Origin of the sequence: Ruegeria arenilitoris (assembly GCF_013035315.1) — a bacterium.
In the GTDB taxonomy this organism is placed as follows: domain Bacteria; phylum Pseudomonadota; class Alphaproteobacteria; order Rhodobacterales; family Rhodobacteraceae; genus Ruegeria; species Ruegeria arenilitoris_D.
The window spans coordinates 1-54,326 of the sequence record NZ_WQHP01000011.1 but is presented as its reverse complement, the minus strand read 5'-3'; the positions used below and the strand labels follow the sequence as shown (position 1 = coordinate 54,326).

The 54,326-nt window shown below is 59.0% G+C and carries 62 protein-coding genes and 1 pseudogene (1 of these 63 running past the window's edge); 36 read left to right on the top strand and 27 right to left on the bottom strand.

The features are described from left to right. A protein-coding gene (locus GOV53_RS19085) for an FCD domain-containing protein (RefSeq protein ID WP_170469478.1) crosses the window boundary here: on the bottom strand, positions 1–442 show its 5' portion. The gene continues 329 nt to the left of window position 1, outside the view; only the first 442 of its 771 coding nucleotides appear in the window; it begins with the start codon at positions 440–442; its stop codon lies off the left edge, out of view. Between the two features lie 155 nt (positions 443–597). Between GOV53_RS19085 and GOV53_RS19080 the strand changes: the two genes are divergently transcribed. The 5 genes from GOV53_RS19080 to GOV53_RS19060 all read left to right on the top strand — a co-directional run bounded on the left by GOV53_RS19080 (position 598) and on the right by GOV53_RS19060 (position 7,056). Continuing rightward, positions 598–1,797: a PLP-dependent aminotransferase family protein gene (locus GOV53_RS19080; RefSeq protein WP_170469475.1), complete on the top strand. Its 1,200-nt coding sequence runs from the start codon at positions 598–600 to the stop codon at positions 1,795–1,797. A gap of 45 nt (positions 1,798–1,842) precedes the next feature. After that, a complete protein-coding gene (locus GOV53_RS19075; RefSeq protein WP_170469472.1) occupies positions 1,843–2,250 on the top strand; it encodes a hypothetical protein in 408 nt (135 codons plus the stop codon). A gap of 139 nt (positions 2,251–2,389) precedes the next feature. Then, the gene (locus tag GOV53_RS19070) at positions 2,390–5,845 is read left to right on the top strand and encodes an AAA family ATPase (protein ID WP_170469469.1); all 3,456 of its coding nucleotides are present in this window, start codon (positions 2,390–2,392) and stop codon (positions 5,843–5,845) included. 54 nt (positions 5,846–5,899) lie between these two features. Further along, positions 5,900–6,250, top strand: coding sequence for a hypothetical protein (locus tag GOV53_RS19065; RefSeq protein ID WP_170469466.1), 351 nt, complete (start codon positions 5,900–5,902; stop codon positions 6,248–6,250). Positions 6,251–6,378: 128 nt separating this feature from the next. After that, positions 6,379–7,056 carry a cyclic nucleotide-binding domain-containing protein gene (locus tag GOV53_RS19060; RefSeq protein WP_170469463.1) on the top strand — a complete coding sequence of 226 codons (678 nt, stop codon included), beginning with the start codon at positions 6,379–6,381 and terminating at the stop codon, positions 7,054–7,056. A gap of 30 nt (positions 7,057–7,086) precedes the next feature. Here GOV53_RS19060 and GOV53_RS19055 read toward each other — a convergent pair whose 3' ends face one another. From GOV53_RS19055 to cobD, 3 genes are read right to left on the bottom strand one after another with little or no spacing between them, the layout of a single operon-like run. Further along, positions 7,087–8,250, bottom strand: coding sequence for a lytic murein transglycosylase (locus tag GOV53_RS19055; protein WP_170469460.1), 1,164 nt, complete (start codon positions 8,248–8,250; stop codon positions 7,087–7,089). A gap of 12 nt (positions 8,251–8,262) precedes the next feature. Next, positions 8,263–9,183, bottom strand: a complete 921-nt coding sequence (cbiB, locus tag GOV53_RS19050) for an adenosylcobinamide-phosphate synthase CbiB (RefSeq protein WP_170469457.1) — start codon at positions 9,181–9,183, stop codon at positions 8,263–8,265. Next, complete coding sequence (cobD, locus tag GOV53_RS19045; RefSeq protein WP_170469454.1) at positions 9,180–10,145, bottom strand: threonine-phosphate decarboxylase CobD; 966 nt, start codon at positions 10,143–10,145, stop codon at positions 9,180–9,182. Before cobD ends, cbiB begins: the two co-directional genes overlap by 4 nt. Before the next feature lie 183 nt (positions 10,146–10,328). On the opposite strand from cobD, the gene GOV53_RS19040 reads away from it, so the two are divergent. Further along, positions 10,329–10,691, top strand: a complete 363-nt coding sequence (locus GOV53_RS19040) for a response regulator transcription factor (RefSeq protein WP_170469451.1) — start codon at positions 10,329–10,331, stop codon at positions 10,689–10,691. Here GOV53_RS19040 and GOV53_RS19035 read toward each other — a convergent pair. Beyond that, positions 10,673–11,662 carry a glutathione S-transferase family protein gene (locus tag GOV53_RS19035; protein ID WP_170469448.1) on the bottom strand — a complete coding sequence of 330 codons (990 nt, stop codon included), beginning with the start codon at positions 11,660–11,662 and terminating at the stop codon, positions 10,673–10,675. The genes GOV53_RS19040 and GOV53_RS19035 overlap by 19 nt on opposite strands. Positions 11,663–11,873: 211 nt before the next feature. Between GOV53_RS19035 and GOV53_RS19030 the strand changes: the two genes are divergently transcribed. Further along, positions 11,874–12,227, top strand: a complete 354-nt coding sequence (locus tag GOV53_RS19030; protein WP_170469661.1) for a hypothetical protein — start codon at positions 11,874–11,876, stop codon at positions 12,225–12,227. 21 nt (positions 12,228–12,248) lie between these two features. On the opposite strand, the gene GOV53_RS19025 is transcribed toward GOV53_RS19030, so the two are convergent. Next, a complete protein-coding gene (locus GOV53_RS19025; RefSeq protein WP_170469445.1) occupies positions 12,249–13,421 on the bottom strand; it encodes a MalY/PatB family protein in 1,173 nt (390 codons plus the stop codon). 94 nt (positions 13,422–13,515) lie between these two features. Between GOV53_RS19025 and def (GOV53_RS19020) the strand changes: the two genes are divergently transcribed. The 5 genes and pseudogenes from def (GOV53_RS19020) to GOV53_RS19000 all read left to right on the top strand — a co-directional run bounded on the left by def (GOV53_RS19020) (position 13,516) and on the right by GOV53_RS19000 (position 15,921). Next, complete coding sequence (def, locus tag GOV53_RS19020; protein ID WP_170469443.1) at positions 13,516–14,034, top strand: peptide deformylase; 519 nt, start codon at positions 13,516–13,518, stop codon at positions 14,032–14,034. Beyond that, positions 14,031–14,525, top strand: a complete 495-nt coding sequence (gene def, locus GOV53_RS19015) for a peptide deformylase (protein WP_170469440.1) — start codon at positions 14,031–14,033, stop codon at positions 14,523–14,525. The genes def (GOV53_RS19020) and def (GOV53_RS19015) overlap by 4 nt, the downstream gene beginning before the upstream one ends. 2 nt (positions 14,526–14,527) lie before the next feature. Continuing rightward, complete coding sequence (gene fmt, locus GOV53_RS19010; RefSeq protein ID WP_170469437.1) at positions 14,528–15,442, top strand: methionyl-tRNA formyltransferase; 915 nt, start codon at positions 14,528–14,530, stop codon at positions 15,440–15,442. A 3-nt stretch (positions 15,443–15,445) separates the two neighbouring features. Continuing rightward, positions 15,446–15,683, top strand: a pseudogene (locus GOV53_RS19005) (hypothetical protein). A gap of 1 nt (position 15,684) precedes the next feature. Next, complete coding sequence (locus GOV53_RS19000; RefSeq protein WP_170469434.1) at positions 15,685–15,921, top strand: GlsB/YeaQ/YmgE family stress response membrane protein; 237 nt, start codon at positions 15,685–15,687, stop codon at positions 15,919–15,921. Positions 15,922–15,950: 29 nt separating this feature from the next. Here GOV53_RS19000 and GOV53_RS18995 read toward each other — a convergent pair whose 3' ends face one another. The 6 genes from GOV53_RS18995 to GOV53_RS18970 all read right to left on the bottom strand — a co-directional run bounded on the left by GOV53_RS18995 (position 15,951) and on the right by GOV53_RS18970 (position 19,779). After that, entirely contained in the window at positions 15,951–16,574 is a 624-nt protein-coding gene (locus GOV53_RS18995; RefSeq protein WP_170428824.1) for a trimeric intracellular cation channel family protein, read from the bottom strand. Beyond that, the gene (gene rnhA / locus GOV53_RS18990) at positions 16,571–17,038 is read right to left on the bottom strand and encodes a ribonuclease HI (RefSeq protein WP_170469431.1); all 468 of its coding nucleotides are present in this window, start codon (positions 17,036–17,038) and stop codon (positions 16,571–16,573) included. The genes GOV53_RS18995 and rnhA overlap by 4 nt, the downstream gene beginning before the upstream one ends. After that, a complete protein-coding gene (locus tag GOV53_RS18985) occupies positions 17,031–17,618 on the bottom strand; it encodes a class I SAM-dependent DNA methyltransferase (RefSeq protein ID WP_367648808.1) in 588 nt (195 codons plus the stop codon). Before GOV53_RS18985 ends, rnhA begins: the two co-directional genes overlap by 8 nt. After that, positions 17,615–18,067 carry a DUF3429 domain-containing protein gene (locus tag GOV53_RS18980; protein ID WP_170469426.1) on the bottom strand — a complete coding sequence of 151 codons (453 nt, stop codon included), beginning with the start codon at positions 18,065–18,067 and terminating at the stop codon, positions 17,615–17,617. The genes GOV53_RS18985 and GOV53_RS18980 overlap by 4 nt, the downstream gene beginning before the upstream one ends. Beyond that, positions 18,064–19,014 carry a 4-hydroxy-3-methylbut-2-enyl diphosphate reductase gene (gene ispH / locus GOV53_RS18975; RefSeq protein ID WP_170469423.1) on the bottom strand — a complete coding sequence of 317 codons (951 nt, stop codon included), beginning with the start codon at positions 19,012–19,014 and terminating at the stop codon, positions 18,064–18,066. Before ispH ends, GOV53_RS18980 begins: the two co-directional genes overlap by 4 nt. Positions 19,015–19,206: 192 nt before the next feature. Further along, positions 19,207–19,779 carry a LabA-like NYN domain-containing protein gene (locus GOV53_RS18970; protein ID WP_058278950.1) on the bottom strand — a complete coding sequence of 191 codons (573 nt, stop codon included), beginning with the start codon at positions 19,777–19,779 and terminating at the stop codon, positions 19,207–19,209. Between the two features lie 153 nt (positions 19,780–19,932). Here GOV53_RS18970 and folK point away from each other — a divergent pair, with 153 nt between their 5' ends. The 9 genes from folK to rnc all read left to right on the top strand — a co-directional run bounded on the left by folK (position 19,933) and on the right by rnc (position 27,161). Next, positions 19,933–20,490, top strand: coding sequence for a 2-amino-4-hydroxy-6-hydroxymethyldihydropteridine diphosphokinase (gene folK, locus GOV53_RS18965; protein WP_170469421.1), 558 nt, complete (start codon positions 19,933–19,935; stop codon positions 20,488–20,490). A gap of 94 nt (positions 20,491–20,584) precedes the next feature. Next, positions 20,585–20,938 carry a DNA-directed RNA polymerase subunit omega gene (gene rpoZ / locus GOV53_RS18960; RefSeq protein ID WP_155142277.1) on the top strand — a complete coding sequence of 118 codons (354 nt, stop codon included), beginning with the start codon at positions 20,585–20,587 and terminating at the stop codon, positions 20,936–20,938. Between the two features lie 26 nt (positions 20,939–20,964). Then, a complete protein-coding gene (locus GOV53_RS18955; protein ID WP_170469418.1) occupies positions 20,965–23,097 on the top strand; it encodes a RelA/SpoT family protein in 2,133 nt (710 codons plus the stop codon). A 16-nt stretch (positions 23,098–23,113) separates the two neighbouring features. After that, positions 23,114–23,812 carry a DUF2062 domain-containing protein gene (locus tag GOV53_RS18950; RefSeq protein ID WP_170428800.1) on the top strand — a complete coding sequence of 233 codons (699 nt, stop codon included), beginning with the start codon at positions 23,114–23,116 and terminating at the stop codon, positions 23,810–23,812. Beyond that, positions 23,805–24,551, top strand: a complete 747-nt coding sequence (locus GOV53_RS18945; protein ID WP_170469415.1) for a pyridoxine 5'-phosphate synthase — start codon at positions 23,805–23,807, stop codon at positions 24,549–24,551. Before GOV53_RS18950 ends, GOV53_RS18945 begins: the two co-directional genes overlap by 8 nt. Next, entirely contained in the window at positions 24,548–25,171 is a 624-nt protein-coding gene (locus GOV53_RS18940) for a LysE family translocator (protein WP_170469413.1), read from the top strand. The genes GOV53_RS18945 and GOV53_RS18940 overlap by 4 nt, the downstream gene beginning before the upstream one ends. Then, positions 25,168–25,587, top strand: a complete 420-nt coding sequence (gene acpS, locus GOV53_RS18935; protein ID WP_170469410.1) for a holo-ACP synthase — start codon at positions 25,168–25,170, stop codon at positions 25,585–25,587. The genes GOV53_RS18940 and acpS overlap by 4 nt, the downstream gene beginning before the upstream one ends. Positions 25,588–25,644: 57 nt before the next feature. Further along, the gene (gene lepB, locus GOV53_RS18930; RefSeq protein WP_170469407.1) at positions 25,645–26,484 is read left to right on the top strand and encodes a signal peptidase I; all 840 of its coding nucleotides are present in this window, start codon (positions 25,645–25,647) and stop codon (positions 26,482–26,484) included. After that, entirely contained in the window at positions 26,481–27,161 is a 681-nt protein-coding gene (gene rnc, locus GOV53_RS18925) for a ribonuclease III (RefSeq protein ID WP_170469404.1), read from the top strand. Before lepB ends, rnc begins: the two co-directional genes overlap by 4 nt. Before the next feature lie 108 nt (positions 27,162–27,269). Here rnc and GOV53_RS18920 read toward each other — a convergent pair whose 3' ends face one another. After that, a complete protein-coding gene (locus tag GOV53_RS18920) occupies positions 27,270–28,646 on the bottom strand; it encodes a multicopper oxidase family protein (protein WP_170469401.1) in 1,377 nt (458 codons plus the stop codon). A 157-nt stretch (positions 28,647–28,803) separates the two neighbouring features. Here GOV53_RS18920 and era point away from each other — a divergent pair, with 157 nt between their 5' ends. Further along, the gene (era, locus tag GOV53_RS18915) at positions 28,804–29,712 is read left to right on the top strand and encodes a GTPase Era (protein ID WP_170469398.1); all 909 of its coding nucleotides are present in this window, start codon (positions 28,804–28,806) and stop codon (positions 29,710–29,712) included. After that, positions 29,709–30,038 carry a DUF1491 family protein gene (locus GOV53_RS18910; RefSeq protein WP_170428775.1) on the top strand — a complete coding sequence of 110 codons (330 nt, stop codon included), beginning with the start codon at positions 29,709–29,711 and terminating at the stop codon, positions 30,036–30,038. The genes era and GOV53_RS18910 overlap by 4 nt, the downstream gene beginning before the upstream one ends. A 42-nt stretch (positions 30,039–30,080) precedes the next feature. Here GOV53_RS18910 and GOV53_RS18905 read toward each other — a convergent pair whose 3' ends face one another. Continuing rightward, positions 30,081–30,521 (bottom strand): cupin domain-containing protein, encoded by a 441-nt coding sequence (locus GOV53_RS18905; RefSeq protein ID WP_170428773.1) that lies wholly within the window; start codon positions 30,519–30,521, stop codon positions 30,081–30,083. Positions 30,522–30,692: 171 nt separating this feature from the next. Here GOV53_RS18905 and GOV53_RS18900 point away from each other — a divergent pair, with 171 nt between their 5' ends. Then, positions 30,693–31,592 carry a hypothetical protein gene (locus GOV53_RS18900; protein WP_170469394.1) on the top strand — a complete coding sequence of 300 codons (900 nt, stop codon included), beginning with the start codon at positions 30,693–30,695 and terminating at the stop codon, positions 31,590–31,592. An 81-nt stretch (positions 31,593–31,673) separates the two neighbouring features. Next, a complete protein-coding gene (gene recO / locus GOV53_RS18895) occupies positions 31,674–32,399 on the top strand; it encodes a DNA repair protein RecO (protein ID WP_170469392.1) in 726 nt (241 codons plus the stop codon). Here recO and GOV53_RS18890 read toward each other — a convergent pair. From GOV53_RS18890 to GOV53_RS18880, 3 genes are all read right to left on the bottom strand, one after another. Next, positions 32,383–32,775: an META domain-containing protein gene (locus GOV53_RS18890; RefSeq protein ID WP_170469387.1), complete on the bottom strand. Its 393-nt coding sequence runs from the start codon at positions 32,773–32,775 to the stop codon at positions 32,383–32,385. The genes recO and GOV53_RS18890 overlap by 17 nt on opposite strands. Positions 32,776–32,794: 19 nt before the next feature. Next, a complete protein-coding gene (locus GOV53_RS18885; RefSeq protein WP_170469385.1) occupies positions 32,795–33,349 on the bottom strand; it encodes a hypothetical protein in 555 nt (184 codons plus the stop codon). Between the two features lie 176 nt (positions 33,350–33,525). Further along, positions 33,526–35,217, bottom strand: a complete 1,692-nt coding sequence (locus GOV53_RS18880) for an acyl-CoA dehydrogenase family protein (RefSeq protein ID WP_170469382.1) — start codon at positions 35,215–35,217, stop codon at positions 33,526–33,528. Positions 35,218–35,362: 145 nt separating this feature from the next. Between GOV53_RS18880 and GOV53_RS18875 the strand changes: the two genes are divergently transcribed. Beyond that, a complete protein-coding gene (locus GOV53_RS18875) occupies positions 35,363–36,127 on the top strand; it encodes a sulfite exporter TauE/SafE family protein (protein WP_170469380.1) in 765 nt (254 codons plus the stop codon). Here GOV53_RS18875 and GOV53_RS18870 read toward each other — a convergent pair. The 3 genes from GOV53_RS18870 to GOV53_RS18860 form a co-directional block, all read right to left on the bottom strand. Beyond that, positions 36,124–36,666, bottom strand: coding sequence for a hypothetical protein (locus GOV53_RS18870; protein WP_367648807.1), 543 nt, complete (start codon positions 36,664–36,666; stop codon positions 36,124–36,126). The genes GOV53_RS18875 and GOV53_RS18870 overlap by 4 nt on opposite strands. A 33-nt stretch (positions 36,667–36,699) precedes the next feature. Beyond that, positions 36,700–36,990, bottom strand: coding sequence for a hypothetical protein (locus GOV53_RS18865; RefSeq protein ID WP_170428756.1), 291 nt, complete (start codon positions 36,988–36,990; stop codon positions 36,700–36,702). Positions 36,991–37,354: 364 nt separating this feature from the next. Then, positions 37,355–38,953, bottom strand: coding sequence for a phosphoenolpyruvate carboxykinase (locus GOV53_RS18860; protein ID WP_170469377.1), 1,599 nt, complete (start codon positions 38,951–38,953; stop codon positions 37,355–37,357). A gap of 348 nt (positions 38,954–39,301) precedes the next feature. Here GOV53_RS18860 and GOV53_RS18855 point away from each other — a divergent pair, with 348 nt between their 5' ends. Genes GOV53_RS18855 through GOV53_RS18825 form a run of 7 tightly spaced genes read left to right on the top strand, consistent with a single transcriptional unit; the run spans position 39,302 to position 44,718 of the window. Continuing rightward, complete coding sequence (locus tag GOV53_RS18855; protein WP_170428750.1) at positions 39,302–40,006, top strand: response regulator transcription factor; 705 nt, start codon at positions 39,302–39,304, stop codon at positions 40,004–40,006. Positions 40,007–40,038: 32 nt separating this feature from the next. After that, entirely contained in the window at positions 40,039–41,751 is a 1,713-nt protein-coding gene (locus tag GOV53_RS18850) for a sensor histidine kinase (protein ID WP_170469374.1), read from the top strand. 3 nt (positions 41,752–41,754) lie between these two features. Continuing rightward, complete coding sequence (locus GOV53_RS18845; protein ID WP_170469372.1) at positions 41,755–42,225, top strand: HPr kinase/phosphorylase; 471 nt, start codon at positions 41,755–41,757, stop codon at positions 42,223–42,225. Beyond that, positions 42,222–43,103: an RNase adapter RapZ gene (gene rapZ, locus GOV53_RS18840; RefSeq protein WP_170469656.1), complete on the top strand. Its 882-nt coding sequence runs from the start codon at positions 42,222–42,224 to the stop codon at positions 43,101–43,103. Before GOV53_RS18845 ends, rapZ begins: the two co-directional genes overlap by 4 nt. After that, positions 43,100–43,492, top strand: a complete 393-nt coding sequence (locus GOV53_RS18835) for a PTS sugar transporter subunit IIA (RefSeq protein ID WP_170469369.1) — start codon at positions 43,100–43,102, stop codon at positions 43,490–43,492. The genes rapZ and GOV53_RS18835 overlap by 4 nt, the downstream gene beginning before the upstream one ends. A 17-nt stretch (positions 43,493–43,509) precedes the next feature. Then, positions 43,510–43,779, top strand: a complete 270-nt coding sequence (locus GOV53_RS18830; protein ID WP_170428736.1) for an HPr family phosphocarrier protein — start codon at positions 43,510–43,512, stop codon at positions 43,777–43,779. 39 nt (positions 43,780–43,818) lie between these two features. Beyond that, a complete protein-coding gene (locus GOV53_RS18825; RefSeq protein WP_170469366.1) occupies positions 43,819–44,718 on the top strand; it encodes a lysophospholipid acyltransferase family protein in 900 nt (299 codons plus the stop codon). A 74-nt stretch (positions 44,719–44,792) separates the two neighbouring features. On the opposite strand, the gene GOV53_RS18820 is transcribed toward GOV53_RS18825, so the two are convergent. Beyond that, a complete protein-coding gene (locus GOV53_RS18820) occupies positions 44,793–45,668 on the bottom strand; it encodes a 3-hydroxybutyryl-CoA dehydrogenase (RefSeq protein ID WP_170469362.1) in 876 nt (291 codons plus the stop codon). 162 nt (positions 45,669–45,830) lie between these two features. Between GOV53_RS18820 and GOV53_RS18815 the strand changes: the two genes are divergently transcribed. Next, positions 45,831–46,643: a DUF6473 family protein gene (locus GOV53_RS18815; protein WP_254439341.1), complete on the top strand. Its 813-nt coding sequence runs from the start codon at positions 45,831–45,833 to the stop codon at positions 46,641–46,643. Positions 46,644–46,696: 53 nt separating this feature from the next. On the opposite strand, the gene GOV53_RS18810 is transcribed toward GOV53_RS18815, so the two are convergent. The 6 genes from GOV53_RS18810 to GOV53_RS18785 form a co-directional block, all read right to left on the bottom strand. After that, a complete protein-coding gene (locus GOV53_RS18810) occupies positions 46,697–47,626 on the bottom strand; it encodes an electron transfer flavoprotein subunit alpha/FixB family protein (RefSeq protein WP_170428728.1) in 930 nt (309 codons plus the stop codon). Continuing rightward, a complete protein-coding gene (locus tag GOV53_RS18805; protein WP_170428725.1) occupies positions 47,626–48,384 on the bottom strand; it encodes an electron transfer flavoprotein subunit beta/FixA family protein in 759 nt (252 codons plus the stop codon). The genes GOV53_RS18810 and GOV53_RS18805 overlap by 1 nt, the downstream gene beginning before the upstream one ends. 181 nt (positions 48,385–48,565) lie before the next feature. Then, positions 48,566–49,138 (bottom strand): cob(I)yrinic acid a,c-diamide adenosyltransferase, encoded by a 573-nt coding sequence (locus GOV53_RS18800; protein ID WP_170428722.1) that lies wholly within the window; start codon positions 49,136–49,138, stop codon positions 48,566–48,568. Further along, positions 49,139–49,342 (bottom strand): twin transmembrane helix small protein, encoded by a 204-nt coding sequence (locus GOV53_RS18795; protein WP_170428719.1) that lies wholly within the window; start codon positions 49,340–49,342, stop codon positions 49,139–49,141. A gap of 80 nt (positions 49,343–49,422) precedes the next feature. After that, positions 49,423–50,250, bottom strand: a complete 828-nt coding sequence (locus GOV53_RS18790; protein WP_170469356.1) for an SDR family NAD(P)-dependent oxidoreductase — start codon at positions 50,248–50,250, stop codon at positions 49,423–49,425. 69 nt (positions 50,251–50,319) lie between these two features. Then, the gene (locus GOV53_RS18785) at positions 50,320–50,919 is read right to left on the bottom strand and encodes an SH3 domain-containing protein (protein ID WP_254439340.1); all 600 of its coding nucleotides are present in this window, start codon (positions 50,917–50,919) and stop codon (positions 50,320–50,322) included. A 200-nt stretch (positions 50,920–51,119) separates the two neighbouring features. Here GOV53_RS18785 and parC point away from each other — a divergent pair, with 200 nt between their 5' ends. Further along, complete coding sequence (parC, locus tag GOV53_RS18780; RefSeq protein WP_170469353.1) at positions 51,120–53,468, top strand: DNA topoisomerase IV subunit A; 2,349 nt, start codon at positions 51,120–51,122, stop codon at positions 53,466–53,468. Positions 53,469–53,564: 96 nt separating this feature from the next. Continuing rightward, positions 53,565–54,158: a hypothetical protein gene (locus GOV53_RS18775; protein ID WP_170428710.1), complete on the top strand. Its 594-nt coding sequence runs from the start codon at positions 53,565–53,567 to the stop codon at positions 54,156–54,158. Positions 54,159–54,326: the final 168 nt, after the last annotated feature.

The following is a 54,326-nucleotide window of genomic DNA, read 5'->3' as shown; positions in this document are numbered from 1 at the left end:
GCGCCTCATCTTCGGCGGCATTGCGGGCATGAGCAGCTTCCATCTTGTCGAATATCGTCTGAACGACTTCCAGATCGCTCGCTGACCCCAGACGTGCAGCCCGCTCGGCCGCCAGCCCTTCAAGGTCGCGCCGGAACGAGAGGTAGTCGAACACCGCTTCCTCATGGCTGCTGAACAGCCGGATCAGAGCAGGGGAGAAGGCGGATCCCAGAACCTCGGCCACATAGATGCCTGACCCTGCTTTGGCCGTCAGCAATCCCTGATCCTGCAATTCCGCGATGGCTTCGCGCAGGGACGGGCGGGACACGCCAAGACGTTCAGCCAGTTCTCGCTCGGCTGGCAGCCGTTCGCCGGGTCGCAAAATGCCGCGCAGAATCAACAACTCGATCTGGCGGACCACGGCAATCGACAGCTTTTCGGTCTGAACTTTTTGAAAGGGCATGCAGGGCGTCATTTTTGCAAATTGGTCAAATCATATGACCACGGATCGCCGGGTGGTTCAAGCAGGCCGGTCACATGAGTGAAACAATAGGTCAGCATTATTGACTTTAATAAATGCCGCAATACGCTGACGTCACATCAATGCGGAGGAGGCGCATGTCTACGCACGAATTGTTCGCCACTCGGGCGTCCCGGATGAAAGCGTCCGAGATACGCGAGTTGCTTAAACTGCTGGATCAACCCGGCATTATCTCATTCGCCGGGGGAATCCCTGATCCCGCGCTTTTTCCCGCCGAAGGGTTCGCGACAGCGTTTCAGGCTGCATTAAGCCCTCAAATGCAGGCACAAGCGCTGCAGTATTCTGTCAGCGAGGGGTACGTGCCGCTGCGCGAGTGGCTGGTGGACCATATGCACGAGATCGGAGTGGAGTGTGGAAATGACAATATCCTGATCACATCGGGCTCACAGCAGGCTCTGGACTATCTGGGCAAGCTCTACCTGTCTCCCGGAGATACCGCGCTGGTTGGTTGGCCCACCTATCTGGGCGCGCTGGCTGCATTCAACGCCTATGAGCCGCGTTTTGATCAGCTGAGTATCAATGGCAACCGCGGCGCTGCGGAATACGTGAAAGCAGCGGGCGAAGGGGCGGTCAAATTCGCGTATCTCTCGCCCGATTTTGCGAACCCTACGGGTGAAACCGTGGACCTTCGTGGCCGAAAGGCTCTGCTGGACTTGGCGGACGAGTTGAATTGCGCCGTGATCGAAGACGGGGCCTATCTGGCTCTGCGCTATGATGGCGCGGCTATCCCGGCGGTTCTGGCACTGGAACTGGCGCGCAAAGGCTCGATTGAGGAGTGTCGGACGATCTATTGCGGCAGCTTCTCAAAAACCCTGTCGCCGGGACTGCGGGTTGGTTGGGTTGTGGCGGCAAAGCCGGTGATTTCCCAGTTGGTGTTGATGAAACAGGCAGCTGATTTGCATTCCGCGACCATCAATCAGATGGCCATCGATCAGGTCGCACGAGCCTGTTTCGACACCCACATACCAATGTTGCGCCGCGTCTACGGTGCGCGCCGGGATGCGATGTTGCAGGCTTTGCAGGATCATATGCCCGATGGAGTTCAATGGACAAAACCCGAAGGGGGCATGTTCATCTGGTTGACCCTGCCGGTTGGAACAAATGGGGCGGATCTGTTGGCCCGGGCTTTGGAGACGGTCAAGGTGGCCTTTGTTCCGGGCGGGGCCTTTTTCCCCGATGGCAGCGGGACCAACACGATCCGGCTGAGCTTTTCGAACTCGGATGAAGACACGATCCGCGAAGGCATCCGCCGTTTGGGCGAGGTTCTGCGCGCCTGAGAGATGGAAAGGTTTTGTTAACCTCGCTGGTGCAAAGCTGTGGGCATGATCCGGTATCTGTCCCTCCTAGTGCTGGCCGCATGTTCGGCCGGCACGCCCCATTTTCGGGACGCGTCCGCAACCCGGGTGGCGGTGAATGGCAGCGTGTTTGACGTGCGGGTGCGGGGCGAATTGGCCGAGGCTGTACGGATCAACGCCCAATATGCCCCACGCCTTGGTCCCATCCGGGACCGAGCGGCCTTGGCCATGGCACAGGTGTCGGGCTGCCCCATACTGGACGTCCTTGGCGATGCGGCGGTGACCGTTGGCGTTCTGGGGTGTGATAGAGATGCGGGTGAGCGATTGTTACTGACCTCAATCTCTACCCCGAACTACGAATGCATTGATTTCGGCACGTTCGAGGGTGTTGGAGACGGGATCGGTTATCAGGTTTTTGAATGCACGCCGTACTGAAATACGCGCATTTCCGCGTATTTTGGCAAGATATTGTGGATAACTCGTCGTGAAATCCCATATCCTGCGTTCCTCCGTTGACTCGACCCCAACAGCTTGCGCAGACTTCCAGATATAGGAATCACGGGACCAATTGCCTTTGCGCTTCAGCAAACTCAAACTGACCGGCTTCAAAAGCTTTGTTGATCCAACCGATCTGATCATCGCGGATGGGTTGACCGGTGTGGTGGGTCCGAATGGCTGCGGCAAGTCCAATCTTCTGGAAGCTTTGCGTTGGGTGATGGGCGAGAACCGCCCCAAATCCATGCGCGGCGGTGCGATGGAGGATGTGATCTTTGCGGGGGCTGCAACCCGCCCCGCACGCAACTTTGCCGAGGTTGTCCTGACCATGGACAATTCCGAACGTCTTGCACCTTCGGGGTTCAATGACTCGGACCAGTTGGAGATTGTGCGTCGTATCACACGCGATGTCGGCAGTGCCTACAAGACCAATGGCAAGGATGTTCGCGCGCGCGATGTTCAGATGCTGTTTGCGGATGCCTCGACCGGGGCGCATTCGCCCGCGCTGGTCGGGCAGAACCGCATTGCCGAGTTGATCAACGCCAAGCCCCGCGCCCGTCGTCGAATTCTGGAAGAGGCGGCTGGGATTTCGGGTCTGTATCAGCGCCGTCATGAAGCAGAGCTGAAACTGAAAGGCACCGAGTCCAACCTGACCCGCGTGGATGACGTATTGGAACAGTTGGGCGGGCAGCTTGCCCAGCTTGCTCGTCAAGCCCGTCAGGCGGCGCGTTATCGCGAGATCGGAGAGCAGCTGCGCCAGGCCGAAGGTATGCTGCTATACCGTCGCTGGAAAGAAGCGGATATGGCGCGCCAGCAGGCCGAGGACGTTCTCCGTGAGCGGATCACCGAAGCCTCGCGCGCCGAGGCCGAAGCCCGCGCCGCAAGTGCCAAGCGTGCCGAGATTGAAGAAACTCTGCCACCGATGCGCGAGGAAGAGGCCATCGCGGCCGCCGTTCTGCAGCGCCAGCAGGTCCAGCGCGATCAGCTGACGGACCAGGAAACGCGCGCGCGCCAGACGATCGAGACACTCACCAACCGCATCCAGCAGTTGGGCAATGATATCGAGCGGGAAACCGGCCTGAACCGGGATGCCGGCCAGATGATTGAACGTCTGGAATGGGAAGCGCGTGAATTGGCCAAAGCGGCCGATGGGTATGATGATAAGGTGGCAGAAGCCGCCGAGATCGCCCGCGAGGCTGCGGCGGTGTTGCAGGAGCGTGAAGACCACCTCTCGCAAGAAACCGAGGACATGGCGCGTTTGGTTGCGCGGCATCAGTCGGCGCAGCGTTTGGTGGAAGACAGTCGCAAGACGCTGGCCCGCTCTGAGGGCGAAGAGGAAAAAGCCCGCGCCGCCGTGAATGAGGCCCGCGATGCGTTAACCCGCGCCAGCGAGGCATTCGAGGCCGCGCAAGAAGGTGAGGAAGAGGCCCGCGAGGCCGCTGAAGCTGCAGAAGAAGCATTGGCCGCCGCGGATGAACTGCGCAGTGAAACTCAGGCCCGCGAAGCTGAAGCGCGCGCACAGCGGTCCGAGGCCGAGGGTGAGCTGGGTGCGATCCGTGCCGAGACTTCGGCGTTGGCCAAGTTGGTGGAACGGGATACTGCCGAAGGTGGGCAGGTCATGGACTTGCTGCGTGTCGATCCTGGCTATGAAAAGGCTTTGGGCGCTGCGTTGGCCGATGATCTGCGCGCACCGTTGGTCGAAGGCGATGGCCCGTCCGGTTGGGTGCAGGTGGCAGGTTATGATGCGGACCAGCCGCTGCCCGACGGGGTTGAGCCCCTGGCGCTGCATGTGTCCGGTCCGGATCGACTGAGCCGTCGGATTGCTCAGATTGGTTTGGTTGATGCGGATCAGGGCGCGCGTTTGCAGGCGTCGTTGAAGCCGGGGCAACGGTTGGTATCGCGGTCCGGTGACCTGTGGCGCTGGGACGGGTTCCGAGCCTGGGCCGAGGATGCACCAAGCGCTGCTGCGCTACGGTTGGAACAGCTCAATAAGTTGGAAGCTCTGAAGCAGGAATTGACGCGTACCGAGGCGCAGGCCGACGGTGCTCGGGCGGCGCATGAGGCGCTGTCGCAGCAGTTGGCTGACGTTACCGAAGCGGACCGTCGCGCCCGTGAGGCCCGCCGCGCCGCAGATCAGCGCATGGCGGAAACCGCGCGCCAACTCAGCCGGGCCGAAGCCGATCGCAATCTGGCGCAGGGCAAGCTGGAGACACTGACTCTGGCTGTCGACCGGCACAAAGAAGATGCGATGTCCGCCCGCGCCCAGTTGCGCGAGGCCGATGGCGCCTTGACCAGCCTTGGTGACCTCGACAGTGCACGTGCGCAGGTCGAGGACATTAAGCAGACAGTCGAAGCTGCACGGATCACGATGCTGACTCATCGTTCAACCCATGACGAGCTGCGCCGCGAAGGCGAGGCGCGGACCCGACGGACGCAAGAGGTCACCAAGGACTTGAGCGGATGGCGGCACCGGTTGGAAACGGCAGAAAAGCGGATTTCAGAACTAGCCGAACGCAAAGAAAGCTCGGAAGAGGAACTGACCGAGGCCATGGCCGCCCCGGGTGAAATTGCCGAAGCCCGCGAAGAACTGAACGAACTGATCGAAACCGCCGAGGCGCGGCGCGCCGAGGCCGCCGACAAGCTGGCCAAGGCCGAAACCCAGCAGCGCGAGGTTGTGCTGGCGGAACGCGAAGCGGAACGTCTGGCCTCGGAGGCGCGCGAAGCCCGCGCCGCGGCTGAGGCGCGCTGTGACGCGGCCAAGGAAAGCGTGGTCGCAGCGGCTGAACGGATCGCCGAGGATCAGCAACTGACCCCGAACCAGTTGCTGAACCAGCTGGATACCAACCCGGACCAGATGCCGGCCGCCGATGCGCTGGAGGCCGAGGTTAATCGCCATAAGCGCCAGCGCGATGCGATGGGTGCCGTGAACTTGCGTGCCGAGGAGGACAGCCAGGAAGTTCAGGAAGAGTTCGACACACTGAATAGTGAAAAAGCCGATCTGGAAGAAGCCATCAAGGCTCTGCGCAGCGGTATCGCCAGCCTGAACCGAGAAGGCCGGGAACGTCTGCTGACCGCGTTTGAGCAGGTGAATTCGAACTTTGCCATGCTGTTCAAGCACCTGTTTGGTGGTGGCGAGGCAAACCTGGTCATGGTCGAAAGCGACGACCCGCTGGATGCTGGGCTTGAGATCATGTGTCAGCCGCCGGGTAAGAAACTCTCGACCCTCAGCCTGCTGTCGGGCGGCGAACAAACCCTGACCGCGACGGCGCTGATCTTTGGCGTGTTCCTCGCCAACCCGGCACCGATCTGTGTGCTGGACGAGGTTGACGCGCCGCTGGACGACGCCAACGTCACCCGGTTCTGCGATCTGTTGGACGAGATGTGCCGCCAGACGGATACGCGGTTCCTGATCATCACCCACCACGCGGTGACCATGGCGCGGATGGACCGTCTGTTCGGTGTGACAATGCAGGAACAAGGCGTCAGCCAGTTGGTCTCGGTCGATCTGAAGAAGGCCGAGCAAATGGTCGCCTGACCGCTCACTGCAACGTTATGCCTCAAACGCAGCGCTGCGGGGTAAGGTGGCCTCATGACCCGTTTTTTGATCTTTGCCTTGCTTGCGGCCAGCCCTGTTTCAGCGGCCGAATGGCCCACAAAACCCGGAGATACCCGGCTAACCCCCGACGAGCTAGACGCGTTGGCGGGCCGAACTTTGACATTCTACGATGATGGGCAGGCCAAGTTCTCAGCCGGAGGGGCCTATTCCTATACTTATGCCAGCGGAGACGCGGCCTTTGGGACGTATTCCATTGCCGAGGATGGCAGCGTCTGCATCGCCTATCGCAACGGGTTCAGCCGGTGTGATCTGTATGTCCGCAGCGGCGAGCGTTTAATCCTGATTGACGAAAAGGGCGACCGGTACCCCGTTAGGCCGGACTAATTTAAGCCCTTCGGTGGTATTCGGTTCGCCTGTTTCAGAGCCGGTTTTGCGGTCATGCAATCCCGCGTTGCTCTTTGCATACAGTCATTTACGCTGTTCGGCATGATTGCTGCAGGTGAGGTGCTGGTATGCTGGGCTTGGACGTCTTGGTCAATTCAGCCAACATTTTCTATCTTTTGTCCTATTCCGCAAAAGATATCTTCTGGCTGAGGGTGCTGTCGGTGATCGGCGCCTGCCTGTTGCTGCCCTATTACTACCTGCAGGATTCTCCCTTGTGGGCCCCGATCGGTTGGAACCTGTTCTTTTCGGGGATCAACGCCTATTGGATCGTCCGCATCATGTTGGAGCGCCGCCCCGTACCATTCACCGACGAAGAGAGGCGTCTTTACGAAATCGCGCTTCGAAACTTCAGCGAGCAGGACGCGTTTGCTCTGCTCAGAATGGGCGTTCATGAGACCGTTCCGGCTGGAACCGATTTGCTGGTTCAGGGCACAGCGGTCGATCGGCTTACACTGATTGTGGACGGTGAGGTCCGCGTCGACGCGAACGGTGAACAAGTGGATACGCTAGGAGAAGGTCGGTTTTTGGGCGGCACCGCCTTTCTGAGCGATCACACGACCTTCAAAGCGCCCGTTTCTGTGACGACGCTGAAACCCACTCGTGTGGTGTATTGGCCATTTTCGGTTTTGGAAGCCGGGTTTCAGGGCAACACGAACCTGCAGATTTCAATCGAGGCCAGCCTGGGCTTGGAAATCTCACGGTTTTTGGCGTCGGCCAGAACGCAAATGCACCGACCGACACCCTAGAGACGTACCGCAATGCGCAACCTGTGCGGACTACAGACGGTTTAGCAAGTCCACGGTCGGCCATGCATCCGCAGGAAGGCCCAGCCGCGCTTGCTCCGACTGCACAGCAGCCCGCGTACCAGCGCCCAAGATGCCGTCGATCTTGCCGACATCATGCCCACGCGCTTGCAGCTTGGTTTGCAACTGTTTCATCTGCGCGGCATTCAACCCTTGCGGCGGATTGCCTGCGTCATAGATCTGCGCGCCCTCAAGCCGTGTGCCGAAATAGGCGGCGGTCAGGACGTAAACAAAGCTCTGGTTCCACTCGAAATAGACGTCGAAATTGGGATAAGCCAGAAATGCTGGGCCTTTGTGCCCCTGTGGCAGGATCAGAGAGGCGGAAAGGTTGGCTAGCGAACCGTTGCGGGCTTGAACACCCATTGCCTGCCATTCGGACACCTGGCGCGGTTTGCCGGGGCCAGACAGGGACCAGTCCATCTTTGCAGGTACGATCACCTCTTGCAGCCAAGGCTCACCCGGCCGCCATCCCAGATGCGACAGCATCTTGCCGCCGGACATCAGCGCATCCGGTGCCGAGGTCTTCAAGGAGACCTTGCCATCGCCATCTCCGTCCACACCGTTTTCAAGAATGTCACGAGGCAGCATCTGCACCATGCCAATCTCTCCGGCCCAGGCACCCGTTGTGCGTGCGGGGTCGAAGTTGCCTTGGCTATAGAGTTCGATGGCGGCGAAGATCTGCGGTCGGAACAATTCGGGTCGACGGCAGTCATGGGCCAGCGTGACCAAAGCATTGCGAGTGTTGAAATCGCCCTGAACCGCACCGTAGTCGGTCTCGAACGCCCAGAAGGCCAGAAGGACACCGCGCGAGACGCCATATTCCCGCTCGATCCGGTCGAATACGGCGTCGTATTTGCGGGACATGGATTTGCCGCGATCAATCCGGTTTTGCGAGATCAGACGGCGTGAGAAATCAATGAACGGTTTCTGGAACACGCCCTGCGCCCGGTCGGCGCGCAGAACGGCTCCGTCTTGCTGAACGCTTTGGAAGAAGCCATCCACTGTGGACTTGTCGAACCCTTTCTGCACGGCCTCTGATTTCAAACCATTCACGAAGGAATTGAAGCCACCGCCGCATTGGGCCGATGCGGGTGAGGCGAAAAGGGCGGCGGCAAGGATGCCCGAGAGAAAACGCATTCGTAAGGTCCGTCAGAAAATGAAACTTGCCCCAACCCACACCGACACGAGCCCCAGCGCAAGCCCCCAAACCCGCCAGAGCATGTCGCATGCGCGGAAAACCTCCGGTGCACCGATATCACGGGGTGCGTCGCCATTGACCCAGGCCAGATCGCGCAGCTTACCGTCGTAGCTGCGCGGCCCGGCCAGGGCGACGTTTAGTGCACGCGCCATGGCAGCCTCGGGCCAGCCAGCGTTGGGAGAGATATGGCGGCAGGCGTCGGCGACCATCTCGGGCCAGCGCGCCCATTGGCCGGACAGGGCCACGATCATCACACAGGTCAGGCGGGCAGGGATCAGGTTCAGAACATCGTCCAATCGTGCGGCCGCCCAGCCAAAGTCACGATGTTTTTCGGTGCGATAGCCGATCATGCTGTCGGCCGTGTTGATCGCCTTGTAGATCAGAATTCCGGGCAGGCCCCCGATCAGGAACCAAAAGGCCGGTGCGATCACCCCATCGCTGAGGTTTTCGGCGGCACTTTCGATGGCGGACCGCGCAACCTGAGCCTCGGTCATATCCCGTGTGTCGCGTGATACGATCATTGCAACCTTGGCACGGCCTTCGGACAGAGAGGCGCGCAGCCCGTCGGCCACGGCGCGAACATGGGAGACCAGCGATTTCTGTGCCAGTAGAATTGCCGCAAGGATGATTTCAACCACTGGCCCCAACAGAGCCAAGGCGCGGCCCAGGAACCACGCGCCAAAGACAAGCAACAACACAACAGCGATCCCCTTTAGCCGCCTCCCTGTCCCTTGGTTCAGGCGTTCATCCAGCCAACCGATGATGTTCCCGATCATCACTGCCGGATGGCGGATGCGGGACCACAGCCAGTCGGGCTCTCCCAGTGCCGCGTCCAGACACATGGCGCATACAAGCAGGAAAGCCGTGCTCACAACGCGGCCTCCAGCCGGTCCCAGGCGTCAGCGGGTGGCAGGCCCAGCCGCAGGTAGGTACCGGAGTAGGGGAAAACCCGGCTCCAGATATGGGCGCGGGCCAGTTTGGCTTGCCAGGCGGCTGCATCGTCAACGTCATAGAGGCGGAACAGCGTGGTGCCTCCGATCAGTGTTGCGCCGCTGCCAGTGACCATCTGGTCCAGCCGGTCAGCGGCGTCGGCCAGATGCTGGCGGGTTGAGTTAGCCCATTCGGTATCCCGCAACGCCCGTTCGCCGATCCTGAGGGCCGGGCCAGAGACTGCCCAAGGGCCGGTCAGGTCATTCAGCTTAGCAATCAGGTCCGACCGACCGATTGCAAACCCCAACCGCAACCCGGCCAGTCCCCAGAACTTTCCGAAACTCTTGAGCACGATCACGCCAGGATTTTCGGCCAGATGGATCAGAGACTTCTCAGGACAGATGTCACAGAAGCTTTCATCAATCACGGTCAGTGAGGCATCGGCGTCCGCTGCGCTCCAGATGCGTCCATCGGGGTTGTTTGGGTGGACGATAACACGCGCCTCGGCAGGACCTGCTGACTCAACAGTCCAGCCTTGTGCAGCAAATGCTGCGGCATGTTCGTTGTAGGTGGGAGTTGTGATCTGAACCCTACCCCTCGGGGCGAGCGCAGGCATGCGGGCGATGAGCGCAGACGCGCCGGGCGCAGGCAGGATTGCGGCCCCGTCGGGCACCGACCAGAACTGGCGCGCGGCAGCCGACAAACGCTCAAATGCGCCGTGATCGGGTAGCGCCGTCCAATCCGATTGGGTCAGGTTCGAAACCGGATAGGGGTGCGGGTTGATGCCCGTGGACAGGTCCAGCCAGTCCTCGCGCGCGCCTCCGAACTGCGCCATGGCGCCATCCAGCCCGCCGCCATGGTCACGGGCTGCGCGGGGGTTCAGTGTGTCGTCGGGGCTTGCCATCGGGGTTCTCGCCGGAATCGTCAGTTTAAGCCCGCTTCAAGCGGATTTTCGCCGTTTTTACAAGCAAATCCGCGTGATCGGACCCGTTGGGTGACGCCATTAACACTTTGTTAAGGAATAAGCGTGATCACAAACAACGGGGTTCGGCACCACACACTCTACCAAGTGCCGAGGTTGTTGCAAATGAAAGTACTGATTGTTGAGAGTAACCCCGACCTTGGTCGGGTCTGGAAAAGGCATCTGGAACGGCAAGGCGCCGAAGTGACGCTTGTTGCCGGTCAAGAGGCTGCGATCCTTGCGCTTTATGGCACGGATTTCGATATTATCGTGTTGGATCTGATTCTGGAAACCGGCAGCGCCTTGGCTGTGGCCGATTTCGCCAGTTATCGGCGGCCCGAGGCGCGGGTGATTTTTGTCACCAACACCACATTCTTTTCGGACGGGTCGATCTTTGCCCACAGCCCGAACGCATGCGCCTATGTTCAAAGCGGGACGCCGCCAGAGGATCTGGCGGCGATGGTAGAACACTACGCGGCGGGTCGCTGACAGCGCCCGTGCGGTTCCATATAGTCCAGGACCGGGTTCGTGGGGATGATCCGGTGCGGATTGATGCTGTCATGGCTAAAGTGATAGTGGCGCACGATGTGGTGCATGTTCACCGTCTGAGCGACGCCTGGCCATTGATATAGCTCGCGGGTGTAGGCCCACAGGTTCGGATAATCGACCAGACGCCGCCGGTTGCATTTGAAATGCAGGTGATAAACCGGGTCGAACCGGATCAGCGTCGTGAACAGCCTCCAGTCGGCTTCGGTTACGCGATCGCCCATCAGGTAGCGGTTGTGGGCCAGACGATCTTCCAGCCAGTCCAGTGTTTCAAACAGGGGGGCAACGGCGGCATCGTAAGCCTGTTGCGTTGTTGCAAAGCCCGATTTGTAGACGCCGTTGTTTACGTTGGAATAGATCCGCGCGTTCACCTCTTCGATGTCATTGCGCATCGCCTCGGGCCAGTAATCGTCCGTGTTGCCAGTGATCCCGTCAAAGGCCGAGTTGAACATGCGGATGATTTCAGAGCTTTCGTTCGACACGATCGTCTGCTGGGCCTTATCCCACAGGATCGGCACCGTGACACGGCCCGAGTAGTTTGGGTCGGCTTTGGTATAAATCTGATGCGCAAAGCCAAGACCATAGAGGGTGTCACCGGTTGCGCCGTGATCGTCCGTTTCAAACGTCCAACCGTGATCCAACATATCGGGGTGCACGACAGAGACCGAGATGTGATCGCTCAGGTCTTTGAGTTCGCGAAAGATCAGGGTGCGGTGCGCCCAAGGGCAGGCGAGACTGACATAGAGGTGATAGCGTCCGGCTTCGGCGTTGAACCCGCCCTTGCCCGTAGCCCCGGCGCTGCCATCGGCGGTCAGCCAGTTGCGAAACTGCGCGGCGCTTCGTTTAAAAGCCCCACCGGTGGATTTGGTATCGTACCAGGTGTCGTGCCATTTGCCGTCGACCAAAAGGCCCATGCTCAGTCCTCCGAAAAGCGGTTTAGCCAAATATAGTTCGGTGGATTTGGTGATCCTATGTCGGACGGCGCGCAGCATGCCTGCGTTCATGCACATCTCGGTTGAGATTTCTGTGCAACAGATTGAAATCAGGGCAACCTCTGTGTCCGGGTTCACTGGATTTTTACGATTTGGCCTTCACAATAATAGCCTCTGCCGAGGGGAACATTTTATGAGTACCTATGTATCAAAGGAAATTTCAGCCGAATTGGATGCGGCGCGAATCGCTGGTTTGAAAAAAACCAGCCGCCTTCGTGTCGAAATTGGCGACAATACCTATAAAATTTTAAGACTGTGGAAAGACGGCTTTACGGTCGAAGCCGAAACCACGCCGCAATTGCGCGGGCTTGTCGATATCTACGATGGCGCAAATCACCTGTACCAGTGCCTGATCATTGCGGATCAGGATGAGGCGGGCGAAATGCGCTATGAGTTCAAGCGCAGTACAGCTTCGGCTGACAGGGCACCGCTTGATTTCTATCGTGCCCCGGACGCGCCGATTGCGCTGTTGGGGCACGAAGAATAGGGCTCAACCGGCTTCCGGCAGTTATTGCAAATCGGCAAACGCGCGTTTCAGCCGCGCGCATGCCTCTTCGACGCGCCCGCGTTGCGTCGCCAGATTGAACCGCTCGAAGGTCTCTCCACCTGCTCCGAAACCGGGGCCGGACGAGGTTGCGATTTTGGCATCCGCGCGCAGACGGCGGATGAATTCGTCGTGGTTCATTCCGGTGCCCGAGAAATCGACCCAAGCAAGATAGGTCGCCTGCAGTGGCATGGACCACAGACCAGGGATGTCGGCGATGGCCGCGTCAAAGACTGCGCGATTGCCAGCAAGATGCGCAATCTGTTCGTCCACCCAGGCAGCGCCTTCAGGCGAATAGGCCGCGGTGATCATCGCAACCCCAAGCGCGCCGGGATCATAATCCAGTGTCTGGATGCGGTGCCGCATGGCCGCGCGCAGCTTTGGATCGGGAATGATCATATTCCCCGTGCGCTGCCCTGCAATGTTGAAGGTCTTTGAAGCCGCCGTCAGCGTGACTGTCCAGGGCCGGGCATCAGGCGCTGCTACATCCATCGGTACGAAGGTGTTTCCGGGATAGACCAGATCGTGATGAATCTCGTCCGACACAAGGATCAGTCCGTTGCGTTCTGCAAAGGCCGCGACGGTGCGCAGTTCGTCCGGCGTCCAGACCCGGCCTGAAGGGTTCTGAGGCGAGCACCACAGCAACATCTTTTCCGACCCATCCAGCCGCGACTGCGCGTCTTCCAGATCGAGAACGTAGGTGTCGTTCTGCCGGACCAACGGGCATTCAACAACGCGGCGGCCGGATTTGTTCACCTTGTGTGCAAACTCATGGTAGACGGGTGTGAAAATCACCACACCGTCGTCGGGTTCCGTCCAGACGTCCAAGCACAGGGCGATTGCATTGCCCAAGCCTTGCGAGGTCAGAACCCAATCTGTGTCAATGTCCCAGTTGTGGCGGTTTCTCATCCACCACTGGACCGAGCCCAGGTAATCCGGGTGCATCCAGGAATAGCCGAACACACCGTGATCGGCGGCTTTGCGCACGGCGTCGATGACGCAAGGCGCGGTTGGATAGTCAGAATCTGCCGTCCACATGGCCAGCCCGTCTTTTGGCGAAACGCCGTAGAGCTGCTCCATCTTGTCCCATTTTGAACTATTGGTTCCCCGGCGGTCGATCAGGTCGTTGAAAGTCATGTCTGCTCCATCTGTCGGATCGAAAGCTAGCCACTATTGCGGCAGGCGCAAGGGGGGCGTTGCGGCGCGGGACGGGATGCCCTAAATCAACCTCATGAAACGCAATATCCTGATCCATCCCGATCCCCGCCTGAAAAAGGTCTGTGCGCCTGTGGCCGACATCAGTGACGAGCTGCGCAAGCTGGCCGACGACATGCTGGAGACGATGTATGACGCGCCGGGTATAGGCTTGGCCGCGCCGCAAATCGGTGTGCTGGACCGGCTGATCGTGATGGATTGCGTCAAGGAAGAGGACGAGGCGCCTCGTCCGCTGATCATGTTCAACCCCGAGATAGTCGCCTCGTCCGATGAGACGAATGTCTACGAGGAAGGCTGTCTTTCGATCCCCGAGCAATTCGCCGAGGTGACGCGCCCGAAAGTGGTCGACGTGACTTGGATCGACCGGGATGGGAATTTGCAGCAAGAGACATTTGACGGCCTCTGGGCGACCTGCGTTCAGCATGAGATTGACCACCTGAACGGCAAGCTGTTCATCGATTATCTCAAGCCTCTGAAACGCCAGATGATCACGCGCAAGATGCAGAAACTGAAACGCGAACAGGCCCGCGCATGACCGTCCGCACTTGCCTGCCGTGGCCCGACAAGCGTCTGCGGACCAAGGCCGAGGATGTTGCCGAGATCAGCGATGAAATCCGCGCCATCTGGGACGATATGATCGACACGATGGAGGCGATGCCTGGCGTTGGCCTTGCTGCGACGCAGATCGGTGTGATGCTGCGCCTTGCCGTCGTCGATGGTTCGACCGAGCGGGGCAGGGCCGTGCGGCTGGCGAACCCGGAGATCCTGCACAGCTCGATCGAACTGCGCGAACATGATGAGGCCAGCCCGAACCTGCCCGGTGTTTCGGCCAAGGTGAAACGTCCGCGCGCGGTGACGGTCAAGTTCCTGAACGAACAGGGGATGGTGGACCGCCGCGATTTTGTCGGAATCGAGGCCACCAGCGTGCAGCACCAGATCGATCACCTGAACGGGCGCATGTATTTCGACCGGCTGAGTAAGGTCAAACGGGATATGCTTCTGCGAAAAGCCAAGAAACAGGGGTAGAGATGCGCGTCATTTTCATGGGAACGCCCGATTTCTCGGTTCCGGTGCTGAATGCATTGGTTGAGGCGGGGCATGAGATCGCAGCTGTCTATTGCCAGCCCCCGCGCCCGGCGGGGCGGGGCAAAAAGGACCGTCCCACGCCTGTCCATGCCCGCGCCGAGGCGCTGGGCCTGACCGTGCGCCATCCGGTGTCTCTGAAATCGACCGAAGAACAGGATGCCTTTGCTGCTCTGAGCGCGGATGTGGCCGTTGTCGTCGCCTATGGTCTGATCCTGCCACAACCCATTCTGGATGCGCCTGCGCAGGGCTGCCTGAATATCCACGCCAGCTTGTTGCCGCGCTGGCGCGGGGCCGCGCCGATCCATCGCGCGATCATGTCCGGTGACGCGCAGACCGGCATCTGCATCATGCAGATGGAGGCCGGGCTGGACACTGGGCCTGTTCTGCTGCGCGAGGCGACGGATATTGGCAACGAAGAGACCACCGACCAGTTGCACGACCGTCTCTCGGTGATGGGTGCGGGCCTGATTGTTGAGGCTCTGCGCAAATTGCCCAACCTGACGCCGGAGCCGCAGTCCGAGATCGGCGTCACCTACGCCGCCAAGATCGACAAGGCCGAAGCCCAGATCGATTGGTCCCGCCCCGCGGTCGAGGTCGACCGGCAAATCCGGGGCCTGTCCCCGTTCCCCGGTGCATGGACCGAATTCGACGGCGCGCGCATCAAACTGCTGGCCTCGCGGATTGCCAAGGGGCAGGGCGTGCCCGGTCAGGTGCTGGATGGCGCCCTGACTGTGGCTTGTGGCGAAGGCGCGGTGGACTTGCTGCGCTTGCAACGGGCAGGGAAAGGCGCGCAGGATAAAGAAACCTTTTTGCGGGGCTGGCCCATTCCGGCTGGCAGCCGCCTGACAGCGGAGTAGTCGATGTTCATGGTGCTTATGGGCACAGTCGTCATTGCCGGGATCGTCGGCTACCTGTCCGAGAAAACGGGCTTCACCCATAACGGGTACCTGCCGTCGATCATTATCTGCGTCGGCGGTGCCTTTTTTGTTTTACTTTGTGCGTATCATGTTCGGTATCAGTTTTGGTCCCCCCGGTCTGGACGCCGTGCTGTCATCCATCGGCGCGCTGATCATCGTGCCGACCCATTGGAGGAAGTGATATGCCGGTCATCGCGCTGATCATCATCGGAGCCGCCGCCGGGTTTCTGGCCACCCGTCTGATGCGGATTGAGGCGAACATCCCGACCACCATGTTGATTGGTATCATCGGCGCATTGGTCGGTGGGTTCCTTCTGCGTGCTTTGATCGCCGTCGCCGGATGGTTGTCTGGTTTTGTCGGGGCCGTGCTTGGCGCGCTGCTGGTAATTTGGATCTGGCAGGCTTACTTTCGGCGCTGACGGCCCGGCGGTTTTGGCCGCCAATTGCATCAATTACGCGGTGGTCGCGCCTTATAGACCGGAAGCCGCCAGCCAAACACCAGTGATCCCGCCCGCAGCGCCCAGCAGATCAGCGCGCAGGCCGCGAGCGTTGTCAACTCGTCAAAGCCCAGTCGGTTTGCAAGAACGGCGACCACCGCCCCGGAAAAAGCGCAGGACACGTACAGCTCGCCTTGCTTCAGGACCAGCGGCACCTCGTTGCAGACCACGTCGCGCATCAGCCCGCCCAGGCATCCGGTCGTAACTCCCATCAGCACAACGATGACGCCGGACTGGTTCAAAGACAGGGCTGCTCCTGCTCCAGCCGCTGCGGCGATGGCAAGCGCGAAACTGTCCAACCAGACCAGCCAGTTGTATCGGCTTTCGACCCGATGAGCGGTGAAGAACACCAACACGGCCGCGGCTGTGGCGATCAGGATGTAATCCGGTTGTCCAACCCAGAACACTGGATGCCGATCCAGCAGAAGGTCTCGGATCGTGCCGCCCCCGACCGCGGTAAGGCAGGCCATGAAAGCAAAACCCACCAAATCCAATTGGGCACGGCTGGCCACAAGGGCGCCTGTCAGGGCAAACACAAAGACCGAGGCATAGTCGAGCAGCGCAAGACCGCTCACGCTTGTGCCTTTTTGGGTTTGAACGGGGCCATACCAGCCCTGGCCAGCTCATCCGCCTTTTCGTTTTCAGGGTGGCCCGCGTGGCCCTTGACCCACTCCCAGGTCACATCGTGGCGCATCTGCGCCTCATCCAGGCGCTGCCACAGATCAACGTTTTTGACGGGTTTCTTGTTCGAGGTCTTCCAGCCGTTCTTCTTCCAGCCAAAAATCCACCCCGTCACGCCATTTTTCACATAGGCGCTATCGGTGACCACCGTGATCTTCGAGGCCCGTTCCAGTGTTTCCAGTGCGCTGATCGCAGCCAGCAACTCCATACGATTGTTAGTGGTTTCGGCCTCGCCGCCGCTCAATTCACGCTCTTTCAGGACCGTGTCGCCGTCCATCGCGCGCAGTAGTACACCCCAGCCTCCGGGGCCGGGATTGCCGGAGCAAGCACCATCGGTATAGGCAAACAGATCAGGCATGGGCGAGCACCAGAATAAAACCGTCATACGACCCGGCCAGACCTGTGCCCATGCCGGTTGTGATCTGGTCAATGGTAAACCCGGCCTGCGCCAGCGCGTCTTCGATCTCGGTTTGCGAGAAATAGGTATAATAGCGGTCGATCTCGTCGCGGTGTTCACCGGTGCCCAGCTTTAGCCCAAGAAAGAAGATGCCGCCGGGTTTCAAAGCTCGCTGAATGGCTGCCAAGTGGCGCGGGAATTCCGCACGCGGTGCATGCAACAGCGAAAAGCTCGCATAGATACCATCATAGACGGCGTCCTCGGTCACGTCATCGAACGTACCCAAATGCGCATCCACGCCGTTTTCACGGGCGTAGTCTACGAAGGCGGGTGTCGCATCCAGCGCCCGAACCCGCAGGCCCTGACGTTGAAAAAACGCGCTGTCCGCACCGGGCCCTGACCCCAAGTCCAGCACAAAGCCTTCGGGTGCGACCGCCTCGGCAAAGGCCATGCGCGCCTCGATCTGTTCAGCGGGCAGGGGGACGCTCAGGTATTCGGCGACACGGGTGGTATAGGCGTCGATGGTCTTGCGGTCAGTCACAGGTACACTCCTACAGCAAGACATATCAGGACGACGCTCGTCAGCAAAATCCGCAGCCGCAACCACCATGTCGGGGTCAGCCGCCAGTAAGCGAAAATCGCATCCAGAATGAGCAAGCCGGCGAAGCCGTACATCAGGTTAATACCGGCCTCGACCGGGCCACCGCCTGTCATGAAAAACGCCCAAAGTGCGGGAAGGACGGACAACAGATAGCATGTCGCGGCCTTACTGCCCGAAGTCTTGGTGGCAAAACCCCAAAGGACGCCGGACATAAAGCTGAGGATCACTGAGCCGTAGAACAATTGAACATAAGGCCCGACAAATCGCGACCCCAGTGCTTGGCGACCCCAATCCTGCAGGTCGCCGTTCAGATAGGTCAATGCACCCCATACGAACGGGATCAGCCCGGCCAGCCCCAAAACCAGCGGGGCGTTTGGGATGCCTCTCATGCGGGTTGCCTCAGAACGCGGGGCACTTTGAACTCGACGTTTTCGACGGCGGTCTCCACCAGTTCGACCGTGACGTCATAGTGATCCTTGAACGCGTCGATGACCTCATTCACCAGCACCTCGGGCGCGGATGCCCCTGCGGTGATGGCGATGGATGAGATCCCTTCCAGCGCCCGCCAGTCGATATCAGAGGCACGTTGAACCAGTTGCGCATAGTTGCACCCGGCGCGCGAGGCGACCTCGACCAAACGTTTGGAGTTCGATGAGTTCGGTGCGCCGACGACCAGCAGAGCATCCGCCTTCGGAGCCACAGCCTTGACCGCCTCTTGCCGGTTGGTGGTGGCGTAGCAGATGTCTTCCTTGTGCGGGCCAACGATCGCGGGAAACCGGGCCTCAAGCGCGGCGATAATGTCTTTGGTGTCGTCCACCGACAGTGTCGTCTGCGTTACAAACGCCAGTTTGTCTGGGTTGCGCACCTGAACCGTGGTCACGTCCTCGACCGTTTCGACCAGCAATACTTCGCCCTCGGGCAGCTGACCCATGGTACCGACGGTTTCTGGGTGGCCTTTGTGGCCGATCATGATCATCTGCAGACCTGCATCCGCGTGGCGCTGCGCCTCGACATGGACCTTGGAAACCAGCGGGCAGGTGGCGTCGACATAAATCATCTCACGCTGAGCCGCGGCTGCCGGAACGGATTTTGGCACGCCGTGGGCCGAAAAGATCACTGGTCGATCATCGGGGCATTCATCCAGCTCTTCGACAAAGATCGCCCCTTTAGAACGCAACCCATCGACCACGAATTTGTTATGCACAATCTCATGGCGCACATAGACGGGTGCCCCCCATTTCTGCAGGGCCATTTCCACGATCTTGATGGCGCGATCAACGCCGGCGCAGAACCCGCGCGGTGCGGCAAGATATAAGGTTAGCGGTGGCTTGGTCATGTCTCGGTCTCCATAAGGCACAGGTAAGTCTTTTCCTGGCCTTGGTCCAGACAGGACATCGTCATTGAACTGACATGAATCGATGTTAGCCAACAGGTGTTTCAGCACCTGTACTTAGTTAAAGAAACGCGGCCAGGTTGGAAAACCTGACCGCGTCTATTTCTTCCCCCCGGGTTTGTGAGTGGCCCGGTCTTATTGTCCGCCTGCGGCAACGCTGCGCGGTTCCATAGGCATTTCACGCGGAGGCCGCCCGATCACGTCGCGCAGGTCTTCCAGTTCGATAAAGTTGTCTGCCTGACGGCGCAGTTCGTCCGAGATCATAGGGGGCTGGCTGCGGATGGTCGAAACGACCGACACGCGCACGCCTTGGCGCTGTAGGCTGGCGATCAGCGGGCGGAAATCCCCATCGCCCGAAAAAAGCACGATATGATCGACGCGTGGTGCCAGTTCCATGGCGTCCACGGTTAGTTCGATATCCATGTTTCCTTTGACTTTCCGACGCCCCATGCTGTCGGTGTATTCCTTGGCCGGTTTCGTTACCATGGTGAAGCCGTTGTAGTGCAGCCAGTCAACCAGTGGACGGATCGGCGAATACTCGTCATTCTCCAGAAGCGCTGTGTAGTAGAAAGCCCGAAGCATTTTGCCGCGACGCATGAATTCCTGGCGCAGCAATTTGTAGTCTATGTCAAACCCCAGTGCTTTTGCGGCTGCATAAAGATTCGAGCCGTCGATGAACAGCGCTAGCCGTTCGTCTTTGTAGAACATAAATAGGTCCTTCCGGTACAATACAGAGCGCCGTGGTGTTACGTGAGTGGATATTGGAAATAGGCGGCGCGCTGGTATCCCTATAATTAGGCTATTTCGGCCGTATCGCAAGTATGCAATTCGCCGAATATAGCGAGTAGAAGGCACAAATTCATGTCAAACGCGGTTATCGCGCTCGGGGCCAATCTCAAATTGAGAGGTAATGAGCCCAAGGTGACACTTCGTGACGCACTTGACGCGATTTCGCGTCACGGCGTGGTGATTCGGGCCGTTAGTCGGTTCTACGAGACCCCTTGTTTTCCTGCCGGGGCAGGCCCGGATTATGTGAATGCAGCGGCCTTGATCGAAACGGAAAAGTCGTCAGCGGATCTGCTGGCGGTGCTGCACCAGATCGAGCACGAGTTTGGTCGCGAAAGGGTTCAGCGCTGGGGCATGCGAACACTGGATCTGGACCTTGTTTGTTATGATGATCAGATCTTGCCTGATAACGCCGAATTCGACCGTTGGTTGACCCTGTCGCCGGAAGAGCAGAGGCAGAGTGCGCCCGAGCAGTTGATCCTGCCTCATCCACGATTGCAAGATCGTGCGTTTGTGCTGGTGCCAATGGCAGATGTGGCTCCGGATTGGCGGCATCCGGTGCTTGGTCGCACGGTCCGCGAAATGCTTGCCGACCTGCCTGTCGAGGATATTGCGGCGGTCACAGCCGCGTGAAGGGTGCATTTGCAGCATTTCTTGCTTGTCAAGGCAGGGATTCGCGCTTAGATAAACCTCTTCCTGACATGGATTCAGTAACGGAGAGCGCCCAATGGCCCGCGTGACGGTTGAAGATTGCGTAGACAAGGTTCCAAACCGGTTCGAACTGGTGATGCTTGCCGCCCATCGTGCGCGCGAGATTTCCGCTGGTGCGGCAATCACTGTTGACCGTGACAACGACAAGAACCCCGTCGTGTCGCTGCGCGAGATTGCCGACGAAACTCAAAGCGCGGATGAGCTGCGCGAGCGCCTGATCGAGGCCAACCAGACTCAGATCGAGGTGGACGAGCCGGAAGAAGATCAGATGGCTCTGCTGATGGGCGCGGAATCGGACAAGCCTGCAGACGACGACATGTCCGAAGAGAAGCTGCTGCGCGCTCTGATGGAGGCTCAAGGCCAGGGGTAAGCCCCAAAGATGAAGGTGCGGACCGGATGATTTCTGCAGACGATCTGATTGCGCTGGTCCGCAACTACAACCCCAAGACAAATGCTGACCGCATCGCCCGGGCCTATGAGTTCGGTAAGCAGATGCATGATGGTCAGTTCCGCCATTCCGGCGAACCCTATTTCACGCATCCTGTTGCGGTTGCCGCCATCCTGACCGAACAGCGTCTGGATGATGCGACCATCATCACCGCCCTGCTGCACGACACCATCGAAGACACCAAGGCCAACTATGGCAAAGTCTCCGAGCTGTTCGGCGAAGAAGTCGCCAAGCTGGTCGACGGGGTGACCAAGCTGACCAACCTGCAGCTTTCCAGCCGCGAGACCAAACAGGCCGAGAACTTCCGTAAGCTGTTCATGGCCATGTCAAAGGACCTGCGGGTCATCCTGGTCAAGCTTGCAGACCGTTTGCACAATATGCGCACGATCAAGGCGATGCGCCCCGAAAAGCAGATCGTCAAAGCGCGTGAGACGATGGACATCTACGCGCCGCTTGCGGGCCGCATGGGTATGCAGTGGATGCGTGAAGAGCTGGAAGACCTCGCCTTCCGCGTTCTCAATCCCGAAGGCCGGCAGTCGATCATCCGTCGCTTTATCACTCTGCAACGCGAAACCGGCGATGTGATCCACCGGATCACCGGCGACATGCGGCACGAGTTGGAAAAAGCCGGGATCGAGGCCGAGGTGTTCGGCCGCGCCAAGAAGCCCTATTCGATCTGGCGCAAGATGCAGGAAAAGGATCAGGGCTTTTCGCGCCTGTCGGATATCTACGGTTTCCGCATCATCACCCAGACCGAGGAAGACTGCTATCGCACCCTCGGTGCGATCCACCAACGCTGGCGCGCAGTGCCGGGGCGGTTCAAGGATTACATCAGTCAGCCCAAGTCGAACGGGTATCGCTCGATCCACACCACGGTGTCAGGCCGTGACGGCAAACGGGTCGAGGTACAGATTCGCACCCGACAGATGCACGATGTGGCTGAAACCGGCGTTGCCGCGCACTGGTCCTATCGCGACGGTGTGCGTTCGGAAAACCCGTTCGCTGTCGACCCGGCCAAGTGGATAGCCAATCTGACCGAACAGTTCGACAGCGAAGAGGATCACGAAGACTTTCTCGAAGCCGTCAAGCTTGAGATGTATTCGGACCAGGTGTTCTGCTTCACGCCAAAGGGGGACGTGGTCAAACTACCGCGCGGGGCGACGCCAATCGATTTTGCTTATGCGATCCACACTCGCATCGGCCATGCCTGCGTGGGGGCCAAGGTGGACGGCATCCGCGTGCCGCTCTGGACCCGGATCAAGAACGGGCAGTCGGTGGATATCATCACCGCTGACGGCCAAACGCCACAGGTCACCTGGCTTGAGATCGCGGTTACCGGTAAGGCGCGGACCGCGATTCGACGCGCGCTGCGCGAGGTGGACCGTGAACGCTTTATCAAGCTGGGCAAGGAACTGGCGCGTTCGGGCTTTGAACACGTTGGCCGCAAGGCCACCGACAAGGCGCTGGACACGGCGGCGAAACACCTGCGTCTGAAGGATCGCCACGAATTGCTTGCGCGACTGGGAAGTGCTGAACTGACCGCCCATGATGTGGTCAGCGCGGTCTACCCCGAACTGACACAGGATGAAGGCGATGCCATTTCACCGCGCCGCGCGGTGATCGGTCTGGAGCCGGGGCAGAAATTCGACCGCGCGCCCTGCTGTCAGCCTTTGCCGGGCGAACGCATTGTCGGCATCACCTATCGCGGCAAAGGCGTTGTGGTGCATGCCATCGACTGTGACCGTTTGTCGGAATTCGAAAGCGAACCCGATCGCTGGGTCGACCTGCACTGGCATTCCGGCACCCACCCGGCTGTCTATGGTGCCACTTTGGACGTTACCATTGGAAATGACGCTGGGGTACTGGGGCGCATTTGCACATTGATCGGCGAGAAAAAGGCCAATATCTCGAACCTGGAATTTGTGGACCGCAAACCGGATTTTTACCGCCTTCTGGTCAGTGTCGAACTGCGCGACCTGGAACAGCTGCATTCGCTGATGCTGATGCTTGAGGCGGAAAGCGACGTTGCCGCGGTGGAACGCTACAGAGACAGGACCAAAACCGCAGTTGCGGCTGGCTGAGAAAGGGTGATCAGGAGTGGTATTCAAGCGCCGAGACCGACGCTCGCCCGTCCAGATCGCGTCTGAATTCGTCTATCCCAAAGGGGGATGGACGCGGGCCTTTCACTACGTGAAGCACCGTGTTCGCAGGTTGCCGGATTCGCCCGAGCGTATCGCGCGGGGCGTGGGTGCAGGCGTATTCACCGCATTTACTCCGTTCTATGGTCTGCACTTTGTTGTGGCAGCCCTGATCGGCCGATTGATCAACGGGAATATCCTGGCCTCTCTCAGCGGTACGTTCTTTGGGAACCCGCTGACATATGTCCCCATCGGGGTGATCTGCCTGCAGACCGGGCATTTCATTCTGGGCGGTAATTTCGAGAAAGAAGAAACCAAAGGGTTGATGAAGAATTTCGTCGACGCCCTTGGGGATCTCAAGAACAACTTTCTGGCGTTGTTTACCGACCGGGTCGCTGATTGGCGCGGCCTTGCCGTTTTCTATGATGAGGTGTTTTTCCCTTACCTCGTCGGTGGCATCCTGCCGGGCCTGCTGGCGGGCGCGATCTGCTATTATCTCAGCTTGCCGCTGATCCGAACCTATCAGCAGCGCCGCCGCGATAAGATCAAGGCAAAGTTTGACGAAATCAAACGCTTGGCAGAAACAAAGCCTGCCGTTCCCCAGCCGAATGCCCTAGGTTCGGACCTAGGGTTCAAGAAGGATTCGAGCGATGTCTGACAACCACCTGCGTCTTGGCGTAAATATCGACCACGTAGCCACTGTGCGCAACGCCCGCGGCGGGGCCTATCCCGACCCGTTGCGCGCCGCAAAACTGGCCGAAGAGGCCGGAGCCGATGGCATCACCGCACACCTGCGTGAGGATCGTCGCCATATCTCGGACGCCGATATCGACGGTTTGATGGAGGTTCTGTCCGTTCCGTTGAACTTTGAAATGGCGGCGACCGAAGAGATGCAGAAAATCGCCCTGCGCCACAAGCCGCATGCAGTCTGTATCGTTCCCGAAAAGCGCGAGGAACGAACGACCGAAGGCGGGCTGGAAGTCGCACGCGAAGAAAACAAGCTGGCCCATTTCATCGCGCCACTGCGCGACGTGGGGTGCCGGGTGTCGATCTTCATCGCCGCTGACCAGCGCCAGATCGAAGCTGCCCACCGCATCGGTGCCGAGGTGATCGAGCTGCACACCGGTGCCTATTGCGATGCAATGGCCGAAGGACACACCGAGGTTGCCGAGCGTGAGCTGGACGCCCTCCGCCAGATGTCCAGCTTCGCCCATTCGCTGGGTCTTGAGGTCCACGCGGGCCACGGCCTGACATATGATACTGTTCAACCCATCGCCGCGTTCCCCGAAGTACGTGAGCTGAACATCGGCCACTTCCTGATCGGTGAGGCCATCTTCCGCGGTCTTACCCCAGCCATTGCCGAGATGCGTCGCCTGATGGACGAGGCGCGGGGATGATAACTCCGGGGTTTATTGCGATCTGGTTTGCTTGGCTGATGGCAGGGGGTTCTCCCGGGCCTGCGACAATGGGGATTGCCGGCACCGCAATGAACGAAGGCCGTCGGGCCGGCTTGGTGTTTGCCTTGGGCATTTGCGCAGGTTCAGCCGCTTGGGGTATCGCCGCCGCATTAGGCCTGTCGGCGATAATGCTGGCCAATGTCTGGGTGTTCGAGTTGATCCGTTACGTAGGGGTGGCCTATTTAAGTTGGCTTGCGCTCAAGGCGCTGCGCCGGGCATTGACATTGGATGAGGTGGCTTTGGGTAAACCGGTTACAGGTTCGCTGCGCGCGATTTTTGCCAAAGGCGCGGCCATTCACCTGACCAACCCCAAGGCGATTCTGAGTTGGGGCTCGATCTATGCCATCGTCGCGCCGAGTAACGCCAGTCTGGCGATGCTGCTGGGCTATTTCGCGATGCTGTACGCGGGATCGTTGCTGATCTTCATCGGGTATGCCTTCCTCTTTTCCTCAGACCGAATGGTCAACGTTTATCGCCGCGCACGCCGATGGTTTGACTTTGCCTTTGCCGGTTTCTTCGGAGTGGCAAGCTACAAAATACTGACGGTTCGGTTGCAATGATCCTCGGCATCGGCACAGACCTCGCGAATATCGAACGTATTCAGGGCACACTCGACCGGTTTGGCGACCGGTTTCGCAACCGCGTTTTCACAGAGACCGAGCAGCTCAAAGCCGAGCGCCGTCATGATGTCGCCGGAACCTATGCCAAGCGCTGGGCCGCGAAAGAGGCCTGTTCCAAAGCTTTGGGCACCGGATTGCGGATGGGGATCGCCTGGAAGGATATGTCGGTGACCAATCTGCGCACCGGTCAGCCCGTGATGCATGTCACCGGATGGGCCGCGGAGCGTCTGCGCGAGATGACGCCCGAAGGGCACGAGGCGATTATCCACGTCACCCTGACCGATGATCACCCCTGGGCGCAGGCATTCGTGGTGATCGAGGCGCGCCCGCTTCACGAAGCGCCCGCTCAGCCTTGACTTGCCCTGAACCGACCCGCATGTAGCACCCCAACAACCTAACGACCGGAGAGCAGCATGGCCGAGGAAGCCAAAACAGGTAACGCCGTTTGGGAGACGATCAAAACCGTCGTCTATGCTCTGCTGATCGCGGGCGTTTTCCGCACCATCCTGTTTCAACCGTTCTGGATTCCGTCAGGGTCGATGAAGCCGACCTTGCTGATCGGGGACTTCCTGTTCGTGAACAAGATGTCTTACGGCTATTCCTATGCCTCCTGTCCCAGTCTGATCATTCCCAGCGTCGGGCTGAACGTGGATGCGCAAGATATCTGCGGTTGGATGCAAAGCGGCGAAAACACGCGTATCTGGGGCGGTGAGCCTGAGCGCGGCGATGTCATCGTATTCCGCCACCCTGTCACCGGGCGCGACTATATCAAGCGCCTGATCGGCCTGCCCGGCGACCGCATTCAGGTACGCGACGGGCAGATCATTTTGAACGGCACCCCTGTGCCGCAACAACCCGATGGGGTGTTTACAGAGGTTGCCGAGCCGCAGGGCTCGCAAGGTTTGCGTCCGCGCTGTGAAAACGGACCTGTTGGTTTTGGCGGCGTCTGTAAAAAATCCCGGATGATTGAAACCCTGCCGAACGGAGTGTCCTACGAAGTACTCAACATCGGTAATCAGGGCGCCGATAACACGGGCATCTATACGGTTCCCGAGGGGCACTATTTCTTCATGGGTGACAACCGCGACAACTCCAGTGACAGCCGCCTTCCGCAATCTGCGGGCGGGGTTGGCTATGTGCCATACGAAGACCTGATCGGACGGGCGGATCGCATCCTGTTTTCATCCGCTGGCCGCTCGATGCTGTTCTTCTGGACATGGCGTGGTGACCGTTTCTTCAAGGCGGTCAATTGAAGCTCTCGGCTGAAATAAAGGCGTTCCAGCAGCGGCTTGGCTATGAATTCAAAACGCCCGAACTGCTGGTGCGTGCGCTGACCCACGGGTCGGTATCCTCGGCAACACGTCCCGACAACCAGCGGCTCGAGTTTCTGGGCGACCGCGTTCTGGGGTTGGTTATGGCGACAGCGCTTTTGGAGGCCGACAAGAAGGCCTCGGAAGGGCAATTGGCTCCACGTTTCAACGCTCTGGTGCGAAAAGAGGCCTGCGCCGACGTCGCGCGGCAGATTGATCTGGGCGCCGTCCTGAAACTGGGCCGGTCTGAGATGCTGTCGGGCGGCCGCCGCAAAGAGGCCTTGCTTGGGGACGCGATGGAAGCTGTGATCGCAGCGATTTACCGCGACGCCGGTTTCGAGGACGCGCGCGACGTGATCCTGCGCCTGTGGGGAGATCGTATCCACAACGTCGAAGCGGACGCGCGTGACGCCAAAACTTCGCTTCAGGAATGGGCGCAGGCGCGGGGGCAAAAGCCGCCCTCGTACATAGAGGTGAAACGCAGTGGCCCAGACCACGCGCCTGTCTTCACCATTGCCGCCCGGTTGCAAGACGGGACTGAAGCTCAGGCGACCGCGGGCTCCAAACGACAGGCCGAACAGGCCGCCGCCAAGGCCCTCTTGGACTCTCTGCCAAAATAGCGATCTTCGTGGTCTGGGCACCGGGTCCGCTTTTCATCTGGCCAAAAATACCTCGGGGGTGAGGGGGCTGGCCCCCTCTTGGTCGGATTGGCGCAGCCAATTCGATCTTTAAACGACGCGAATAAATCCAGTCAGCCCGGTTTTCTGGTGTTCAATCACATGGCAGTGGAAGGCCCAATCGCCCGGGTTGTCGGCGACCAGCGCGATCTCGACCACCTCGTCTTTTAACAACAGCATTGTGTCGGTCATCAACGAAGGCAGCTTTCGCAAGTTCGACCGCAGCGGCACAAATGCGAGCCCGTGCAGATGGATCGGGTGCAGGTTTGGCGACTCATTGCGCAGTCGCAGTACATAGCTTTTCCCCAGCTCTAGCGTTGCCAAGGGACCAACCCCTTCTGCCGCGTCGCCGGGCCAGGGGGTTCGATTGATCGACCAAAAGTTATAGCCCAGCGAGCCACAGAACCCGTTGTTTGGCTCACCGCCTTCTGGGGTCCAGCCAAAGACGAACTCGTGCAACTCGGCATTGTCGAGATCGGGTCTTGCCACCGGATTCAAGGGGAGCGGGCGTAAGTCTTGCAGGTCGCGTCTTGCCGATGACCCGATCGCGCGCAGGCTCGCCATGGCTTTTAGGGGTTGGCCGGGTAGCTTTGCCATCAGGGCGACGCTTCGCCCTTCACTGCCCGGCATGACGACCGCAATATCTACCCGTTGGCCGGGGCCGACCAAAAGCGGCTCATCCGCGCTGGGCATTGGGATGTCGATCTCAACCGGGTGGCCATCCCACGCAATGATCCGCGCGGCACCGCCGTCCAGATGCAGTTTGTAGATCCGCGTCGTGTCCGTGTTCACCACACGCAGCCGAACCAGACTACCGGCCGCGTGGTCATAGACCGGGCCCTGCTTCCAGTTGGCCGTCTGAACGTTGCCAAAGGTACCAGCCCGCGCCGCACCACGTTGGGTGTAAGCGGGCAAGAAGGCTCCGTCCTCGTCCAGCCGGAAATCACGCAAGTTGACGACCTGTTCGCTGTCGAATCCAATATCTTCAGGTTCGGTGATCACCATGACGCCGGTCAGACCATGAGCCATCTGTTCCATCGTCATGCAATGCGGGTGGTACCAGTAGGTGCCTGCATCCGGCGGAGTGAATTCATAGGTGAACAACTCGCCTTGGCCCATAGGCATCTGGGTCAGGTAAGGCACACCATCCATTTTGTTGGCGATCCGCATCCCGTGCCAGTGCATCGCGGTATAGTCGGGCAAGGTATTGCGGACCGGCAACCGCATCACCTCTCCCTGTTTGCCATACAAAACCGGCGGCGGCGCGTCCGGCGACAGGCTGACCATCCCGGTCGTTACCTGATCGCGCAGGGCGAAGCTTGCCGGTTGGATCGTCAATTCCTGCGCACCCTGCGCAAATCCAAATCCTCCCAGACCCAACGCACCGGCTGCGGCCCCGCTGGTCAAAAGAAACTCGCGACGTTTCATCTTCTGCCTCGTATTCCGAAAGGGTGCCTGGCTGGGTTTGGCGTGGCTATGGCAGGGGTGCCACCGTTTTTGCATGGCTGCAATGCGACAAATCCCTCTGGCCCGCGGGGGCTTTCTGCTATAGGGGTGCGCACTTGCAAACAGGATCGCCAGAGACATGACCACACGCGCCGGATTTATCGCCCTGATCGGAGAGCCCAACGCGGGCAAATCCACCCTGCTGAACCGCATGGTGGGGGCCAAGGTTTCGATCGTGACGCACAAGGTGCAGACCACCCGTGCGCGTATTCGCGGTGTAGCGATGGAAGGTGATGCGCAACTGGTGTTTGTCGATACCCCCGGCCTGTTCAAACCACGCCGCCGTCTGGACCGTGCCATGGTCGCGGCTGCATGGGGCGGTGCTGCGGATGCGGATGTGGTCGTACTGATGGTCGAAGCGCACCGTGGCATCACCGAAGGCGTCGAGCGCATTCTGGAAGGTCTGGAAGAGATCGGTCAGGGCCGCACCATCGCGCTGGCGATCAACAAGATCGACAAGGTGCCGTCTGAGAAGCTGCTGGCTCTGACCAGCGACCTGAACGCGCGCTATCCTTTTGCCGAGACCTTCATGATCTCGGCCGAGAAAGGCCACGGCGTTGACGATCTGCGCAAATGGCTGGCCTCGGAACTGTCCGAAGGCCCCTGGCTATACCCCGAGGATCAGATCGCCGATCTGCCCTTGCGCATGATCGCCGCTGAGATGACGCGCGAAAAACTGACCCTGCGTCTGCATCAGGAACTGCCCTATCAGCTAACCGTTGAGACGGAAAACTGGGAAGAACGCAAGGACGGGTCGGCCAAGATTGATCAGGTCATCTATGTTATGCGCGACGGCCACAAGGGCATCGTTTTGGGCAAGCGTGGCGAGACGATCAAAGCAGTCAGCCAGGCCGCGCGGGCGGAATTGGAAGAATTCCTCGACCGCAAAATTCACCTGTTCCTGCAGGTCAAAGTCCGACCGAACTGGTTGGAGGAATCAGAGCGGTACTCGGAAATGGGGCTGGATTTCAAAGACGGCAACGCATGACGCGTCTGACCGCCGAATTCTGGGTTCACGCCTATCTGGCGCGGTTGCGGTTTCAGGAAATCCCCGCATTTGTCGTGGCCCATGGTGACGACACGGCAGGTGCGGTTCTGGTCAAGCTCAACACTTTGGATGGTCAAGCCGTTGCGTTTCAGCGCAGTTTTGACCTGATGAGCGGTGAGCGTAAGTGGATTGAACTCTCATCCGGCACCGAGGGTGACGTGGATGAGGCAATCACCCGTCAACGCGGGTTTGATCCTGACCTTTGGGTGATCGAGGTCGAAGACCGGCAAGGTCGGCATCTTCTGGGCGAAGACGGGTTGGAGTAATCGTGTAACTTTGAACGGACCAATCGGGCAGACCAAATTTGTTCACCCTGTCAGTTCAACGCCGTTTTTTCGAAGAACCTCGGCCAGTTTTGCACCGTCCTGAACCGGTCCGGGCACCTCATGATCCAGTGCGGTAAACATCTCAACCGCTTGCGAACCGCGGCCGCTGATTTCAAGCAGATGCGCTCCGCCGGGGCCGAATTTGAAACTGTGCACCGTGCCGGCCGGAAAATGGACCAAGGTGCCTTCGGTCGCGATCCGCTGCTCTCCGTCCATAACGAAATCGACCTCGCCTTTGACGACAAAGAAAGTCTCGTCCCAAGGGTGCGAATGGGGTGGCGGACCGTTGCCTTCGTGGCCGTAGTTGAGCGTGACGGCATAGTCGCCGATCTGCTCAAGCCGCGCCAGAACGGTGATCCGGTCGCCCAGGACATTCAAAGGCTCAGGATAGTTGGAGGGAGAGGTGAAAAAGGACTTCTTCATGCGAAACTCCAAATGGTGCAGGGCGCTCGCCAAGCAGTTTAGCACACTGCGGGGAGGGCTCCGGTTTCGGCTTGGCTGACACATATCGAAATTCAATTTCTTACCCACGTTTGATCGCATCAGGCGGCATGCTATCTCAGAAGGTGAGCGTCCCCTATCGAGTTGAAAACCATGAAAAGCTTTGCATCTGCGTGTAGTTTGGCGGCCCTTGTTCTGAGCCTGAGTGCTGTGCCCTCAGTCGCGCAAGAGCGGTCGGGTTGGGTCTATCAGATCGATGGGCTGGCGGCTTATCAGGGAAACACGGACCTGAGCGACGGCGGAGAATTCTCGGCCAATCGTGCGTTTCTGCGCGCGACAGCGCTAAACAATTTGGGTGGCGGAACCTCAGTCGGGTTGTCCGCCAGCGTCGGCAGGTTCGACTATGATTTCAGTCAGGCGGATAACCAGCCGTGGCGTGATATTCGCGATATTCGCGTTTCGGTGCCTGTGCGGTTTCGCGTGGGCAACACGGCCAGTGTGTTCGTGTCGCCTCAGGTCAGGTGGGATTATCAAAGCGGTGCCAAAGCGTCAGATGGCAGAACCTACGGCGTGTTTGCGGGCATCGCATGGCAGGTCAGCGAGAGCCTGACCATCGGCCCGGCCTTTGGCGCGTTCTCGCAACTTGAAGACGACAGCACTGATTTCTTCCCGGCGCTGCTGGTCGATTGGGATATCAATGATCGGTGGAACCTGAACACAGGCTCGGGAGTAGGGGCCACGCAGGGGCCGGGGCTGACGCTGAGCTATGCGCTGAGCGAAACCATGACACTTGGCCTGTCGGCCCGGTCTGAACGCATTCGGTTCCGGCTGGATGGCGACGGGCTGGCCCCCAACGGCGTGGGTGAGGACAAGAGCGTCCCTGTAGTTCTGTCCTTCGGGTATAATCCCAACCCCGGTGTTTCGCTGAACGTGTTTGCAGGGGCCGAGTTCGACGGTCGCCTGACGCTGGATGATGCGAACGGGGCTGAACTGAGCCGTCAGAGCTATGAAACTGCGCCTCTTATCGGTGTGGCGTTCCGGGCCCGGTTCTAGGTCATCACACCACTTGCGGATATGGTCGCCTTACGGTCTGTTACGGGCACGTAGCGGCCCGCAGAGTTAAAGGAGCCTGATTTGGACTGGCGCGATCACGGCATCCTTCTGACCACCCGACGACATGGTGAAACTGCAGCGATCATCGAAGTGTTCACCGAAGAACATGGACGACATGCTGGTGTCGTGCGCGGTGGCACCAGTCGCAAGATTGCGCCAATCCTGCAACCCGGCGCGCAGTTGGACGTTCTGTGGCGCGCGCGTCTTGAGGAACATCTGGGCACGTTTCAGGTCGAGCCTTTGCGTTCGCGCGCAGCGGCGGCCTTTTCGGGACGGCTGGCTTTGGCAGGGCTGAACGCGACGGTGGCCCTGTTGTCCTTTTGCCTGCCCGAGCGAGAGCCGCATCCGGCGATTTACCGGCAAACTGAACAGTTGATGGATTTGTTGGGGCAAGACGAGATCTGGCCGTTGGCCTATCTGCGATGGGAGCTCGCGCTGCTGGAAGAGTTGGGGTTTGGTCTGGACCTGTCGGCCTGCGCAGTGACCGGGGCGACCGAAGGGTTGGTTTATGTCTCGCCCAAAACCGGCCGCGCCGTCAGCGCTGAAGGGGCCGGAGAATGGGCGGACAAGCTGCTGCCGCTGCCACTTTGCCTGCGCGGCGAAGGGACTGCACCGGATGCCGAAATCGCCGCCGGACTTAAAACCACCGGATACTTTCTGGAACACCACCTCGCGCCGTCTTTGGGGCACAACCCCGTGCCCGAGGCGCGGGCGCGGTTCGTGGATCAGTTTACTCGGCGGCTTTGAACACCATCTCGTGGCCGTCATCATTGCGCAGGACCAGCACGTCGCCCGAGACTTCGGACTGCGTCATTGCGATCAGGGCCGCGAAGAAAAAACCCTCGTCTTCAAGCCCTGCGCACGCCGCCCGTGTGGCGGTCAGGTCCATGACCTCGAACCACGGGTAAGGCGCGTTCAATGTGCCGCTGTAGCTGTTGCAGGGGGCGTTGCCTGCAATCTTGCCCTCTTCCGGGAAGCGTAGCGTCGCGCTGGCCTCGAACGGCTGGCCGTCAACCTCCTGCAGTTCCCAGGTTCGATCTCCTGCCCCGTATGCGGCAACGGTCTCGTCCTTGTCGCATTGAAACAAAGTCATCAGAGGCAGGGCGAGGATCAGGCGCATCATGGGGTGTCACCTTTCTAGGTCAAAAGGGGTTTTCGCCGCTCATAAGTTCGGCGCGGACGTCTAGTCGAGGCCGCCAGTTGTACCTGGTGTCTTCGCGGACTGGCGCCCAAAACAACGCCCCGCTATTGCGCCACGGATCCAGGATGATGCCATCGTACATGGAATCTCCCTTTGCGCTGATCAGGGCCGAATGATGGATGATCCGAAACGCGGTCGGGGGCGAGGTGGCCCAGTGCAGGTCCAGCGTGCGGAAGTTTTCCTGCTGCAGGCGCTGGGTCATGGCCTGCGCCCAGTCGTTGCACAGGCCTTTCTCGCGAAAACCGTTGATGACCTTGGCGTTGTGGATGATGGCCGGGTCCGTGACGTTCCAGTCCTGTTTCAGCTGCTTGGAATACGCATAGGCGATAGAGGCGGCCCTTTGCGCCTCGGCAGGGTCGACCTGTGGTCCAAGATCGCTGATCGCCTCGGCCAGCGCGTCAACTTCGGTTTTCCCAACGAAGGGTTGAGAGGGCGCGCAACCGCCAAGGATAAGAGCCGCAAGTGTGGCCCAAAGCGCAAAAACCAGTCGGGTCATTCTGTGCAGCGTCCCTTGTACCTCGTTCGTCTAGCAACCTGCCCTAAAAGGGTTCGGACTTAAAGCAAAGGGGAAGTTCTTTTGTGTGCGGATCATTGGAGGAATGTCGCCGCAAAAAGAAAAAGACCCGACGCGAAGGCCGGGTCTAGTTGGGGAAACGGGATGCCTAGTTCTGGTTAGCCTAGCAAACGCCGTGCAATAACCTGTGCCTGAATTTCGGCAGCCCCCTCAAAAATGTTTAGAATGCGCGCGTCACACAGAACGCGGCTGATCTTGTATTCCAGTGCAAAGCCGTTGCCGCCGTGGATCTGCAGACCGTTATCTGCCGCGGCCCAGGCAACCCGGGCACCTAGTAGTTTAGCCATGCCGGCCTCAAGGTCGCAGCGCTGGCCGTGGTCCTTTTCCCAGGCTGAGAAATAGGTCAGCTGACGCGCGATCATGATTTCGACAGCCATCATCGCCAGTTTGCCGGACACACGAGGGAAGTTGATCAGAGATTTGCCGAATTGCTTGCGGTCCTGCGCGTATTGCATCGCGATATCCAGCGCGCTTTGTGCCACGCCGATGGCGCGTGCTGCGGTCTGGATGCGGGCGGACTCAAAGGTTTCCATCAGCTGCTTGAAGCCTTTGCCTTCTTCGCCGCCCAGCAGGTTATCACCTTTGACTTTGAAGCCGTCAAATCCCAGCTCGTACTCTTTCATGCCGCGATAGCCCAGAACCTCGATCTCGCCGCCGGTCATGCCGGGGGTGGGGAAGGGGGTCTCGTCCGTGCCGGGCGTTTTCTCGGCCAGGAACATGGACAGGCCACGGTGGTCTGTGGTGTCCGGGTTGGTGCGGGCCAGCAGGGTCATAACGTGGGTCCGCGCAGCGTGGGTGATCCAGGTCTTGTTGCCGGTGATCTCATAGTCGCCGTCTGCATTCTTGACCGCGCGTGTGCGCAGGCTGCCAAGGTCCGATCCGGTATTTGGCTCGGTGAAGACAGCGGTTGGCAGAATTTCGGCGCTGGCCAGTTTCGGCAGCCAGTTGGCTTTTTGTTCGTCGGTGCCGCCCGCGATGATCAGCTCGGCCGCGATCTCGGACCGGGTGCCCAGCGAACCAACGCCGATATAACCGCGCGAGAGTTCCTCGGAGACGACGCACATCGAAGCTTTGGACAGGCCGAAACCGCCGAATTCTTCGGGGATGGTCAGTCCAAAGACGCCCATCTCGGCCAGTTCCTCGATGACTTCCATCGGGATCAGTTCATCCTTGAGGTGCCATTCATGTGCAAAAGGCTCGACCTTCTCGACCGCATAACGGCGGAACTGGTCGCGGATCATCTCAAGCTCTTCATCCAGACCCGACGCGCCGAACATGGTGGCGCCAGCCTGATCTTCCATTAGCGCGACCAGACGGCTGCGCGCGGCTTGCGAATTGGCCTGGGCCATCAGCGTCTGCACTTCAGAAGCTTGGAAGCCAGACAGGGCGTCCCAACCCAAACCCATATCCTGAAGGCGCACGACTTCGCCTTGGTTCATCGGGATACCACCTGCAACCTGGTGCAGATACTCGCCAAAGGCGATCTGGTGCAGCAACTGTTCGATTTCGCCGAAGTTACCGTCTGCATCGAGGGCTTCGGCCCAGCGCTGCATCTGTTGCAGAGACTGCGCATAGGTCGCCAGCCATGCCAGACCATGGGCAGCGGTTTGATTGGCTTCGATCAATGCGCCCGAGACGCGGCCATCTGCGGTGACCATACCGCGAACCGACCCACGCGCGCGCTCGAACACTTCGGTGACGGCGGGAACTGCCACGCGTGTCAGTGTCAGAAGATCGGGCAAAATCGCGGGTGTCGTCATCTGGGTCATATCCTGTCCGTCATGAGCCATGAATCGTGTCCTTTTCTGGTATCGTCTGGTCATATCATGCTGCACGTGCAGCGCAACAAAAATACGTATTACGTTACGAAAAAGTTCAATTATTTCTTGAACGTTTTTGCGGTGCAGCGCGCGTCAGGAATGCTATCAGGGTTGCATGACATTGTTTTCCTTACTGACTCCGCAGGACCTGCTGCTGGCTTTAGGTGTGGCGTTTCTGGCCGGTTGCATCAAAGGCATGGTCGGGTTTGCCATGCCCATGGTGTTGGTTTCGGGATTAAGTGTCTTTTTGCCGCCCGAACTCGCCATCGCAGGCCTTATCCTTCCGACACTGGTAACTAATGTTCTCCAGGCGTTTGGACAGGGCGTGCAGGCGGCCGTGTCGTCGATGCGGCAATTCCGCGTGTTTCTGATCGTCGGGCTGGTGTTTCTGCTGGCAGGGGCCCAGCTTGTCACTTTGGTGCCGCCATCGACATTTTTGCTGATGATCGGTGCACCAGTCACGTTCTTTGCCTTGATCCAAGTGCTGGGTGTGAAGCTTGTTCTTTCAAAACCGTCGGTGCGGATCGAAGCACTGATCGGCTCAGTCGCAGGCTTTATCGGTGGGATGTCCGGGATATGGGGGCCGCCGACTGTCGCGTACCTGACGGCTTTGAATACGCCCAAGGCTGTGCAGATGCGGGTTCAGGGTGTCATCTACGGGCTGGGTGCAGTTGCCCTGACGCTGGCGCATCTCGGCTCGGGTATCCTGCGGGCAGAGACTGCTCCGTTTTCGGCGATTCTGGTCGTTCCCGCAGTGGTTGGAATGTGGCTTGGGCTGCAATTGCAGACACGGATCGATCAGGCGTTGTTTCGTAAGGTGACGTTGGTTGTTCTGTTGGTGGCCGGTTTGAACCTGCTGCGTCGAGGGTTGGTGGGTTAAGCCCTGCGGTCCATAAAGCGAAACGCGAAGTATAAACCCAACATCAGGAAGAACAGCCCCGAGATGTCGCCGATCAAAAAGGCAATATACTCGACCCTGGCGCTGCCAAACGCCCAGTTTGTCAGGGCGGACACCAGGAAAGAGGTGATGACGCCGACGCCCATGACGCATAGCCAGCAGGGTTTGCGATCCGGGCTAGGGAACAGATCCCACCCAATCCACTTGAGGATGTAGAACACGGCCGGAACGGTGGTGACTGCGATGGCCATTGCCCAAAGGCGGTTTGGCAGAAAAACGTCCGCCCCGCCAAGAGCGGCGAACACCACAAAGACGCCCGGCAGCAGCGCGAATATCGCGCGCCAACCCAAAAGCCACGCGGCAAGTACACGCACGCCATGCGGCAAAAACAGCAGGCTGGCCCGGCTTGGGTATTCCGGAAAAAACATGTTTTGCAGCGGCATCAGCACCTCAAACGTGAGGTACGACGCAACTACATAAGCCAGCGAGGCAAAGAATGTGTCAGAAGCCCATCTGCGCACGGTGTTCAGCCATCGACGCGCAGGTTGGAGACATCATCTGGGTGCATGTACGATATACCGCCCCCGGTTGGAACTGCCGCTCTGGGACAGATAGCCTTTTTGCACCAGCGATTTCAGCGCGCGGAAAAAGGTCGGACGCGAAACGCTTTTGACCAGAGTGTGTTCGATCAGACCAAAAGTCCGCACTTCCTGATCCTGTTTGGAAAGTTCTTCGGCGGCGTAATAAATGTCACGCTCAACCGGAGAGAGTTGCTCGAGCCCAAGGGTCTGTTCCATACTTTGCATCAATTTGCGAAGTTCGGTCAGTTTCGAGATTTCTGTCATTTCTTTACCTGTAGTTTTCCGTGCCATCCTTCACTCAATGCAAAGGTGAGATCTGCATTCGTTTTCAGTGGTGATTTGCAAGTCTCATATTGACACCCATCCCCGATGGATTACACTAGATATCTGATTAGGTTGCTCAAATCGCGAATGTGAGTGCGCGCTCATTGAGTCTCCCCAAGGTCTTTACTTTCCGCCCGGTGCGCAAGCGCCGGGCATTTTCGTCACAATGACACCGTTGAGTACTCTAAACTGGCGAAACGGGCAATAAATTTGTATGTTCTTTGCGCATATTACAACTATTGCGCGACTTTGGTTTTTCGGGTCGCCTCAAAAGAAAAGGGGGCGAAGCCGCCCCCTGATTTCTTTACCCGATTGCGACGGCTTTGATGTCGTCGTCAATGAAGGGCAGATACTGTTCAAAGTTTTCCGCAAACATCTGCACCAGTTTCTCGGCCTGCTTGTCAAAGGCCGCCTGATCATCCCAGGTGCGGCGCGGGTCCAGCAGAACTTCGGCCACACCAGGGACCGAGACCGGGACATCAAATCCGAAGTTGGCATCCTTGCGGAACTCGGCGTCGCGCAGCGATCCTTCCAGCGCGGCTGTCAGCAGGGCGCGGGTCGCACGGATCGGCATGCGGCTGCCAACGCCATATGCACCGCCGGTCCAGCCGGTGTTCACCAGCCAGCAGGTTGCGCCGTGCTGGGCAATCTTGTCGCGCAGCAGGTTGCCGTACTCTTCCGGGCGACGCGGCATGAACGGCGCGCCAAAGCAGGTGGAGAATGTGGGCTGAGGCTCGGTGATGCCACGCTCAGTTCCTGCAACCTTCGAGGTGAAGCCCGACAGGAAGTGGTACATAGCCTGAGCCGGTGTCAGCCGCGCGATCGGAGGCAGAACGCCAAACGCATCACAGGTCAGCATGATGATGTTTTTCGGATGCCCGCCCAAAGCGCTGCTTGACGCGTTCGAGATGTACTCGAGCGGGTAAGCGCAGCGCATGTTGGCAGTCAGCGAGTCGTCCTCAAAATCCAACTCTTTGGTTTCCGGATCGAAGACCATATTCTCGATCACGGTGCCAAATTTGCTGGTGGTCGCGTAGATTTCCGGCTCAGCCTCGGCGTTCAGGTTGATGGTCTTGGCATAGCAGCCACCTTCAAAGTTGAAGGTTCCGCGGTCCGACCAGCCATGCTCGTCATCCCCGATCAGTGTGCGCGACGGATCAGCCGACAAAGTGGTCTTGCCGGTGCCGGACAGGCCAAAGAAGACGGCAGTGTCGACCGGGTTGCCAACAGCGTGGTTGGCCGAGCAGTGCATCGGCATCACGCCTTTTTCCGGCAGCATGTAGTTCAGCAGGGTAAAGACCGACTTCTTGTTCTCACCCGCATACTCGGTGCCGCCGATCAGGATCAGCTTGCGGTCGAAGTTCAGCGCGATCACGGTTTCACTGTTGCAGCCATGCTTGGCCGGATCGGCCTGGAAGCTGGGGCAGTTGATGACGGTAAAGTCCGCGATGAACTCTTCCAGATCTTCGCGATCCGGGCGGCGCAACAGGTGGCGGATGAACAGGTTGTGCCAGGCCAGCTCGGTGACCATGCGCACGTTGATCGAATAGGCGGGATCGGCACCGCCGACCAGGTCCTGCACGAAATAGTCGCGACCCTTCATATGGGCCAGCATGTCTTCGTACAGCGCGTCGAAACCTTCGGGGGTCATCGCAGCGTTGTTTTCCCACCAGATGGTGTCAACGACGCTGTCGGTCTTTACGACGTGTTTGTCCTTGGGCGAACGACCGGTGAATTTGCCGGTGGTGACCAGAAAGGCGCCGCCATTGCCAAGGGTGCCTTCGCCACGCTTCAGCGCCTCTTCAATCAGCGCTGGTTCCATGAAGTTATAATAGACATTGCCCAGACCCTCGATGCCCTGATCTTCGAGGCGGAATTGCGGGTTAACCCGTCCAGATGTCATGTTTGTCTTCTCCTGTGGCGGCGCGTCGGCGGTTGGGCCGGGGGGCGCTCTTGGGGCAGTATGCCGGGAAAAACCGGCGGATGGGCGGGTCTTATCATGGTCGTTCGGGGCATGAACAGGACGGTTTGGCGCAGTTAGCGCAACCAAGTCAAAGTTTAGCGCCACCAGTAATTTCCTGTCGGAAAACAAGGCGCTTTTGCGCGCATGTTAACGGCTTTTTTGCCGCATCTGTGTGACAACAATCGCACGATTCGCAGATACGGATTGATTCGGGGCCATAAAAACGACAAAGATGCCTTACTAATAAGCGAATTATTGCGTGAGTGAGCAGGAATAGGGGTTAACCCGATGTCAAAGATTGCACTGGTGGACGACGACAGAAACATTCTGACGTCAGTTTCCATGACGCTCGAAGCCGAAGGGTTCGAGGTTGAGACGTATAACGATGGACAGGCAGCGCTGGACGCTTTCAACAAGAAACTGCCGGACATGGCTGTTCTGGACATAAAGATGCCGCGGATGGACGGGATGGACCTGTTGCAGCGGCTGCGGCAGAAAACCCAGATGCCGGTGATTTTCCTCACCTCCAAAGATGATGAGATTGACGAGGTTCTTGGCCTGCGTATGGGCGCAGATGACTATGTCAAAAAGCCGTTTTCGCAGCGTCTTCTGGTCGAACGCATTCGGGCGCTGCTGCGCCGGCAGGAGGCAACCACGGGTGATGCGACCACGGCCAGCACCGGCGACGCCAAAGTCATGGAGCGCGGCGATCTGCGGATGGACCCGCTGCGTCACGCGGTCAGCTGGAAAGGGTCGGACGTGTCCCTGACGGTGACCGAGTTCCTTTTGCTTCAGGCGCTGGCCCAGCGACCGGGCTTTGTCAAAAGCCGGGATCAACTGATGGACGTGGCCTATGATGATCAGGTCTATGTGGACGACCGCACCATCGACAGCCACATCAAGCGCCTGCGCAAGAAAATGCGCGCCGCAGACCCCGAGTTTTCGGCGATCGAAACCCTGTACGGCATTGGGTACAGGTATAACGAAGAATAAGCGTGGCCATTAATCAGGGGTAACCGGGTCTCGTGCGCGATACGGAACAAGCCAGCGAATTGCGGGACGGTGATGTCGTTCTAGGGGATGATTGGGTCATCCCGCAAGACCCCGACTCTGCCGAGCTTCGGGCATCCCGTCGACGTCGCAACCTGTTTTCTATGCGCGGCTCTCCTCTGGCGCGCAAGATCATCACGTTTAACCTGATTGCTTTGGTCATCCTGGTGACTGGCCTGTTGTATCTTGACGACTCTCGGGATGAACAACTGCGGCAGACCGCGCGCAACCTGGTTGGTGACGCACAATTGGTCAGCAACGTGTTCGAGGCTCAGCTGCGCCAGACGGCATCTGGTTTGGCGCAGGATTCCAGCGCGCTGGACGTGAAAGACACTCTGGCCGGGCTTAGCCTGCCCGAAGGCGGCGAAGTCTTTGTGTATGATGCGCGGGGTACGCTGATTGGATGGGCGCGGGGCGCAGCGTCGCAATCGCCAGCTTTGTTGTCCTCCGAGGCAGAGCTTCAGACGGGTAGCACTGTAATCAGCGACGCGCTTAATGCGGTCTGGACCGGCTTGTCACGCGTGTTTGCCAGCGGCGAACCCAACGAAGCACCAACGTTGGCGCAAAGGGTTCAGGCCATCGTGCCAAATGCGCTACAAGGCCAAGTGCAAGTACAGGCAGTCAAAGATGATTTTGGTGAAACGGTTATTGTGGCCGCAGCACCCATTCTGCTGGACAGCGCTGCAGTCGGTGCGGTGGCTATGGCCGGTCCGTCGGGGGAAATCGACGCTTTGGCCCGTCGCGAGCAAGAGCGTATCTTGCAAATGTTTGTCGTCGCGCTGCTGGTTTCAATCGGGTTGAGCCTGGTTCTGGCCTCGACAATCGCAAACCCGCTTGCCGATCTGGCCGCGGCGGCTGAGTTGGGCAAGGACCGAGGTGCAGGTGTGAATCCTGGCCGTATCCGCATCCCGGACCTGACCGCGCGCCCGGATGAGATTGGCCTGCTCAGTCGCGCACTGCGGGGCATGGTGACGGCGCTTTACAATCGGATCGATGCGAATGAACAGTTCGCCGCCGATGTCGCCCATGAGATCAAGAACCCGCTGGCAAGTCTTCAATCTGCCGTTGGAACCTTGCGGATGGTCACGCGTGAAGATCAGCGCGAGAAACTGATGGGCGTGATTGAACACGACGTGCGCCGCCTGGACCGTCTGGTCAGCGATATCTCAAACGCGTCCCGATTGGATGCTGAACTGGTGAAGGAAGAAGAGCAGCCCTTTGACCTGCTGAAACTGGTGGGCAATATCAGCCAGTATCTGGGCGAAGATGCGCGCGCCAAGGGGATCGACTACATCACCGACCTGCCCGAAGGCCCGATCATCATCAACGGGCTTGAAGCGCGTCTGGCTCAGGTCTTTGTGAACCTAATCACCAACGCGATTTCGTTCTGTGAAGAAAAAGATGCGATCCGCGTTTGGGTGCGTCGACGCGAAAACCGCGTTCTGGTTGTGGTGGAAGACACCGGTCCCGGTATCCCCGAACAGGCGCTGACCAAAGTTTTCAAACGCTTCTACTCGCAACGACCGGCTGAACACTTCGGAAATAATTCGGGCCTCGGGTTGGCGATCTCAAAGCAGATTGTCGAAGCTCACGGTGGCGTCATCTGGGCCGAAAATATCCGCCCGACCGAGGCGGACGTCACCTCGGACCCGTTGGGCGCGCGTTTTGTTGTCGGGCTGCCCGTTTAACCCATGCGCGGCCCGTCCGTCTATGATCTGGCTGAACAGGACAGCGCCATCATTCACGCGAGTTGCGTGGCGTTTGCAGGGAAGGCCTTGTTAATTGTGGGTGCCTCAGGCACTGGCAAGTCAGCTCTGGCGCTTCAGATGATGGCGTTTGGGGCGGAGCTGGTTGCGGATGACCGGGTCGAGCTGCGTGCCACCGGTGATCAAGTCTTGGCTCAGGCGGCCCCGAACATTCGTGGAATGATCGAAGCGCGGGGCTTGGGTATCTTGCGGGCCTCTGCTGTCGGACCTGTGCCACTGACCTATGTTGTGGATCTGGATGAACAAGAATCGGAGAGAGTCCCTGAGCCAATTGCGATCCGCACCCTGAGGCAAACTGTTCCCTTGTTTCGGGGCCTTGGCGTTCCCAATTTGGCCGCAGCACTGATGCAATTGATGAAAATGGGGCGCGTGGACCCGGAATGGCCCAGCACATGAAGCAACAACGACGTATTGTTCTGGTCACCGGGCCCTCTGGGGCCGGACGGACGACAGCCATTCATGTGCTTGAGGATCTGGGATTTGAAGCGATAGACAACCTGCCTATGGGTCTGCTGACACGCCTGTTGGACGGCCCGGACAGCGACCAGCCAATGGCGCTGGGGATTGACGCGCGAAACCGTGATTTCTCGACCATTGGTTTCATTGAGCTGGCCGCGTGCCTACGGGGTATGGACCAGGCGGATCTGACGATACTCTACCTCGATTGTAGCGATGACATCCTGCTGCGCCGTTTCTCGGAAACCCGTAGACGTCACCCGGTCGCGGTCAATTCGAGCCCAGAAACCGGCGTCCGGCAGGAAAAAGAGCTGCTGGCTCCGATCCGCGAAATCGCCGACACGCTGATCGACACCAGTGCCCTGAATGTTCACCAACTGCGAGAAGAGGTCGAGCGTTGGTTCGCCCCGCAAAGCGGGCGGCATCTGGCCGTCTCGATCGAGTCGTTCTCTTATAAACGCGGATTGCCTCGTGGGCTGGATATGGTTTTCGATTGCCGATTTCTGGCCAACCCCTATTGGCGGCCAGAGTTGCGGGCCGAAGACGGTCGAAACCCGGATGTGGCGCGCTATGTACAGTCAGACGCAAACTACGCACCGTTCTTCGACCGCGTTGTCGATCTGTTGAAACTGTTGCTGCCGGCCTACCGCGCCGAAGGCAAAGCGCATCTCTCGGTTGCGTTCGGGTGCACCGGAGGGCAACACAGGTCGGTGGCTATGGCAGAAGCGGTTGCAAAGGCCCTTGCAGAGGAGGGGCAGCAAGTGGCAATTAGGCACCGCGAAATGGAACGTCGATCGTTGAATGTGAGGCCGGATTGATCGGGATCGTACTCGTAGCACATGGCGGGCTGGCCCAGGAATACTTGGCGGCCATGCAGCATGTGGTCGGAAAACAACCTGGGCTGGTCGCAATCTCGATCGAGGCGGATCATGATCGCGAAGCGAAACAGGCAGAGATTTGTGCTGCTGCAGACAACGTCGATGCCGGGGATGGTGTTGTCGTTGTAACGGACCTGTACGGTGGCAGCCCTTCGAATCTAAGCCTCAAGGCCTGCACGCCGCAGGATCGCCGTATTCTTTACGGTGCAAATCTGCCTATGCTCATTAAACTGGCCAAAAGTCGCCAACTGCCGATCGGGGATGCGGTGCGGCGAGCGATGGAGGCTGGACGAAAATACATTAACGCGCAGAATGTGACGTTGGACTAAGACCGGATTGATTAAGAATGACCAACCGAAGCTTGAAAATAATCAATGAAAAGGGCTTGCACGCCCGCGCCTCGGCCAAGCTGGTTGAGGTGGTCGAAGGCTTTGATGCGCAGGCAGAGGTGTCCAAAGACGGACTTTCTGCATCAGGGGACAGTATCATGGGTCTTTTGATGTTGGCAGCCTCGCGCGGAACGACTATTGACGTCGAGACGTCCGGACCGGATGCTGAGGCGTTGGCTGATGCATTGGAAACCCTGGTGAACGACAAGTTCGGGGAAGGGTTCTGATCCGCTCAGTCGCGACATGAAGAACGGGAAGACCAGGAATTGGCGGAAACGACGCACGAGACCAAGACAGGCCCGGTTGTGGATGGGACAGACGATCAGGGTGAGATCTACGATCGTAGAACGCTGACCTATGCGAACTCGTTCGACGACGCTTGGACCTCCACGGCTATTCGGGCCATCGAATGGTGTACAGGAAAACTGACCATTCTGCGCATGGTCAACAAGTTCGAGAAGAAGAACGAATACTATCGTGGCCAGCGGTTCTGGGGCGGCGCGCTTGAGGTGATGGGGATCAACCTCACCACCCCACAGGAACAAATCGCGCGTATTCCAAAGAAAGGACCTGTTGTCGTCGTTGCAAACCATCCTCATGGGATGGTCGATGGCATGATCCTTGCCGAACTGATCGGACAGGTGCGTAGTGACTACAGGATCCTGACGCGCTCGGTCCTTACGGGACTGGACGAGGCCGCGACCTCATTCATGATTCCGGTGCCATTCCCGCATGACCCGGAGGCGCAGACTAAAATGCTGGAAATGCGCGGCAAGGCGATGGACCACCTAAAAGACGGCGGTGTTGTCGCACTGTTCCCCTCGGGCGTGGTAATGTCCTCAGACGACTGGTTTGGCCCTGCGCAGGAGCGTGAATGGAATGTGTTCACCGCCAAAATGATCCGCCGGTCCGGCGCTCAGGTGGTGCCAATTTTCTTCCCCGGAAGAAACTCGCGTGCCTATCAGATTGCGAACAAGTTGTCGCCGATCCTACGGCAAGGCCTGCTGCTGCATGAAATCGTTCGCTCCTGCAACAAGCCGCAGTCGCCGTTTATTGGCGAGCCGATCTCGGACGAAGACATGAAATTGCTGGAGCGCGACCCGCGCGGCTTTATGGCCTGGCTCAGAAAACACACAATGGCGCTGGGCGAAACGCTCAAACGCTGATCCGCACTTCATCTGGCTAAAAGTACCTCTGGGGTGAGTCCGGATGATATCCGGGCGAGGGGGCTCGCCCCCTTCTAGCGCGTCGGAACTGGTGTTTCGCCCCGGTAGTCATAGAATCCGCGCTCTGTCTTGCGCCCCAGCCACCCGGCCTCAACATATTTCGTCAACAGCGGGCAAGGTCGGTACTTGGTGTCCGCCAGACCGTCATGTAGCACGTTCATGATCGCCAGACATGTGTCCAGTCCGATAAAATCCGCCAACTCCAACGGCCCCATCGGATGGTTCGCGCCCAGGCGCAACGATTGATCAATCGATTGAACGCTCCCCACGCCTTCATACAGCGTATAGACGGCTTCGTTGATCATCGGCATGAGGATGCGATTCACGATAAAGGCAGGGAAATCCTCTGCGCTGGCCGCCGTTTTGCCCAGCCGATCAACAACAGCCTTGCAGGATTTGAACGTCTCTTCATCGGTTGCGATGCCGCGGATCAATTCGACCAGCTGCATCACCGGCACCGGGTTCATGAAGTGGAACCCCATAAAGCGTTCTGGCCTGTCCGTCCGGCTGGCCAGCCGGGTGATCGATATTGAGGAGGTGTTGGATGTCAGAATTGTGTGCGGCAGCAGATGGGGCTGCAGATCCTCGAAGATGGCCTGTTTGATGGCTTCACGTTCGGTTGCGGCTTCGATCACCAGGTCGGTCTGACCAAGCTGGGGCAACTCCAACGTCGTTTTGATCCGGCTCAGCGCTGCCTGCATCTCGTCGTCCGAGATTTTCCCACGTGACGCTTGCCGCGCAAGATTGCCTTCAATCGTCGCCAAGGCTTTGCTGAGTGCGTCTTCTGAAACGTCGTTCAGTAGGACGTCATACTCTGCCAATGCCAGAACATGGGCAATCCCATTGCCCATTTGACCTGCGCCAATCACTCCGACCGATTTTACATCCATGTTCAGGTGCCTTTGTGTCCCGCGATACGGCGACAGTATCGACAGAACGGGGCGGGCGGCAAGGGGATCAGACCGCTCGAATTTGCTTCAAATGCGCACATTAGGAATTTCTCAAGATTTGCGGCTGCAAAATGGCAACCGGGTGAAAATTGGGTGAGTGTTATGAGCTATCATCAATCGGGCTCGGGGGAACCCGGGCATGAAGTCTGTCAATATGACGGTTCGCGGCTGTGGTTTTGGGGCGCACGACGCGTTTTGGATCAACCCTATATGGTTTGCGCCGGCGGGGACGAGGCATTTGGGCGTTTCGTGGAACGCCCCTTTGCGACCCTTTTGGAGGAGCGCACCGACAGGCGGGTTCTGAACCTTGGCTGCCTGTTCAGCGGGGTAGATGCCTTGTGTTTGGACAGCGGGCTGTTCGATCTGCTGAAACGATCCGAGCTATGCGTCCTGCAGGTGCCCGGATTGCTGGGACAGACCAATCATTTCTATCGCGTGCATCCCCGGCGCAATGATCGCTTTCTTGAGCCAACTGCGGATCTGGCAGGCCTCTATCCAGAAATCGACTTCACCGAAGTGCATTTTGTACGCCACCTCATGACTTGCCTTCAGAGGTTTCCGGATGCGCGAGTCGAGGTTGTTCTGGATGAACTCCGCCGCAACTGGATCCGTCAGGTCAGCGCGCTTCTTCAGCGTTTGGACGTACCGGTGATCCTCCTAAGGCTGCAGGTGTTGCGCGATCCCGGTGGTGCGGATCATCCTGAACCTGATGTGACGGATGCGATGATCGAGGAGGTCCTCCCGTTTTGTGCCCAATGCGTTGACGTCACAACACAGGTTTGTGGCCAGCCGGATGAGATTGAGGATATGCTGTTTGGCACACTGCACCAGCCGATGGCCGAACATATGATCGGTCCGGCGGCGCATCGGGCCATTGCTGCTGCTTTGGTTGGTCCGATACAGAACCTGAACTGAAAAGGCCCGCCGATTGGCGGGCCCTTTCGTTTTCCTCAATTGAAACTGTCAGGTTAGCCGAGTTTTTCGGTCAGCTCAGGTACGGCTGCAAACAGGTCGGCGACCAGTCCGAAGTCTGCGACCTGGAAGATCGGCGCTTCTTCGTCCTTGTTGATCGCAACGATGACTTTCGAGTCCTTCATACCAGCCAAGTGCTGGATCGCGCCCGAGATGCCCACTGCGATGTACAGGTCAGGTGCAACAACCTTACCGGTCTGACCAACCTGCCAGTCGTTCGGGGCATAGCCCGAGTCAACAGCAGCGCGCGACGCGCCGACAGCGGCGCCCAGCTTGTCGGCCAGGGTTTCGATCAGTTTGAAGTCCTCTTCCGAGCCGACGCCACGGCCGCCCGAGACAACAACGCCAGCCGAGGTCAGTTCCGGACGATCGCTTTCGGCAACCTTGTCCTCGACCCACGACGACAGACCTGGGTTGTCACCAACCGAGATGGTCTCGACTGCGGCCGAGCCGCCTTCGCCCGCTGCGTCGAAAGACGCGGTGCGGAAGGTCACGACTTTCTTGGCGTCGTTCGATTTCACGGTCTGGATCGCGTTGCCCGCATAGATCGGACGCTCGAACGTCGAACCGTCGACCACGCCGGAGGCATCCGAGATCACCATGGCGTCCAGCAGGGCTGCAACGCGGGGCATTACGTTCTTTGCGTCGGTGGTCGCTGGGGCAACGATGTGCTCGTAGCCATCAGCCAGACCCACGATCAGGGCTGCGGTCGATTCCGCCAGGCGGTGACCCAGCGAGTCGTCTTCGGCAACCAGAACCTTGGACACACCGTCGATCTTGGCGGCGGCCTCACCAGCAGCAGCGGCAGAACCACCCGCGGCCAGAACGGTCACGTCACCCAGTGCCTTAGCGGCGGTGACAGCCTTGGCGGTGGCGTCCAGCGCCAGTTCGCCGTTGTTGACTTCTGCGAGAAGAAGAACAGCCATTACACAGCCCCCGCTTCTTTGAGTTTCTCGACCAGCTCGTCAACCGAGCCAACGACGATACCAGCGGCACGTGCCGGCGGCTCTTCGGTCTTGACGATTTCCAGACGCGGCGTGACGTCGACGCCGTAATCGGCGGCGGTTTTCTCGTCCAGCGGCTTTTTCTTCGCCTTCATGATGTTTGGCAGCGACGCATAGCGCGGCTCGTTCAGGCGCAGGTCAACCGTCACGATGGTCGGCATCTTGACGGAGATGGTCTGCAGTCCGCCATCCACCTCACGGGTGATCTTGGCGCTGTCGCCTTCGATGTCGACTTCGGACGCAAAGGTGCCCTGCGACCAGCCCAGCAGGGCCGACAGCATTTGACCGGTGGCGTTCATGTCGTTGTCGATTGCCTGCTTACCGGCCAGAACCAGACCGGGCTGCTCTTCCTCGACCACTTTGGCCAGGATCTTGGCAACGGCCAGAGGCTCGATATCGGTGTGCACGTCATCGGCGGCAACAACCAGAATGGCGCGGTCGGCGCCCATGGCCAGCGCGGTACGCAGGGTTTCCTGCGCCTGCTTCACGCCGATCGAAACCGCAACGACTTCATCAGCCTTGCCCGCTTCTTTCAGACGAATCGCCTCTTCGACGGCAATCTCGTCGAACGGGTTCATCGACATTTTGACATTGGCGAGATCGACACCGCTACCGTCCGCTTTCACGCGGACCTTCACATTATAGTCAATCACGCGTTTGACAGGCACGAGTACCTTCATTTTGCGCTTGCTCCTCACAAATAACGGTAAGCCGCGTTGCGACTCCACCAATGCTCTCGGACGACTGAATAGCGTCTCAATTCATGCTGCAACAGGGCAAAATCGTCACGTCATGAACTTGAGACGTCGCGTTTCGTATATTTTGACGCAACGGCGCGAAACTTAATTGCTTTGGCAAGGCTCAGCGGTTGGCACCGGGAACCCACAAAACGTCCGCAGTACCGTTGTCGTTGGCGCATCGCGCAGCGACAAAGAACCAGTCGCTCAGGCGGTTGAGATACTTCACCGCGACCTCGTTCACGGGTTCCATATTGGTCAGCTCAACAGCCAGGCGTTCGGCCCGACGCGACACGGTGCGGCAGACATGAAGATGGGCAGCCAGTCGCGATCCACCGGGCAGGATAAAGCTGCGCAGAGGTTCCAGCGTCTCATTCATCACGTCGATCTCGGCTTCCAGCCGGTCGATCTGTGCCGCAACGATCCGCAGCGGCGGATAGTCGGCCTCAGCGTCCTTTTCCATATCCGGGCGGCAGAAGTCTGCGCCCAAATCAAACAGGTCGTTCTGAATACGAGCCAGAGCTGCATCAACCTCGCCCTCGGCCTCGGTTCGGGCTACACCGACAAAAGCGTTCAACTCGTCAACCGTCCCATAGGCCGTCACCCGGCCCGAATACTTGGCGACACGCTCGCCGTTGCCCAAAGCAGTTTTCCCGTCATCGCCGGTGCGTGTGTAGATCTTGTTGAGTACGACCATTTATTGAACTCCTTGTCCACGCAGCCAGACGTAGAGCACGATCAGCACCACGGCAATGAACTGGAACAGAATTCGTAGTTGCATCATCTTGTTGCTTTTCAGCGCGGCACTTTTACCGGCTTTGCCGAAGTTCGAGATGCCAATCACCAGCACGACGACAACTGCCGCCATGGCCAACAACAAAACGACCATCAAAAGGTCCATAGGTACACCGTCCGCTTCTCTTGTTTCCTGAGGGTACCATCTAGACCCCCACATGTGAAAAGCGAACGGGTAATTTCGCCTCAGACGTCGGACAAGATACGGTCGATGGTCCGGGTCGGCAAAAGGCGCCGCAGGTAACCGGCGATATAGGTCGGCGTGGTCACGTAGTAGCGCGGGCGCGGTCGTTTGGATTCGACCGCGTGGGCAAGTTTGTCGGTCACGGCGGATGCGGGCAGCTCGAACCGGTCGGGACCGGAGGATTCGTACAGTCTTTTCAACAGCGAAGCCTCGTATCTGTCGCGCAAGGCCGAGGTTTCCCAGTTGATGAAGCGTTCGAAGAAGGGGATCGAGTTTTCGCGGATTTTCGAGGTAATCGGGCCAGGTTCGATCAGGATGGCCTTGATATCGGTTCCAGCCAGCTCAAGGCGCAGCGTGTCGGTCAAACCTTCGATGGCATATTTGGTCGCAACGTAGGCACCGCGCCAGGGGAAGGCGACAAACCCCAAAACAGACGAATTCTGGACGATTCGTCCGTGCCCCTGTGCTCGCATGACCGGAATCACCTGCCGGGTCAGTTCGTGCCAGCCAAAGAAGTTGGCTTCGAATATCGCGCGCAGGCCATCTGTCGGCAGGTCTTCGACCGCACCCGGCAGGCCGTGCGCCCCATTATTGAACAGCGCGTCCAGAGTGCCGCCCGTGGCCTCAAGCACTTCGGCCAAGCCCGAGGTGATACTGTCGGTGTCGGTATAGTCGATACGCGGGCTTTCAAAACCCTGGGCCCTTAGACGATCGCAATCGCGCTGCTGTCGGCATGACGCAAAAACACGCCAGCCGCGTGCACGCATACCGTGTGCTGCATCAAGGCCTATGCCGGACGAGCACCCGGTGATAAGAATGGTTTTCTGCATGATCTTCCTGACCGTTAACCCACGCCAAAGCTATTGCGCGGATACGGTCAGGACAATGATGGCACCACGTCAGTTTTCGATTTTTCGAACCAGCGAGGCGGAAATCCAGCCGACCTGTTGCGCGGGCAACACGCGCAGGCGCAACCAGCCGGTGCCGGATTCGCTCAGCACCTCGACCTGCTGTCCGATGGTCGCCTTGCCGATGATCGGATAGATCGTGCCCGGCCCATCGCGCATGTTGACCCGTGTACCGGTTATCTCGCGGATATCCCGCGCCGGCTCGGGAGTCGCTTCGACCTCCACCGGCTCTTCAGTGACCTGACGCAAACCTGCTACGCCGTCTTCCAGCGAAGCCAGTGTGATTGTGGCGCTCTGGTCATCAAAGACCGTCACCCCGGACAAGCTGGGAAGGCTGGCTGTTTCGGCCACGATCTGAACAACCTCTTCGGTCTTGATGGATGTTTGGACACGCTCTGACGGAGTGCGCACAGCGACATTGGTCACCAGCTCTTCGACGCGCGCCGGTGCAACAGGCGCAGGTTTTGGCACCGAGGCAACGCGCTCCGGTTGTTCGGTTCGCAGGCCACGCGGTTCAAAATTTGGCCCGCCGCTCATCACGTAAAAGCACCAGCCCAGTGCAGCGAAAGTCAAAACAATAAGGCGCGTCATGGCGCATCCCCCGGCAATCATAAGGTACAAGAAAAAGGCAGCAGTCTAATGAAGACAGCCTAGCATAATTTGGGGTCCGAGTCGAAAAACGGGGGAAATCCGTGACTTGCCTCCCCCTGTTGCAAAAAGCGCGACTTGTCCCCAGCAAAATACCTGCTGGTTGCTTTACCAGCGCGCTCTTGCGGCGTATCACATCATATATGAACGATACGATCGACGACCCCAACATGGAGGCCCCCGAAGGTGGGGGCGAGGTAGCTGAACCGCTGCGCCGCGCGATTGGCGAACGCTATCTGACCTACGCTTTGTCCACCATTATGCACCGGGCATTGCCGGATGCGCGCGACGGGTTGAAGCCGGTTCACCGGCGAATCCTTTATGCGATGCGCGAACTGCGACTCAGTGCGACGGGTGGGTTCCGGAAGTCAGCAAAGATTTCTGGCGACGTGATGGGCAACTATCACCCACACGGCGACGCCGCGATTTACGACGCGATGGCGCGTCTGGCGCAGGATTTCAACGTCCGCTATCCGCTGGTCGACGGGCAGGGGAACTTCGGCAATATCGACGGCGATAACCCGGCGGCCTCTCGATACACCGAGGCGCGGATGACCATCGTGGCCGAGGCGCTGCTTGAGGGTCTGAACGAAGACGCCGTCGATTTCCGCGACAATTATGACGGCACGCTGACCGAACCGGTTGTACTGCCCGCGCAGTTCCCGAACCTGTTGGCCAACGGTGCCAGTGGGATCGCGGTGGGGATGGCGACGAATATCCCTCCGCACAACATCTCGGAGCTGTGTGACGCCTGCCTGCATCTAATCAAAACGCCGGATGCGCGCGACGACACGCTGTTGAACTATGTGCCCGGTCCGGACTTCCCGACCGGTGGTGTCATAGTTGAGCCGCCCGAGAATATCGCGCAGGCCTATCGCACCGGACGCGGGTCCTTCCGTCTGCGCTGTAAGTTCGAGGTCGAGGATTTGGGCCGCGGTCAGTGGCAGATCGTTGTCACCGAGATCCCGTATCAGGTTCAGAAATCCAAGCTGATCGAAAAGATCGCGGAACTGATTCAGACCAAGAAAATCCCGATCCTGGCCGATGTGCGCGATGAATCCGCAGACGACATCCGCCTGATCCTGGAGCCACGGTCCAAGAACGTGGACCCCGAGGTGCTGATGGGCATGCTCTATCGCAACTCGGACCTTGAGGTGCGGTTCAGCCTGAACATGAACGTGCTGATCGACGGTGTGACGCCCAAGGTCTGCTCGATGAAGGAAGTGCTGCGCGCCTTCCTCGACCACCGGCAAGAGGTGCTGATCCGCCGTTCACGTCACCGTTTGGGCAAAATCGACCATCGTTTGGAAGTGTTGGAAGGCTTTATTGTCGCCTTCCTCAACCTCGACCGCGTGATCGACATCATCCGTTACGACGACGATCCAAAAGCCGCGTTGATGCGTGAGGACTGGGGGATTGATCACGTTCGCGCCACCGACGAATCCGACTATGTCTCGCCGAAACCGGGTGAGGGCGAACTGTCTGAGGTTCAGGTTGACGCCATTCTGAACATGCGGTTGCGCAGCCTGCGCCGTCTGGAAGAGATGGAACTGGTGCGCGAGCGCGATGAGCTGATGCTGGAACGCGCCAATCTGGAAGACCTTCTGGCCGATCCTGCTCTGCAATGGGCCAAGATCGCGGAGCAGCTGAAAGAGACTAAGAAGACCTTCGGCAAAGACTACGAAGGCGGCGCGCGTCGCACGCAGTTCGCCGAGGCCGGACAGGTCGAGGAAGTCCCGCTTGAGGCGATGATCGACAAAGAGCCGATCACGGTCGTCTGCTCTCAGATGGGTTGGATTCGCGCCATGACTGGTCACATCGACCTGAAGCGCGAGTTGAAGTTCAAAGACGGCGACGGCCCGCGTTTCATTTTCCACGCCGAAACGACCGACCGGCTGCTGGTGTTTGCCTCGAACGGGCGTTTCTACACCGTCAGTGCCGCCAACCTTCCCGGCGGGCGGGGCATGGGCGAACCGCTGCGTTTGATGGTCGATCTTCCGAACGAGGCGCAGATCATCGACATTCTGATACATAAGCCCGGGCGCAAGCTGCTGGTCGCCTCGGATGCGGGCAACGGGTTCATGGTGCCCGAAGATGACGTGCTGGCGCAGACCCGAAACGGGAAACAGGTGCTGAACGTCAAGGGTGATGAGACGGCCATGATCTGTAAGCCTGTGGAAGGCGATCACGTGGCTGTGGTGTCCCAAAACGGCAAATTCCTGGTCTTTCCGACGGAAGAACTGCCAGAGATGGGGCGCGGCAAGGGCGTGCGTTTGCAGAAATACAATATGGCGCGGGGTCGTCAGGGCACGCTTGAACTGGATGGCGGCCTGTCCGACATCACCACCTTCAATTGGGAAGATGGGCTCAAATGGTCCATGGGCGGCGACAAGACGCGACACGAAGCGGATATGTCCCAATGGCTGGCCAAGCGGGCCAGTGTGGGCAAAAAGCCGCCCTACGGCTTCCCACGAGACTATAAGTTTTCGTGATCAGGCGGCCACAGCAGTGAAATTCCGCCGATACGGCTTGGCACAAGCCGTACCGGTGCGCTAGATCAAAGAAAACAGGCCTATCGAGACGAGAAAATGCTACGAGCTTTGACCCTGATAACCGGACTAGCCCTTATGGGCGCGTGTACACAGACGCAGGTTTATGAAGCCCCTGAGTCGCTGGGCGAGTTCAAGCTGCGCGTTAACTACGCCTTTGCGGAAAAGGCCCGGCAAGGTCCGGTGTCGCGGGATGCGACGCCCAAAGAGTGGGAAGATGCGATTCAGAACGCCGTGAACATTCGTCTCGGTCGATATGAGGGCGCGCAGGAGTATGATATTGGGATCAGCCTGGAAGGTTACATGCTCGCGCCTCCCGGCGTGCCTGTGATCTACAATCCAAAGAGTACGGCTATCGTCCTGGTAAATGTCTACGACGTCCGTAAGAAAGAGTTTCTGGCCAAGGGCAAGCAGTTTCAGGTTCTGGAAGATACCACTGGTGAAAGTGCTTTAGCTGGCTCGGGTCACACCCGCACCAGAGAAGAGCAAATGGACGGTCTTGCACTGAAAGTTGCCGACCGTGTCGAAGAGTGGTTGGCCGAAGAACACAAGGACAATGGCTGGTTCGACAAGCGGCCTGACCTGATCCAGCCGCTGGAATCCGTCGAAGTCACGCAAAATCCGGCGTCTTAAACCGAATTTAACGCAGGATGTGCTTGATTTTCCCCTTTGAACCAAATATCTCGCGCGCGCAGATGTAACCACGGGACCAAGGGTCCCCCAAATCGCAAAAGGGCGCCTGAGGAATGGCAAAGGAAAAGTTTGAGCGTACAAAACCGCACGTCAACATCGGCACGATTG

What these genes read in the sequence shown, in the direction of transcription:
- GOV53_RS19080 (WP_170469475.1), top strand. Translation starts at nt 598, where the DNA reads ATGTCTACGCACGAATTGTTCGCCACTCGGGCGTCCCGGATGAAAGCG.
- GOV53_RS19075 (WP_170469472.1), top strand. Translation starts at nt 1,843, where the DNA reads ATGATCCGGTATCTGTCCCTCCTAGTGCTGGCCGCATGTTCGGCCGGC.
- GOV53_RS19065 (WP_170469466.1), top strand. Translation starts at nt 5,900, where the DNA reads ATGACCCGTTTTTTGATCTTTGCCTTGCTTGCGGCCAGCCCTGTTTCA.
- GOV53_RS19060 (WP_170469463.1), top strand. Translation starts at nt 6,379, where the DNA reads ATGCTGGGCTTGGACGTCTTGGTCAATTCAGCCAACATTTTCTATCTT.
- GOV53_RS19055 (WP_170469460.1), bottom strand. Translation starts at nt 8,250, where the DNA reads ATGCGTTTTCTCTCGGGCATCCTTGCCGCCGCCCTTTTCGCCTCACCC.
- cobD (WP_170469454.1), bottom strand. Translation starts at nt 10,145, where the DNA reads ATGGCAAGCCCCGACGACACACTGAACCCCCGCGCAGCCCGTGACCAT.
- GOV53_RS19040 (WP_170469451.1), top strand. Translation starts at nt 10,329, where the DNA reads ATGAAAGTACTGATTGTTGAGAGTAACCCCGACCTTGGTCGGGTCTGG.
- GOV53_RS19035 (WP_170469448.1), bottom strand. Translation starts at nt 11,662, where the DNA reads ATGGGCCTTTTGGTCGACGGCAAATGGCACGACACCTGGTACGATACC.
- GOV53_RS19030 (WP_170469661.1), top strand. Translation starts at nt 11,874, where the DNA reads ATGAGTACCTATGTATCAAAGGAAATTTCAGCCGAATTGGATGCGGCG.
- GOV53_RS19025 (WP_170469445.1), bottom strand. Translation starts at nt 13,421, where the DNA reads ATGACTTTCAACGACCTGATCGACCGCCGGGGAACCAATAGTTCAAAA.
- def (WP_170469443.1), top strand. Translation starts at nt 13,516, where the DNA reads ATGAAACGCAATATCCTGATCCATCCCGATCCCCGCCTGAAAAAGGTC.
- def (WP_170469440.1), top strand. Translation starts at nt 14,031, where the DNA reads ATGACCGTCCGCACTTGCCTGCCGTGGCCCGACAAGCGTCTGCGGACC.
- fmt (WP_170469437.1), top strand. Translation starts at nt 14,528, where the DNA reads ATGCGCGTCATTTTCATGGGAACGCCCGATTTCTCGGTTCCGGTGCTG.
- GOV53_RS19000 (WP_170469434.1), top strand. Translation starts at nt 15,685, where the DNA reads ATGCCGGTCATCGCGCTGATCATCATCGGAGCCGCCGCCGGGTTTCTG.
- rnhA (WP_170469431.1), bottom strand. Translation starts at nt 17,038, where the DNA reads ATGCCTGATCTGTTTGCCTATACCGATGGTGCTTGCTCCGGCAATCCC.
- GOV53_RS18980 (WP_170469426.1), bottom strand. Translation starts at nt 18,067, where the DNA reads ATGAGAGGCATCCCAAACGCCCCGCTGGTTTTGGGGCTGGCCGGGCTG.
- ispH (WP_170469423.1), bottom strand. Translation starts at nt 19,014, where the DNA reads ATGACCAAGCCACCGCTAACCTTATATCTTGCCGCACCGCGCGGGTTC.
- GOV53_RS18970 (WP_058278950.1), bottom strand. Translation starts at nt 19,779, where the DNA reads ATGTTCTACAAAGACGAACGGCTAGCGCTGTTCATCGACGGCTCGAAT.
- folK (WP_170469421.1), top strand. Translation starts at nt 19,933, where the DNA reads ATGTCAAACGCGGTTATCGCGCTCGGGGCCAATCTCAAATTGAGAGGT.
- rpoZ (WP_155142277.1), top strand. Translation starts at nt 20,585, where the DNA reads ATGGCCCGCGTGACGGTTGAAGATTGCGTAGACAAGGTTCCAAACCGG.
- GOV53_RS18955 (WP_170469418.1), top strand. Translation starts at nt 20,965, where the DNA reads ATGATTTCTGCAGACGATCTGATTGCGCTGGTCCGCAACTACAACCCC.
- GOV53_RS18945 (WP_170469415.1), top strand. Translation starts at nt 23,805, where the DNA reads ATGTCTGACAACCACCTGCGTCTTGGCGTAAATATCGACCACGTAGCC.
- GOV53_RS18940 (WP_170469413.1), top strand. Translation starts at nt 24,548, where the DNA reads ATGATAACTCCGGGGTTTATTGCGATCTGGTTTGCTTGGCTGATGGCA.
- acpS (WP_170469410.1), top strand. Translation starts at nt 25,168, where the DNA reads ATGATCCTCGGCATCGGCACAGACCTCGCGAATATCGAACGTATTCAG.
- lepB (WP_170469407.1), top strand. Translation starts at nt 25,645, where the DNA reads ATGGCCGAGGAAGCCAAAACAGGTAACGCCGTTTGGGAGACGATCAAA.
- GOV53_RS18920 (WP_170469401.1), bottom strand. Translation starts at nt 28,646, where the DNA reads ATGAAACGTCGCGAGTTTCTTTTGACCAGCGGGGCCGCAGCCGGTGCG.
- era (WP_170469398.1), top strand. Translation starts at nt 28,804, where the DNA reads ATGACCACACGCGCCGGATTTATCGCCCTGATCGGAGAGCCCAACGCG.
- GOV53_RS18910 (WP_170428775.1), top strand. Translation starts at nt 29,709, where the DNA reads ATGACGCGTCTGACCGCCGAATTCTGGGTTCACGCCTATCTGGCGCGG.
- GOV53_RS18905 (WP_170428773.1), bottom strand. Translation starts at nt 30,521, where the DNA reads ATGAAGAAGTCCTTTTTCACCTCTCCCTCCAACTATCCTGAGCCTTTG.
- GOV53_RS18900 (WP_170469394.1), top strand. Translation starts at nt 30,693, where the DNA reads ATGAAAAGCTTTGCATCTGCGTGTAGTTTGGCGGCCCTTGTTCTGAGC.
- GOV53_RS18890 (WP_170469387.1), bottom strand. Translation starts at nt 32,775, where the DNA reads ATGATGCGCCTGATCCTCGCCCTGCCTCTGATGACTTTGTTTCAATGC.
- GOV53_RS18885 (WP_170469385.1), bottom strand. Translation starts at nt 33,349, where the DNA reads ATGACCCGACTGGTTTTTGCGCTTTGGGCCACACTTGCGGCTCTTATC.
- GOV53_RS18880 (WP_170469382.1), bottom strand. Translation starts at nt 35,217, where the DNA reads ATGGCTCATGACGGACAGGATATGACCCAGATGACGACACCCGCGATT.
- GOV53_RS18875 (WP_170469380.1), top strand. Translation starts at nt 35,363, where the DNA reads ATGACATTGTTTTCCTTACTGACTCCGCAGGACCTGCTGCTGGCTTTA.
- GOV53_RS18865 (WP_170428756.1), bottom strand. Translation starts at nt 36,990, where the DNA reads ATGACAGAAATCTCGAAACTGACCGAACTTCGCAAATTGATGCAAAGT.
- GOV53_RS18860 (WP_170469377.1), bottom strand. Translation starts at nt 38,953, where the DNA reads ATGACATCTGGACGGGTTAACCCGCAATTCCGCCTCGAAGATCAGGGC.
- GOV53_RS18855 (WP_170428750.1), top strand. Translation starts at nt 39,302, where the DNA reads ATGTCAAAGATTGCACTGGTGGACGACGACAGAAACATTCTGACGTCA.
- GOV53_RS18845 (WP_170469372.1), top strand. Translation starts at nt 41,755, where the DNA reads ATGCGCGGCCCGTCCGTCTATGATCTGGCTGAACAGGACAGCGCCATC.
- rapZ (WP_170469656.1), top strand. Translation starts at nt 42,222, where the DNA reads ATGAAGCAACAACGACGTATTGTTCTGGTCACCGGGCCCTCTGGGGCC.
- GOV53_RS18830 (WP_170428736.1), top strand. Translation starts at nt 43,510, where the DNA reads ATGACCAACCGAAGCTTGAAAATAATCAATGAAAAGGGCTTGCACGCC.
- GOV53_RS18820 (WP_170469362.1), bottom strand. Translation starts at nt 45,668, where the DNA reads ATGGATGTAAAATCGGTCGGAGTGATTGGCGCAGGTCAAATGGGCAAT.
- GOV53_RS18815 (WP_254439341.1), top strand. Translation starts at nt 45,831, where the DNA reads ATGAGCTATCATCAATCGGGCTCGGGGGAACCCGGGCATGAAGTCTGT.
- GOV53_RS18810 (WP_170428728.1), bottom strand. Translation starts at nt 47,626, where the DNA reads ATGGCTGTTCTTCTTCTCGCAGAAGTCAACAACGGCGAACTGGCGCTG.
- GOV53_RS18805 (WP_170428725.1), bottom strand. Translation starts at nt 48,384, where the DNA reads ATGAAGGTACTCGTGCCTGTCAAACGCGTGATTGACTATAATGTGAAG.
- GOV53_RS18800 (WP_170428722.1), bottom strand. Translation starts at nt 49,138, where the DNA reads ATGGTCGTACTCAACAAGATCTACACACGCACCGGCGATGACGGGAAA.
- GOV53_RS18795 (WP_170428719.1), bottom strand. Translation starts at nt 49,342, where the DNA reads ATGGACCTTTTGATGGTCGTTTTGTTGTTGGCCATGGCGGCAGTTGTC.
- GOV53_RS18790 (WP_170469356.1), bottom strand. Translation starts at nt 50,250, where the DNA reads ATGCAGAAAACCATTCTTATCACCGGGTGCTCGTCCGGCATAGGCCTT.
- GOV53_RS18785 (WP_254439340.1), bottom strand. Translation starts at nt 50,919, where the DNA reads ATGACGCGCCTTATTGTTTTGACTTTCGCTGCACTGGGCTGGTGCTTT.
- parC (WP_170469353.1), top strand. Translation starts at nt 51,120, where the DNA reads ATGAACGATACGATCGACGACCCCAACATGGAGGCCCCCGAAGGTGGG.
- GOV53_RS18775 (WP_170428710.1), top strand. Translation starts at nt 53,565, where the DNA reads ATGCTACGAGCTTTGACCCTGATAACCGGACTAGCCCTTATGGGCGCG.